Below are 57,671 nucleotides of genomic sequence, written 5' to 3'. Positions count from 1 at the left end.
TCCGGTTTTGTCTTTTCTATTTTGGAGTGTTCTCGTTTTCTTTGTCCTTGGATTTTTAACCGCCGCCTACTGGTGGTATTTAGAGAAAAAAAAGAATCCAGAAGAAATCGCCAAAGCACTAAACAACCTGCCTCGGGATAAAAAAGCTCTCGACCTTCTTGTTGATAAACCCTACCTTCCGGATGATTCCGTCAATCCCAAGCTCGCCGCCTGCCTCAATGCCTACCACAACCGGTATGTAAACCGAGTGGGAACGGTTTGCGAAGAATTCCTCAATTCACCTGGTTCCGATGAAGACAAATCCATCGCCTTAACTGTGCTTGGTGTGATGTATGATGAAGCCGGTCGTTACGTGAACTCCATCGAACGATTGGAAAAAGCCATCCAATACGATTCCAAAAACTATTTTGCTTATTACAATTTATCACTCGCCTTTAAACATGCCGGTAAGTTTGAGGAAGCCAGGCGGGCCGCCCAGAGAGCCAAAGAAATTGCCCCGAATGACTACCGAGTTTCTCTTTTGCAAGGGAATTTGTTCCAAGAAATTGGAGATCCGGCAAGTGCCATCGAAGCTTATAAAGAAGGGCAGTCGCTTGCCCCAACCGATGTTACCCTGACTTACAACTTAGCCATCAGTTATTTAAAACAAGGAAATCTGGCTGAGGCCATCTCCGAGTTCCAAAAGGTAGTGCAGACCGCTCCCCATTCCCAAACGGCTGTTTTGTCCTACGGACATCTCGGAACCATCTTCTACCAAAGAGAAGACTATGACCGAGCCGAGTATTACTTCCGGGAAGTGATTCGCCTAAAAACAAACGATGCCAAGTCCTACTATAACTTAGGTTTGGTGTATTTAAAGAAAAAAGTGCCTGAGGAAGCGGCCAAATACTTCCAAAAGGCCCTCGACTCCAATGCCAATGAACCAGAAGTGTACCGGTACATTGCCGATGCCTTCCTTTCGATGGGCCAAACCAATATGGCCATCACGGCATTACAAAAAGCTTTGTTACTGAAACCCTCGGACGTGGACTCGCTCTTTGCGCTGTCCGAACTCTATTATAAAAAAGGGGAACTGGTGGAGGCCGAAAGTTTGTTTCGTCGGATCATCCGCCTAACACCGGGAGATTCCTATTCAGAAACGGCTTATGTAAATCTCGGAATCATCTTAGATGAAATGGAAAGGTATTCCGAAAGTATTACGGCTTTTGAAGGGGCACTTTCCTTAAATCCCAAAAACCAATCTGCTTATTACAATTTAGGCCTAGCTTATTTGCATGCAGGGAAACCAACCATGGCGATTGAATCTTTACGTAAGTCGCAGGCCCTGGATCCGAACCATGCTGCGTCAAGACTTGCCATTGCAGATTACTATTTGGAAAATCGTTTTTATACAGAGGCCATTTCTGAATTCGAAGAGGCCATTGCTTGGAAACCAGAACTCTATGAAGCAAGATTAAAACTTGCTGATGTCTACATCCAAACGAAAAACTATCTGGCCGCAGAAAAGGTGTTAGTTTATGTTTTGGAAAATTCCAAAGATCCTAAAGAAATCAAATTGGCTCATAGAAAATTAGCTCTTAGTTACGCCAGTAGTGGAAACTCTGGGCTTTCGAAACGAGCGAAAGAAGAAGCATTTCGTGCCACCCATATGGATCCGGAAGATATGGAATCAAAACTTGTGCTTTCGAAAATTCTTATCGATTCGGGTTCGCTTGTGGACCGGGAAAAGGCCATCGAAGAGCTAACGGTGATTACTCGTTCGGATGTCACACCATCTGTTTCTTCCAAAGCGCATAATTATTTGGGAGTTTGTTATTTCAAAAATGGGGAATTTAAAAAAGCCCTTTCTAGTTTTCAAACTGCCATTGATTTGAACCCAAGTTTATCGGAAGCCTATGAAAACAAAAGGGCCGCTCGGGCGCAGTACGAAAAATCTCTCGAATCCAAAAAGAGAACCTATTTTTGAGTCTATTCCAATTTCGCCCGCATCAAAAATATCCCGAATTTTATGAAGAATGCCACCATACAGGTGTTCTTCGTTACCTTCCTGCCAAAGTAAGAGAGTATGGGGACAGTTACTTTATGGAAGAGTACAAGGCCCAATACAAAAAATCCTATTACGAAGACGAACTAAACCTTCGTTCCATGGCAAAACGTAGGCTTTCTGTTTTGGAGAGGGTGGGTGCGAACCCCAAAGGAGCTTCTCTTTTAGAAATAGGTTCTGCGGCTGGATTTTTTTTGGACGAGGCGCAGAGGGCCGGATACTTAACTCGTGGCCTCGAACTCTCTCCCAAAGAAGTGGAATATGCAAAATCCAAACTTTCCCTGGATGTAGACCAGAAGTCGGTTCTCGCCATTGGTACACAGGAATGGAAAGAAACTTTCGATGTATTGGCCGCTTTTTTTGTGGTCGAACATATCGAGGAGATTGATGGGGTTTGGGAGAGGCTCACCTCTTGGTTAAAACCGGGCGGGTTTCTCTATTTGGCCCTTCCTTCCAGTTTTGGGCCTAGTTTCCAAACCAATCCAAGTGTGTGGTTTGCCACCCATCCATCTGACCACTTTTTTGACTACTCCGTCCACTCTTTGAAAAAACTCTTGTCAATCCTCGGCTTCGAGGTGAACTATGTTAGACCAATGTCGTATCACTCCTACCGGGACTTAAGTCCTCGTGGCAAACTCCCCGAATGGCTGTATCGACTGTATGCAAACTCATTTGCCTATGGTGATACCATCGAACTGATAGCCAAAAAATTAAAACACTGAAATCCATTATGAAATTTAACGAATTACCCTTTCATGAGTCTCTCACTAAAGCCCTAGAAAAAATCGGCTACACAGAGCTCACACCCATCCAAGCCAAGTCCATTCCATTCGCTATAGAAGGTAGTGACCTAACAGGCCTTGCTCAAACTGGAACTGGAAAGACTATGGCTTTCTTACTTCCTACACTCCACAGACTTTTGTCCGCAACCGAAGAAGAAGCATTACCCTATGCCCTTGTCCTTGCACCGACTAGAGAACTGACCATACAAATTGCAGAAGAAGCTCGTAAACTTTTGGAATTCACAGACTTCGGTGTGGCAACCATCATTGGTGGAACCGACTACAAGTCCCAAGAACAGGCTCTCGGCAACAAAGCTTGCATCATTGTCGCAACACCGGGAAGGCTCATTGACTTTGTCAAAAATCACGGCCTCTCCTTAGAGAATGTCAAAGTTGTGATTTTGGATGAAGCGGACAGAATGTTCGATATGGGATTTGTCCAAGATCTCAAATACATCTTCCATAAATGCAAAAACAGAAAACAGTCTTTGTTATTTAGTGCAACTCTTAGTTACGAAGTAGTTAGACTTGCGAGTAAGTATTTGAATGATCCGATCGAAGTTCATATCAATCCAGAAAAAGTCATTACAGAAAGGATCGACCAGTCTTTACTCCATTTGGGAAGAGAAGAAAAACTTCCTTACCTCGTAAACTCTCTGTTAAACTATCCGATTGAAGGCCTTGGAATCATTTTTACTAACTACAAAATGAACATTCCAAAAATTGTTTCGGCCCTTCGCCGGTTTGGAATCACAGCCACCGGCCTTTCTTCCGAGCTTGACCAAAAAAAACGGATCCGGCTTCTCAGAGATTTCAAAGCAGGAAAGTATAAATACCTCATTGCCACAGACGTTGCTTCTCGCGGGATCGACATTGAAAACATTGATGTAGTTTATAATTATGACCTTCCCCAAGATGCAGAAAACTATGTGCACCGGATTGGAAGGACAGCCCGTGCCGGTAGAAAAGGCCAGTCCATAGGATTTTGTTCCGAAACCGATTATACGGAGCTGGAAAGAATCGAGAAATATTTGAATTCCAAAATTCCTACTTCTGAGATTCGCGAAGAGTATTTAGAATTTCCTAAAGGGGATTTCACTCCTGTATTTCCTGAGGAAGCGATTCCTGGAGAAAAGAAATACCAAGACAGAGAGTCCAGAGGAGAGCGCGGTGGTCGTGGGGGAAAACCAACACGGGGCGGCGAACACAGGGGAGACCGAGGGGAAAGGTCTGGCGGTAGTGACAGGGGTCGTGGCAAGGGGAAAGGGGACAAACACCACCCTCCAGCCAAGATGGCTCATCCAGAGCGACCTTCGAATCATTCGGGCAGTGGAGACGACCATAAACATCCGGCAAAAATGACCCACCATGAAATGAAACATGGCCACCATCCGAAAGATGGCAAAGGGAACAAGCCGCATAAGAAGAATCAGTCGGGAAATAGAAATCAAAAGAACAATGATCCAAGACGGAATCTTTTCGATATCAACGAAGTCAAAAAATCAAAACAAAAGAAACAATCGATTTGGCAGCGAATTATTTCTATCTTCAAAAAAGATTAGTTCTCTTTTGTTTTTGTTTTTTTCCTAGTCTCTTAATTGCGGAAGTCGCCAAACTTCCGCTCTACGGGAAAGGGAACTACGTGGCATTTTCGGATTTAAAATCAATTATGCCCGAACTTTCCACCAAACTAAAAAAATACACTAGAGTCGGTTCGGTATTTACCCCCCAAGGGAATCTCCAATTCCGACTCGGTGCGAGTTTTTATACCCTCGATGGTAAAATTTACAAAATCCCCAAAGCCATTTTAAAAAAAGATGAGGATGTTTATCTTCCTCTCGACCTTGTCGAAGCCATTTTACTCAATCTCATTTCTTATGATGTGCGTTATCAGTTTAAAGAGAGTGAACTTTGGGTGCAAATTCCAAAAGACCCTGTCCCCAAACGAAATATCAATGTGAAGGCCATTGTGATCGATGCCGGGCATGGAGGAAAGGATCCGGGCACCTCTGACCCTACCGGTACCTTGGAAAAGGATGTGAGTCTCGGTGTGGCTCGTTATACCTATTTGTATCTACGTAAATACTATCCCGAGATCCGTGTCCAAATGATCCGTAAAAATGATCAGTTTGTGGAATTGGAAGACCGTTCCAAACTGGCCAACCAAGTTTTGAACGATACAAGGGATGTCGTTTTCCTCAGTTTCCATTGTAATGCATCGCTATCCGACAAAGCTGCCGGGTTCGAAGTCTATTACCTTTCCCAGAGTCCGAGTACAGAGGCCGCTCGGGAAACGGCCCTATTGGAGAATCGGTATATCGGAAAACACAAGAACCCAGTTGTCTCTCAAATCCAGTCTCAGATGTTGTCCAGTGTCACCCAAAGGCGGTCTAGGAAATTAGCGAGCGCTGTGGCCGAAGCCTATGAAAAGGGTTTAAGTCCCGAGATTCCCTCTCGAGGTGTGAAAAAGGCAGATTTTTCCGTCTTGCGAGGAAGCCTTATGCCTGCGGTACTTGTGGAAATGGGGTATCTGACAAACCCTGAGGAAAGTAGGAAACTACGGGATAAAACCTACCAAAAGAAAATTGCACGCAGTGTCATCAAAGGAATTCATGAATACGCATCTTCAAAAGATTAAAGAATCTCTTCGTTCCCTTAAAGAAACCGTAAAAATTCTCATCATTCGATTCTATAAAATCGGAACGGGAGAAACCAAACTCACTCGCGACTTTATCTTTTTGTTTGCTTCTTGGTTCTCGCTCTTAATCTTCTTTAGTTTTTTTATTTTAGCCGAACAAAATCCTTTTCGATTGCTTGTTCCCTTCCAACTCTATTCCTATCCATCCCTTGACCATAGAGAACCTGTAGTGATTTATATTTCGAATGGAGAAGGGGAACAAATCCCCATCCACAGAAAGGTTTTGAAACAGGAAGAAACAAGTGCCTTTATTTACCAACTGGTGGGTGAAGTTGGTTCCCCACCTTACTTTGATTCGGTGGAAGCCTTGGCCAAAGATGGAAAGTTGTTTTCCCCAAAAAAACTTTTGGACATTCGTTTTGCTCTCAAACAAACCTGGTTTGTGGAAAAAGGGAATAAACTCGTCATTGATTGGAATGTGGCCATTTTACAAGACGTGATGGAAAAATACAGACTTCCAAGAACCAAATCCGATGAAGCGGATGCAGATACCGAAGAAGAAAACCCAAATACTCCGGTGGACACCATCACTTATTATACAGGCGGAACAGAAACAGGACCTAAAGAACCAGAAGAAGTTTTAAACAAACGTAGGATCCAGGCTATGGAATCCACAATACGCGCGTTAAATGCAAGTTTATTTGAAAACTTCAAAGATCTAAAAAGTATCGAACATCAATTTTCTGGGGAAGCCAATACTGCCTATCACTGGGAAACCCTCTCCGTCCTCGCCAATCGCCCAAACTAGGGTTCACCCGAACAATTTCTCCCATTTTCCAAAATTCGCTTATGGAAAATGGGAATTTGCCGATCTTCGTAACGGGAAAAGTAGAACTTTTTTTAAAAAAAAATAAAGTGCTAAAGTCGCTAAAATCTCTCCAAAAATCGCAATAACTTGCGAAAAACTCCAAAAACACTCCTATTTCTTCGAATTAATTTCTTTTATCCAATCACCGACATACTAAGGGAATAAATAGAGATTTTAGGCACCAATGGGGCCTGAAAGCCAGACACAAAAAAAGCGAGAGAAGGGATTCTCTCGTTTGCCAGATCAAGTTTCAAGGAGGAAACCCATGATCATAAACCACAATTTAGCCGCGATCAACTCACATCGCGTCCTCAAGTTCCAAAACGAGGAAGTCTCCAAAAATATGGAGAAACTATCCTCTGGTATGCGCATCAACCGAGCAGGTGATGATGCATCAGGCCTTGCCGTTTCGGAAAAAATGAGAACGCAGGTGAATGGTCTTAGACAAGCAGAGAGAAATACCGAAGACGGTATGAGCCTGATCCAAACAACGGAAGGGTTTTTGCAAGAATCGAATGATATCATTCAAAGAATTCGAACTCTTGCAATTCAGTCGTCTAACGGTATTTATACTGAAGAAGACAGACAAATGATCCAAGTCGAAGTTTCACAACTTATCGACGAAGTGGATAGAATTGCTTCCCAAGCTGAATTCAATAAAATGAATTTGCTTCAAGGTGATTTTGCACGTGGATCAAGAGCTACCTCCATGTGGTTCCATATTGGACCCAACCAACACCAAAGAGAAAGAGTGTTCATTGCAACAATGACTGCACGTGCACTAAATCTTAAAGGTCAAAGTGGAGAACTCCTGTCTTTGTCAACTGCTGACAAGTCAAACGATGCGATCGGAACTTTGGATGCTGCGTTAACTCGCATTAGCAAACAAAGGGCAAACTTAGGTGCTTACTTTAATCGTCTTGAGCATGCTGCAAAAGGGCTCATGAACGCTTATGAGAATACCCAAGCCTCCGAGTCTAGGATCCGTGATGCGGATATGGCAGAAGAAACTGTGGCTTTCACAAAGAATCAGATTTTAGTTCAATCTGGTACTGCTATGTTAGCTCAGGCGAATGTTCGTCCACAAGGAGTTCTTTCTCTCCTTCGTTAACAACCGTTAACTAAGTGAGTGGTTAGTGTAACTGAAGAGTTGTAATAGATAATCAGCCGGCTTTCCCCTGCCAGGTGGCAATATGAAAGCTCATCCTTGACACCGGACAGGGATTGTCCGGCTAAGAACGAAACATATACCGTTCTTGGTTATACACAAAGGAGTGTAGGCCAATGATTATCAATCACAACATGAGTGCGATTCAATCACATCGTGCTCTCAAGTTTACACAATGGGATGTAGATAAGACCATGAGGAACCTCTCCACTGGGCAAAGGATCAACCTTGCCGGTGATGATGCTTCTGGTCTTGCTGTTTCGGAAAAACTACGAACTCAAATTCGTGGTTTACGTCAGGCCGAAAGGAATACGGAAGATGGACTCAGTTTCATCCAGACTGCAGAGGGTTTCCTCGACCAGTCGGCGGAAATCATCCAACGAATCCGGACCCTAGCGATCCAGACATCGAACGGAATCTACACACCTGAGGACAGGCAGCTCGTGCAGGTAGAAGTATCTGCGCTGGTGGATGAGATCGATCGAATCGCTTCTCAAGCAGAGTTCAATAAAATGAAACTGTTTGAAGGAGACTTCGCTCGAAAGTCAACTAAGGCATCGATGTGGTTTCACATGGGAGCAAACGCCAGGCAAAGAGAGCGTTTCTACATTGGAACTATGACTTCGAAAGCTTTAAAGATGTCAGAAGGGGCAGTGAAAATTGCTCTCTCTACACCTGGAAAAGCAGATGAAGCGATTGCTAAAGCGGACTTCGCCTTGAACAAGATCATGAAGCAGAGAGCAGATATGGGAGCTTATCAAAATAGGCTCGAAAGTACTGCTAAAGGCCTCATGGGTGCATACGAAAATATGCAAGCATCCGAATCAAGGATTAGGGACGCAGATATGGCAGAAGAGATGGTAGCGCTCACGACGAAACAAATTCTCGTGCAAAGCGGTACGGCAATGTTAGCGCAAGCCAGTCTTCGGCCAAATTCTGTATTACGACTTTTGAATAACACTTAAGTTGTAGTAAGGCAAGAGTTGCCTTCAAGACGGTTGCCTCTTCTCGAAGGATACTTCGGGGAGGGGCTTTTTTATTTTAGCCAGTTGAAATTCAAAGAATCCAATAAATTTTAGTTAGCCTGTAGCAGCTACCGGGAATTCGGAAATAATTTATGTATTTTACCTTTGAATTAACACCTAACCTAAAATGTTTGACTGATAAAAACTGAAATGTGATTCTGCCTTATGTTCCAACTGAGTTATTTGGTAATCATTACTTTTTTTTTCGTTGTTAGCTGCGCAAATATTTATTCTCCCTCTGGAATTAAAGGAGATAAGGCCAAAAAAGAAATCAAATACCTGATGGATAGTTTAGGGTTGCTACCATCCTTTGCTTTATTTTCGGGAGCTAGTTACAAATGCCAGGTAAGTTCCTCTGCAATTTCTGGAACCAATGATGCAAATACACCTTCCAATTTTCTATTACCAAACGGGATTACAGAAGATCTTAATGCAAGTGCAGGCGGAACACTTTTTTTCCGTTCAACTAACGCGACTCAAATAAAAAATTATAATCTTAAACTTCTCCGGACAACAAATACAGATCCAACGGCTAGTTGTTCCTTAACTATAAGTACCAATGCTTGTGTAGATACCATTGCAACGGGAACTCCTTTAAACAATGAGGCACAGGTCATAGTTCCATTTGGAGAATGTTTAGCAATTATGTGTACGGGTCGAGCGTACATTCGGATGAAAAATTTGGATATGCTTACGAATGGAGTAACTTCGAGTCCTGAAGCGGTCGCAGTCAATGTTTGGGTCACTGCTCCTGAGATTTTTAGGAAAATTGCAAAAATTGATGAGAATATATACTATACTAATAAATCCTTTAATCAATGCAAAAAAGGAATTGTAGAAGTGGCAGCCTTAGATGCGAATGCTGCCTATGCGAGAGCGAACAACTATTTTGAAGTAACTTATTGTAATCAAGCGCTGACTTTTTTCCCTTCAACAGATGCAAATACGACGGCCATTTTACAAGGCAATGTCTGTCATTTAGAACCTGTAAATGCTCTGGGGTTTTGATCTGCTATTTTTTTTAAGCTGATTTTTGTGAATGAGAACCAGTCAATATTTTTGGATTTTAGTCGAAGATTTTGGTTTTGTTCTAAATCGTCATCAGAATGGGAGTTTCATTCCCAACATCTGGCAGAAAAAGTCTTGAATCTACCTCACCAAGAGGAAGAAACTTACCAATTACAATGAAATGGATATACCTCTTTCTCGGAGATCCGAAAAAACACTCGCTTGAACATAGACTGTTTAATACTGTCTCTCTTGTAAATGGACTCCTCAATTTACTTGGGGTGTTTGGAGTTCTTTATTTAGAAAACTATCTGATTCTTACAGCACTCAATGTGGGCTCAGGCCTTCTTATGCTTGCGATGTATTATTTAAGCCGAGTGAAGAGTATCTATTTTTCCTTGTATTGGCCTTTCAATTTAACCATTCTATTTTACCTTTCCGCTATGTGGTTTTTTAACGGGGGGTCTCTTGGTGGAAATCATTATTACTTGATTCCGGCCCTTGTCATTGCCTTGATCCTCATTCGAAATCATAATGTGTTTATTGTTTATTCTCTTTATATTCTTTTATCTGCTTCCTTATATGTTTTAGAATTTTATCATCGGGATTGGGTAACTACTTATGAAACAGATTTGGATCGGTATTTGGATGCGGGGGGAAATTATCTTTTTGTCCAAATCCTCACAGGAATTCTGATATTTATTTTGAGTAGAAACTTAAACGTAGAGAGAAAAAAATCAGATACATTACTCTTAAACATTTTGCCAGAATCTATAGCTGATGAGTTAAAAAGGGAAGCTCGCGTGATTCCCAAAAGATATGAATCAGCTTCCGTTCTTTTTTGTGATATGGCAGGATTTACGAAAATTGCAGAGAAGATGAATGCAGAAGAACTTGTTGGTGAATTAGATACAATTTTTCGTGAGTTCGATCGTTTGTGTAAAACTTACCGGTTGGAAAAAATCAAAACCATCGGAGATGCTTATATGGCTGTGGGCGGAATCCCTGATGAAAATCATACCAATCCTGTTGATTCTGTGTTATGTGGTCTTGCGTTCCAATCTTATATGGCAGAACAAAAAGAAATTCATTCCCTACGGGGAAGGGAATTTTGGGAGATTCGTCTTGGCATTCATGTGGGGCCACTGGTTGCGGGTGTGGTGGGAACGGATAAATTTGCTTATGATGTTTGGGGAGATACGGTAAACACTGCCAGTCGTCTGGAAAGTTCAGGGGTAACGGGCGAGGTGAATATTTCTTCCCAAGTCTACGCTGAAGTAAAGTCCTACTTCGAGTGTGAGCCGAGGGGCTTTGTTTCTATCAAAAACAAAGCCGATATTGAAATGTACTTAGTCAAAGGTTTTTTACCTGAATATGCTGATATTCTAAATCCCAAACAACCCAATCTTCTTTTTAAACGTCTTTATGAATCAGGTGCTCTTTTTGCAAGTAGTGATGAGATTGAATGAGTCAGAAACTGAGACAATATATTTCTATTTGTCTTTTGACTCTTTTCTTTTTTCCTTTTCTATTTTGTATGAACCAGTCTTTAGAAGGTGGGGAAGAGGTAAAAAGCCATTTCTTGCGAATAAAACAAACCGAAATTCATTTTTTATCTAATGATTGTAAAAACAAAAAGCAACTTTTGGTTTTCATTCATGGATCCCCCGGCTCTTCTTCTGATTTTCTATCCTATCTGAATGACAAAGACTTACAAAATCAGTTTTGTATTTTAGTTCCAGACAGATTGGGTTACGGACGTTCTATGAATCAAGTATCTGTTCCCGATATCTTTACCCAAGGACGCACTCTCCACTCCGCTCTTCTTACTTATTTAAAAAAGGAATCCTATACTTTTATTAACGGATATGTCGTAGGTCATTCCTATGGTGGGCCAGTTTCCCTTGTTTTTGCAATGGAAACAGATCCGTTTTATCCTATTATTTGGAAATGTATTTTACTTTCTAGTCCCATCGATCCTAGTTTGGAGGAGTTGTATTGGTACAACAGGTTGGCAAGTATTGGATTTGTTCAATGGTTCCTTCCGAGTTCCTGGATACATAGTAATGAAGAGATGTTTACCTTAAAATCGGATTTGGAACAACTAACAACGATATTGGGAAATCCTAATTTTGCGGTAATTTCTATCCATGGCGAAAATGACCAACTGGTTTCTCCAAAGAATGTTTATTACTTTACGAAAGGGAAACCAGCTTTAAAACATAGGATACAAATCCTAGAGGGCGAAAACCATTTCATTCCCTGGACTAGCTTTTTAGAAATTAAAAATATCATTCTTTCGGAAGGTTCTAAATGAAATTACCAAATATCGGATCCTTTTTTTTTCATGCGGCTAGGTTTGTTGCGGCCATTATCATAGGGCAAACATTGTTTTTCAAATTTTCAGGATCCGATGAATCTAAATTTATATTTTCAGTTTTGGGTATGGAACCTTGGGGAAGGTATGGACTTGCTGTATTGGAAACCTTCTGTGTTCTGTTTTTGTTAGTTCCACGTTTTGTTTGGTTTGGGGCTCTTCTTGGTTTCAATCTTATGTTAGGTGCAGTTTTATCTCATTTTGTTTTTTTGGGGATTGTTGTTCAAAATGATAGCGGGCTTCTTTTTATTTTGGCTTTGGTTGTATTCTCTCTATCCACCTATCTTTTGTATGTTGAAAGAAAGAAGATCCCTTATCTAAAAGAGTATTTGGATTGAGTTGTGAATAGTTTGGAATGACTAAAAGGTTTTGATTGGCTTTTTCTTAATGATTCAAACCTAATTTTAGTCTTCTTCAGAGAAGTTGGCTTTGTATTCCCTATGGTTTTTTACTAATTGGTAGAGTTTTTTGTAAGGATATAAGGGAATACCGGCCTTATAGTTTAGAGATCCGATCTGAAATAGAATTTTCCATTGGCGAAATAAAATAGAATAACTTTCAAAAATGGAAAACTTTGGATCATATAGGTTTGTGGATTCACTTGTGGCCCCGTTCAGTTCAATGATTTGAAAACCAAGCCCTAATTTAAAATCACTTGGATCAGAAAATCGGATGTCAAACCTCCCAAAGTAAAAACCGGAAATTGAATCGCCAATGGAAATAAGTTTAGTTTCCATCTCTTTTGTTTTCCAATGGTTTCCGTCTTGGAATTTGCAACCTTGGATATGATTTCCTATGGAACCGATAGAAATGGTTTCCCCTTTTTGTAAAATTTTATCTAACTGGTGTTTGTTGTGTTTGTAATGAGCTTCCTTTTGGAAACGAAACCTGGGATGGTTTTTGATCAGTGTTTTTAGGTCACAGACACCATCTCCAGTGACCTCTGGAAAAATTTTATCGGTAATGGAAAATATTTTACCCTTCGTTTCCCTTGGATCACGGTAATAAAACACACCCACTTCATAAGGACCTTCTAAATACTCTTGGAAGAGCCAATCAATGGGATAGGTCTGGAGGAGGGTGGAAGTTTCTTCAAGCGAGTACAGTTTTTTGATCAAAAATCCACGTTCGCCTTTGTCTGGTTTGGCGATGATGGGAAACTTTAAATTTTCTTGGATCATCCAATTCTGAATCCGAGACTGTGGGTCTTTTTCTTCTTTAGAAAGGAATAGGTAACTTGCTTGTGAACCTTTCGGAATGAGATTTAAAATCTCTGATTTGGATTCCCCTGCAATCCCGGATGCTAATATCCCCGGATTTACCGCCGTGAGGAAACGAAAGCCTCGGTAGCGCAGAGCCAAATAGAATAGATAAGGAACCAAGGGAAGGTAAAAGAGGGAAGTCGGCCAAAATTCCAATTGGTTGAGTTTTTTGATTCTGATCCAAAAGTTTTCTCTCTCGGATGGATCTGCGGCAATGCGTATGATTTTGTAGAGGAGATAAAAACTAAAACCAACACAGAAACTGAAAAGAACCGAATGGTCTGGCCTTCCATATAGACTCACTAAATTTCCATAGAGATAAACTATAGAAACAAAGGTGATTGTCCAAACGGTAACGGCAAAGAAACTGATATAGAAAAAAGGAAAGAAGGGAAGGCCAAAAAATCCACTGCTGAAATAAAGGGGAAGCCTGGTTCCAGGGAAAAATCGAGAAAGAAAAATCGACTTTTTATAGTGAAGTTTCCAATTCGTGAGGACTTTCGTGGATTCCCATTTTTTTTGAAGGTTTAGCAGAAAATTCCATTTTACGATTCCTCGCCTAACAAGGCATCCAGATAGATATAAAAGGCAATCCCCCACAAAAATGCCAAGTCCTGTACTGAGAATGGCTAAGGCTAAGGATAGTTTTCCTTCTTTGGCTAGGAGTCCTGCGGCAATACAAGTTAGGTCTTCGGATAGAAAGGTGGAAAAAAAAATAGAAAGTACTGTCACAGAAGAAATCTGAAAGAAATTTATAACCTAGGTCAATGGAAAACTAATTTTTTTTAACGTTTTACCAATCTATGGATTTTGTGAATTTGTCCCGTATGCCCAAAATTTTGATTCTGCTTGTCCACCCTGCACTTGAGAAGTCGAAAGCCAATCAAATGCTTTTGGATTCTATCCCAAATTCGGAAAATATCACCTTACATGATTTATATGAGGAATATCCCAACTTTTCTATTAATGTAAAGGCAGAACAAAAATTATTGACAGATCACCAAATCATTTTATTCCAACACCCTTTGTATTGGTATAGTTGCCCTCCACTTATGAAATTATGGATTGATATGGTGCTTGAGGATGGTTGGGCTTATGGACCTGGGGGCAACCAATTGTTAGGAAAAAAATGGATCCAAGTCATTACGACGGGTGGGTCAAAGGATGCTTATTCAAAAACTGGGTTTCATGGATACGAGACCGAGGACTTTCTTCTTCCTTTTCGTAGAACAGCAGAACTCTGCGGTATGGATTTTCTAAAACCTTTTTTGGTTCAAGGGACTTTTCAGTTGAATGAACTGGACTTACAAAAAGAATCCAATCGTTACTCTAAATTTATCAATCAATTGTTAGGTGGCATTTATGAATGAACTTAGTTTTTTTATCCAAGCTCTGATTTATCTCACAAGTGCCATCATTATTGTTCCCATCGCAAACAGGCTCGGGCTTGGGTCGGTCCTTGGGTATTTGATTGCCGGAATTGTGATTGGTCCTTTTGTTTTTGGGTTTGTGGGAACAGAAGGGAAAGATATGTTACACTTTGCCGAATTTGGTGTGGTGATGATGCTTTTTGCCATTGGTTTAGAATTGGAATTGGACCTTCTCTGGCGGCTCAAATTTTGGTTACTTGGCCTTGGTGGATTACAAATCGTCCTCACCACAGCGATTACTGCTGCCTTTTCTTTTGGTTTCTGTTTCCAATGGAAGCCGGCTCTTGCACTTGGTTTGATTCTTTCTTTATCTTCTACAGCCATTGTTTTACAAACTTTAAAAGAAAAGGGCCTCATGAAATCTGTTTCAGGCCAAGCTGCTTTTTCTGTACTTTTATTTCAAGATATGGCTGTGATTCCTATCCTTGCCATCTTTCCTATGTTAAGCGATTCGGATGTGTCAACTTCTTCTCATGGGCATTCTCTTATTGAACATTTACCTGGTTATGTGAAAACCTTGGTTGTTCTTTCTGTTGTGATTGGAATCATTCTTGTGGGTAAGTATTTACTCAGTCCTTTTTTTCGGTTGCTTGCCAAATCAGGGAATCGGGAAATTTTTACCGGTGCCAGTTTGTTACTTGTCATTGCCATCTCAGTTCTTATGGGAGCTGTGGGAGTGTCCGCTGCCCTTGGGACTTTTCTTGGCGGTGTGGTACTTGCTAGTAGTGAGTTTCGTCATGAGTTAGAAAGTAATATTGAACCCTTCAAAGGTTTACTTTTAGGATTATTTTTTTTAAGTGTCGGTGCCTCAATGGATCTTCCCGTTGTGATGCAAAGCCCTTCCCAAATTTTAGGAATTGTGTTTGGGATTATTTTTACGAAAGCCCTAGTTCTTTTTTTACTAGGCCTTGTGTTTCGGCTTCCTTTAGATCAAAATCTTTATTTTTCCTTAGCACTTTCTCAAGTAGGTGAATTTTCTTTTGTTTTGTTTGGATACTCGGAAGGTTTGGGACTTTTCCAAGAAGAGACTGTCGTTATTCTCGTGGCCTGTGTGGCTGTCAGTATGGCACTCACTCCCATTTTACTTTTGTTATATGAAAAAACCATTTTTGGATTTTTGGAATCCAAAATCCCCAAAAAACAAACGGAACAAAACATCCATAAGCAAGAAAACCCTGTCATCATTTGTGGGTTCGGTCGGTTCGGAAACATGCTTGGTCGATTCCTTAGATCGAACGCCATTGGAATTACCATTTTAGATTTTGATGCAGACAGGGTGGAGATGCTTGGTCGGTTCGGGTTTAAAGTTTATTTTGGCGATGCCACTCGTTTGGAGTTATTAGAAGCTGCGGGCCTCGAACATGCCAAGGTCCTTGTGGCTGCTTTGGACAATCCAGAAAAACAGGCAGAACTCATTCGGAACGTGAGCCAACACTATCCCAATATTAAGATCGTGGCAAGGGCTGGGGACAGAGAAGGGGCCTATGATCTAAAGGAAATGGGGGTTCAGTACATCTATCGGGAAACGAGAGAAACGGCTGTCCTTATGGGAAGGGATGTATTGAGACTCCTGGGAACAAGGTCCTACACGGCAGAAAAGGCAAAGAACCTATTTCTCAAACACGATGATGAGACCTTCCATGAACTTTTTGAACTTAGGCAAGACCGGGTGCAGTACATGAGTTTAGCCAAACAAAGAAATGCGGAATTGGAACGATTGATGTTAGTGGACTTAGGTCAAGAAGAAGAATTAGGAAGAGATCCCTGGAGTGAGATGGAAAGGTAAGTTGGGAATTAAGAGAAAAGAGAAAGTAGAAACTCTATTCCCGAATGGTCTTCTTTTTTCTTTCGAGAATAGAGTTTTTTAGAGGGTTTTACTTTTGTTGGTTTCATAGAAAAAATCATTCTAGAAGCCAGTTTGATTTGGGAGACTTGTTTTTCTTTTCCTTTTGTCTTCATAATCTTTAGACTTTCGAAAACAAAAGGAGAGAATCAATCTTTATTTTTTAGAATCAAGGATTTGGTTCCACTCATCCAAAAATGGTTTTGCCACTGCGAGCACTGAACTTGTATCTCCTTCGATGGTAATCGATTCCAAAACATCCCCTTGTCGGATCGCATTGACCACTTCTTGGTCGGAATCATCCACAACAGAACCAAATACAGAATGTTTTCCATCAAGCCAAGGAGTCGGGACATGGGTGATAAAAAATTGACTTCCATTAGTTCCTGGACCTGCATTGGCCATAGAAAGAATTCCTGGTTTGTTGTGTTTTAAACTAGAATCAAACTCATCTCGGAATTTATAACCTGGTCCACCAGTTCCTGTTCCTAGGGGGCATCCACCTTGGACCATAAAGTCTGCGATGACTCGGTGGAATTTAAGTCCATTGTAAAAATTCCTTTGTGCTAGGTTTACGAAGTTTGCTACAGTGTTTGGTGTTTTGTCTGGAAACAAATCGATGCGAATTTCGCCTTTGTTTGTTGTGATAATTGCTCTAAGTACGCTCATTCCTGTATCACAATTCCTTTAATTCCCCTGGCAAGCCTAAAAAAGGTTTGAGTTCCAGGCCCTTCCTTATACACTCTAAGTCTGATTTCGAAGGAGATTTTATCATGAAACAGTTTCTAATGGTTTTATTCGTAATTGTTACTATCCCCGTAGTTTCGGAATCTTCCAAAAAGAAAAGGGTTAAATCAAAACCTGTTCCGATTGAGAACAAACTGATTGATTACGGTGAATTCAAACGGATTGTCAACCGGTCCGAAGGCGAAAGAGAAACGCACCGACTAACAGAAGATCAATTTTTAAAACTGATGTCCGAAGATGGAGTTGTTTTACTTGATGCTCGGAGCGAAAATCGGTTCCACCTGATGCATATAATGGGAGCAAAGAATCTCCCTTTTACTGAATTCACCAAAGAATCGTTAGCTGAAATTATTCCAGAAAAAAAATCCAAAATTCTAATTTATTGTAATAATAATTTTGAAGGAAACCAGGAAGCCTTTGCGGCAAAAAGTCCTGCGGCTTCCCTGAATCTTTCCACCTATAACTCTCTCAAAGCTTATGGGTATGAATCCATTTATGAACTCGGACCACTCCTCGATGTGAAAAAAACGGTTTTGCCCCTTGTCACAGATTCCCCGGCACCTTGAATTCGATTGACCATGGATCTTTTGCGAGTCTTTTGGAAATAAATTCACATGATCCAAGGCCAACTTCTTTCGGACATTATTGAAGCCGTTTCCAATACGTTTGGAAACGAGTTTTTAGACAGGCTTACACTTAAATTAGCATCTACTATCCAAGCAGATTATACCTTCATCGCTATCTTTGATAAGGAAAAATATGAATCAAAGACGATCTCGCTTGTGGCCAACGGAGTGATCGCTGAAAACATGGCTTATTCCTTAAAGGATACACCTTGTGCGCAGGTGTTTGATAATTCTGTTTGTTATTATCCCACTGAAGTTCAGAAATCTTTCCCACTCGACCAACTTCTGATTGAAATGAATATTGAAGGATACATTGGTTCTCCTTTACTCAATTCCAAAAAAGAAGTCATAGGTTTGATTGTGGGTCTTTTTGAAACCGAAATTCATAACAAAGACCAAATCCTCACCTTATTCCAAATTTTTTCAGGAAGGATTGCTGCCGAATTGGAAAGGTCAGAATATGAAAGTCGTTTGGAACAAAACAATCATGAATTGGAATCTCTTGTAGAAGAAAGAACGAGGGAACTCAAACAAACATTAGATGAGCTAAAGGAAAGACAAAATCAACTCATTGAATCAGAAAAAATGGCAAGCCTTGGTTTACTTTCTGCGGGCATTGCTCACGAAATCAACAATCCTTTGAATTTTATTCTCGGTGGGTATTTCGGCGTCCGAGGGGTTTTAGAAGGTTCCCCTCTAGAATCGGAAAAAACTAAAATGTATTTAGAGGCAATCAAGGAAGGAGTGGAGCGCACTTCTAAAATTGTGAAGGGATTAAATCAATTTACTCGTATGGGTGATTCTGTAGAGGAACGATTTGACTTACATGATATTTTAGAAAACTGTCTTGTGATGCTTGGTCATTCGCTAAGGGAAAGGATTTCGGTAGAGAAAGATCTCCACTTGCATCCTTTGGTGGTAAAAGGAAATTCAGGAAAGATCCACCAGGTATTTTTAAATATACTCACCAATGCAATCCAGGCCATGGAAGGAACCTCCGGAATTTTGGGACTCAAGTCCTCTCGCGATTCTCAGTTTGCCATTGTTGCCATCGCAGACACAGGAGTGGGAATCCGTAAGGAACACCAAAACCAAATTCGAAATCCATTTTTTACAACCAAAGAACCTGGAAAAGGCGTGGGACTTGGTTTACCCATCGCTTATAAAATCATCCAGGATCATGAAGGTACAATTGAAATGGAATCGGAATGGGGAAAGGGAACTACCTTTCGGATCAAACTCCCCTTACAAGTATGAATCAAACCACAACCAAACAAAAGTTACTCTACGTGGATGACGAAATCCTGAATTTGTATTTGTTTCGGGAATACTTTCGTAATGAGTATGAAGTGATTGTGGCCCAATCGGGACAAGAGGCCATGGAAGAACTATCGGAAAATCAAGATGTACAATTTGTCATCAGTGATATGCGGATGCCTAAGATGAATGGATTGGAATTTATTACCAAAGCCCAGGAGATTCGTCCCAATATTACTTATTGTATACTGACAGGTTATGATTTAACTCCCGATATAGAGAAGGCGATTGGGGAAAAAAAAGTGGCTCGTTATTTTGCCAAACCCTTTGATCCCACAGAGATTCGTTTATTTCTCTCTGCAGGAAATGGGAATTAAGTTTTACTTTAGTTTTATTTACTTCTAAACTCGACTTCGACAACTCCTCTTTTGGAGCTATTGATGCTAAGTGTTTTGCTACTTAAAAAACGAAAACTCGAATCTTTTTTATACATCAACTCTTCGGCAAACATAGATTCTTTTCCGGGATAGGTAAGTTCCCATTCCGATCCATTCATTTCTGTTTTGCGATCATTGATTTGTTTTACAGAAGTGTATTCCATCAAATCGTTTTTGAAGTTAATGGCATCTTCCAGTCCGAGTCCTTTAAACTTTAAGATGACGGTATTTTGCTCCGTGAGTTTGAACCACTCGTCTTTGATTTGTTTTCCCACTTTGTTTGAAACCAGGTTTGACCAATCTTTGACAGCTTGTTCTCTCGAAACTTCTTGGGTGATGTCTGCCCCTCGTCCTTCCAAACTTCCTGATCCAAAAATTTTACCATCTCCCCAAAGTTGGATGATGCGGTAAGGCCCTGTAGCGGCCGAACTTAAAAAATCGGTTTTTTTACCGCCAGGCAATACCACTGGCTTTTGGTCTGTGGTGGTTACCTTGGCGATAATCAAAACTTCCGCTCCAGAATCTTGCGCCAGAGTGAGAAGAGGGCTTCCTTCTTCCACGGAAGTGAGATCAAGTTTTGCAAGACTAGGATTCTTTTTTAAGAGGGCTGTGAGTTGGGAACTATCCACAACTTTATTTCCTTTGGTGCGGAGTTTTTCAATGAGTTCTGCTTCTGCAATGTTCGTTGCCGATCCAATAGGATAAGACTTTCCATTCACTACGGTTTGGACAAGTACAGCAATCCTAGGGTTCCCTACGTCATCCAGAAGGGCATCCACGGCAGTGGAAAGTTTGGTTGCTTCCACTTCGCAGCGAACATTCAAACGGATCATATCTTGGGTATCCAATTTCCATTGTTCTTCACTGATGATGTCGTATTTTTTTACGAAACTGTCGGTTTTGCCGTAGAGTTTAGAGCCGAGCGATTGGCCATCTGAGACTCCCGATTTTTCCGTAATTTGTTCTCCTACCAGTTTGCGGATGGCATTGAGTTTTGCGTCCTTCAAAGCCTTGTTCCTTGCAAGAGCCAAGTCTCCTTGGTAGATAGGTGCCTCTCCCATCGCTGTCACCACGTTGTCTGGCAGCGTAGGTTGTTTCTGGGCTGAATTGGATCCGGCACATGCCAAAATAGTAAGGATGAGAACTCCGGTTAAGGGAGCCAATCGAAGTCGGTTGAACATGAAGGACATTTCTCCTTGAAGATTTGCTATATTATAGAAACATATACTTACATGACCAATTACTTTTTTAGGTTTTCTCTCTGCTTTCTAGTCCTTGCTTGCCATGGAAACACAGTTCCGCAATTTCGTGTCCACCCGAATGATTCCAAGTTGCGGGTATCTTCGGACATTTTTTATGAAAAAGTCCTCCCGACCATGGCGGGAAAAAAATTGATGCTTGCGACCAATCCTTCGGGAATTGGAACCAATCCCAAAAAAATCATCACTTCCTTAGAAAAACATAAGATCACCCTCGAACATTTGATTGGTCTCGAACACGGGTTTTTAGGATTGGAAGAAGAATTCAGCCAAACGCCAGTTACTATGGACGCTACTTTCCATAGGCCATTGTATCATATCTACCGAATCAAAGATTCTGAATTAAGGGAACTTGTGAAGGAAGTCGATTATGTGGTCTTTGATGTCCAAGATGTGGGGATGCGTTGTTATACTTACCTGAGTGTTCTAAAGCGCCTGATGGATGCCATGAAACATACCAAAACAAAACTCATTGTTCTCGATCATATCCATGTAGCCATGCACCTTCCTCCTATGGGCGAAAAAATGAATCCTCGTAATTTGAATTTTGCGGGAGAGTTTCCTTCTTTACTCATCACGGGGATGACGATTGGTGAGGCCACAAAGTTTTATAATCAAGAATATTTAAAAAATAGTGTGGATGTCATGGTGATTCCGGTAGAAGGATACCGCCGGGGAATGTATTTTGAAGACACTGGAATTCCTTGGACCACTCCCTCACCAAACTTACCAATGGTGGACTCTGCAAGAAATTACCTTTCCTTAGTTTTACTTGAGGGGGTGAATGTCTCTGTGGGGCGGGGAACCCAAGCTCCCTTTGTCTACTTTGGGGCTCCTTGGATGACAAACCCAGAGGACCTTGCGGTTAAACTTGCAAGTATTGGATCGAAATCCTATTATTTTTCTCCTGTTTATTTTAAACCCACCTTTGGTCCTCATAAAGGTAAAATCTGTTCGGGCCTACGAATGAATTTGGTTCGGCCGGACTATGATCCCATCCAACTGGCTTATGATTTGATACGGCTTATGAAAGAAACCTATCCCAATGATTTTAAGTGGAGTAAGGGTGCCTCAAACCATTGGGTAGACCAACTTTGGGGGAATGACCATTTCCGAACTTCTATCAATGAGGGAATCAGTTTTTCGGACTTCCATAAAACATATTTATCAGAAGAAGAAAACGAAGGCAAAAAAATTGAGCCTTATTTGTTGTATTGAGGTTAGGATGAAACGGATTCTATTTATATTTTCTATTTTTCTTTGTACACTTACGGTGTTTGCTTCGGAGAAGGAATTAAAAACCGTTCCCAAAAGCAAAACGGCCAAGGCTTTGAAATCGGTCGCTTTTGCTACCATTCGTTCCACACTTCTCGTTTCTTATCAAGGGGCAGAAGAAAAGGAATCGGTTTACACTCCTTGTTCTGAAAATTTTCCGAATATGCCGGGAGACTTTCCTTGCAACTACTTGGACTATGAAGGAACCACTCTGGAAGTGGCTCCGAATTCTGCTGTAAACGAAGGGGAAGCAACGGAGGGTTCTGATCCAGAAGATGTTTATCCCGGTGGAAAGGTCACAATCAAACTCATCAAACAGAAATCCCCCAACTTAAACGGAAAGGTAGTTTTTCTTGGAGAAGGGGAAGACCAATTGAAACTTTTTTATGGACCGAAAGGACAGATTTCTCATTACCTATTTCGCCAAACTCTTGTTATTTTTAAGTGGGATTCGTCCCGTGTTATTCCAAGCCTTGTTGGTTTAGTATTTGTGAACATCAATAAAGACTATTTTCCTGAAGAAGTAAAAGAGTATTCCTTCTAAATTTATGCCTACCATTCAAGGTTATGTTAGAAAAATGTCGCACAAAGGTTTAAAACCTGTTTCCTATTTTTGGGAGACCGCGACCTATTCTGAAGTAGACAAAAAAGATCTAACGGCCAAAGACTCCACTTCCGAAAGTCCAGTGGAGTCTTGGATTGGAAAAAAAATTACCCTCAGTACCAATGATGAAATTCGTTGTCTGCATTGCGGGAAAAAAACAAAGAAGTCATTTAGCCAAGGTTATTGTTTTACTTGTTTTACAAACTTAGCTGAAAACGATCTGTGTATCCTTCGCCCCGAAACCTGCCACCACCACAAAGGAACTTGCCGGGAACCAGACTGGGGCCTAAAGAATTGTTTTAAAAAACATACTGTTTACTTCGCCAACTCCAGTGGACTCAAAGTGGGAATTACAAAAGAAAATCCTGTATCCAATCGTTGGGTAGACCAAGGGGCAAGATTTGGAATTCCGATTTTAGAAGTGGAATCGCGTAGAGATGCAGGAATTTTAGAGCATTATTTAAGTCAGTTTTTACCGGATAAAACTTCTTGGCAAAAGATGGTGGCAGGTGAGCCGCCTGACATGGATTTGGTGCGAGAAGCTGGTAAGTTTTTAAATCATTTGGAAAAAAATGAATTTCTTTCTCCCCCGGATAGCAAATCAAAACTTGTTTGGAAGAGGTTGGATCTAGGTGAGGTAATGGAAATCCAATACCCCATCGACTCCTATCCTGGGAAAATCAAATCTCTCAAACTGACTAAAGAAACTCCCATCACCGATACCCTTGTGGGAATCAAAGGACAATATCTTTTGTTTCAGTCGGGAGTGATCAATATTCGTAGTCTCAGTGGTCTTTGGATTGAAGTCTCCGCGTAGAGAAATTCGTCTGAAAGGTGGGTTTACCACAAACATTCTGTATGAATGTGATGATTTTTTAATTGCAGAAAAACCAGCCGGTCTTCCTGTCCATGAAACCAAAGACCCAAACAGAAAAGATTTCACAAGACTTCTTGCAGGTTATCTCAATCTCCCTGATTTACGGACCGCCAACCGGTTGGATTTGGGAACGAGCGGAATTGTTCTACTTGGAAAAACTCCTGATAAAAATAAAGAAATCGATTTCTTACTAAAGGATGCGGACAAAGAATATATTTTTTTATGTTCCGGTGTTCCCGATTGGAAAGAGAAACGTTTCGAATGTTTTTTAAAAGATGGTAACAAAGAAGTAGAAATGGTTAGGAGTGGAGGAAAAAAAGCCATCACAGAATTTTCCATCCTCTCTCATCACCCGAGTGAAAATTGTTCTTTTGGACTAGCAAAAATATTGACCGGCAGAAGGCACCAAATTCGCGTTATGCTTCGAGAACTCGGGCATTCTGTTCTTGGAGATCCCGTGTATTCGCATTCTGAAACCGAAACCAAAGAAAATAGAATGTATCTTCATTCCTTTCGATTGTGCTTTACCGACTTTCAAGGGCAAAAACAGTGGGTGGAGACGGAAATCCCGAAGGAATTTTTTGACCGTGTGGGGAAACCACTCTCCGTCCCAAACCAATCAGCATGAAAAACGAAGTTTTCCAGAGTTTTATCAAAGAACAAAAATTATACAAAATCATGTCTCGTATTGCCAAATACGTTTCGATAATTTTTCTTATCGTTTATTTGTATTTGTTGTTTAGCTCGAGTTATACGGCAAGCCCTCTGATCGTTGTGATCAACTATTTGGCCATCCTTACCAGTTTTTCAGGAATCATCACCTTCAAATACTTCGAAATTCCCTCTCTCCTTTTGGCTGTTTTTACTGAAGGAAAGTCGGCGAAGTTTTTTCAATTGGGTTTGGGGGAAAGGCAACTCATTTGGAGAAAGGCGGGCCGTGAGGATGTGCTACCTCCAGATCCAACACCTGAGTTTATTGGTATGAGTCTTCATTTAGATGATCGTTATCCTTGGAAACGAATTGGGAAAATTTACTCTGTTGGATATTTGGTTGTGATTCTTACATCCATTTTCTATTTAACCTCCGTATATCTCGAGACCGGATTTCAAAACTAAGAAAGCAATTTTCCTTGTCTTACGGTCTCTGGATAAAAATCTATCCGTATGGCTTTGAATTGTGGTATTGTAGGTCTCCCGAACGTCGGTAAGTCGACTATTTTTAATGCACTCACTAAGGCAGGAGCACAAGCTGCCAATTATCCGTTTTGTACAATAGAACCCAACACTGGTGTGGTGGAAGTTCCAGATGAAAGGCTAAACCGTTTAGCTGAAGTTTACAAACCAAAACGAACCGTTCCCACAATGATTGAGTTTGTAGACATTGCAGGCCTTGTGAAAGGGGCAAGCCAGGGCGAAGGTCTTGGAAACCAGTTTTTATCTCATATTCGAGAAGTGGATGCCATTTGTCATGTGGTCCGTGCCTTCCAAGATGAAAACATAACACATGTTCACGGTAAGGTAGATCCTATTGAAGACATCACTGTCATCAATTATGAACTCATCCTTGCTGATTTAGACAGTTTAGAAAAACAACAACAACGCGTAGCAAAAACTGCCAAAACCGGAAACAAAGAAGCTACCGAAATTTTAGCTGTTATGGACAAAATCCTAGACGCCCTAAAAAAAGGAAATCGCGCATCTACTGTGGAACTTGGCGAAGAAGAACAAAAAATTGCCAAAAAATTCAATCTGATTACTATTAAACCAGTGTTATATGTTGCTAATATTTTAGACACCGATGTAAAAACGGCAGAAAACCCACTCGTAAAAACCATCATCGACTTTGCTTCCAAAGAGGGAGCACCTGTAGTTGTGTTATGTGGTAGGTTTGAAGAGGAAATCTCGGGACTCGAAAAAGAAGACCAAATCGCTTTTTTAGAAGAAATCGGTGAAAAAGAATCTGGGCTTTCTCGAATGATCCGTGCTTCTTATAAACTCCTGGGACTTCTTACTTTCTTTACAGCGGGTGTGGAAGAGGTGAGAGCTTGGACCACCCACCAAGGAAGCACAGGGCCAGTAGCAGCAAGTGTCATCCATTCCGATTTTGAAAAGGGATACATTCGAGCTGAGGTCATGCGTTATGAAGACATCGACCGGACAGGGGATGCGACCAAAGTCAAAGACGAAGGAAAACTCCGAGTGGAAGGGAAAGAATACATTGTCCAAGATGGGGATGTTATTTACTTCCGAGTGAACGCATAAAAAAAATCCCGACTTTCGCCGGGATTTTGAAGTGTGAACTAGTTTGGAAAAGAAAGTAGGTTCCTTAAAATAGGAACGTTTCTTAGTTAATTAATGGCTTCACACTCTCCGTTTATTGCATCGCGTTTGAAAAAAATTACGATTGTAACATAAAATGATACCGGCCAATCTCCTTGCCGGATTCAAAAATAGCAAGTTCAGGACTCGAATCCAGGGTAATGGGGGAGTCGAACATAGACCTAGAACCTAGTTTGGGTAGGGTTTCTACCGGTGCTCCGTCTAAAAAAAGTTTGGCCGAGAGGAGGTCCGAATGGGAAGCCTCAACAGAAAGGAAAACTTGATTTTTTTCGGCATTGGGTTGGAAAACAAAATCCAAATCTCTACCTCCAATCTGTCTGTGGACACGAAAGGCCCCTCCTGTATTTCCTGCCCCACGAAAGGCAAGTTCTGGTGATACCAGGCTTATATTCGCTAGATCGCTTGTGAGAAGCTTTAACTGGTCTTTTACAAACTGCAAGTAAATCTGAATGGTGGGGCTTACTCCTGGGAGGACGGTTTGTAAGATCCGGTCGACCGTGGGTGAGTCCGCATCTTCCCCTTGGGACATCAGGTATAGAGCTTCTTTTAATTTGAGTCGGTTCATAAATTCATTCGGATCTTTTGGTTCCATAGTATTTATTTCCCCCCGCTAAGGCTTTATTTCCTTTGTAAGGATTTTTTTTATCTTTTCTTTCGCTCGGTTGGCCCTTGCGAGTACTGTTCCTAGGGGAACATCGAGAATTTCCGCGATTTCTTTGAATTTGTATCCTTTGAGCCTTAGAATGAGGATTTCTTTATGTGCTTCATCCAATCCTTCGATGAGGTCATAAAACTCTCGTTTTTCTTCCCATGCAAAAAAGACATCTTCTTGGTTCTGTCTATCATCTAAAATATCGATACTCAAATCCAAAGAAATTCCCTCGCGATACTCATACCGACGAATGGATCTTGTCTGAGACATACTTATATTTTTAGAAATTTCGCTTAAATAGACAATAAACGCAGGAAGGCTATCTCCTTTAAATTTCCGCAGCAGGTGGTAGTCGTTTTCTGTTAGTTTTAGATATACTTGTTGGGAGGTGTCAGTGACTTCTTCCCTTGGAACATAGTGAGCACAAGTTCCGATGATGAGTCTATGGAATTTCCGAATCAACTCTTGCCAGGCGGCACTTTTTCCCAAAAGGCAATTGTCGATTAACTTGCGAATCTCATCACTCATAGTTCTTTTATGGATTGGACGGAATTTTTGCACGATGTCAGTACATTTTCTAATCTTTTTTCAAAATGATGAGAACGAAAAAGAGTTTGTCTGATATACCGAATTCTCGATTGGTTTGATTGCGAAAAAGAAATTTGGTCTTTTGTAGTGAATCGACCATAGTCACTAAAAAAACCAAAAAAACCTAATATTCGAATTCCTTTATTTGTATTTGGAATTTCTTCCAAACAACTTTGAATTTCTTTTAAAGTTGTTAGTTTGTCTGAATCAAATTCGGGATCTAAGATCCAATCATTGATTAAGGTGAGATAGAATTTTTTTGATTCAGAATTCTCTTCGCTTAAATTAGATGCCGACCATGGATTTTGTTTGGAATAATAAAATAACTGATACGTACTTTTGTTATGTTGTTTCATATCCTGCAAAAGTCGTAACACTAAAGTTTTCCTTCTGGTTTCAGGCATTTCCGAATATAAAATACGATTGATTGCGAGTGTATATTCTCTTTCTTTTCCTAAAAATAAAACCTCATGAGATTTGTATAAATTGGAAAATACATAAATAGTTTTTTCCCATTCCTTCCGCAGTTCAGCAACAAGGGGAATGAGTTCTTCGCTTAGAATTTCAGATTCTAAAATTTCAAATTTTGGTAACACAATTAAATCAAAGATCTTTTTCTTTGTTTGTTTTTCTAATTGGATTAAGGCATCCTTCGATGTATCGGAACATTGCCTGACCGTAAGCATAGAATCATAAAAAGAAATATATCGCAAAATTTGGGAAAGATCCTTTATCTCTGAATGGGCACAGGTTTTCCAATAGTATAAAAAATCCTCTTCTTCTGCTTCCGTTTCTGCCCGAATCATATCTCGAGTTTGGATTCCGTAGGCTTGGCTAATTAGATTTTGTTTGGAATAATAAGAAATCCATACTTCATCAAAAGATTTTGATTTGGGAAACCATTGGGCAATGAGAGGAAGGGAAAGAAAAAAGAGGAGGAGTCGAATGGTTTTGTGTTTTTTCAAAATCCACTCCTGGTCTTGAATTCATAAAACATCTTTTCTTCGGAACTTTCCTTAGAAAGGATGGAATTTAACAATTCTCGTTTTTGGGAATCGTCTAATAACTCATGTTTGGTTTTTAAAAAACTGACTGCCATTTTGCGAAATTCTGAATTTTTTAAGCGAGAAATTTGATCCAAAAGAGGGTCCTGCACCAAATTGGATTTTCCTCTTTTTTCCGTAACTATCTTCTGTTCCGAGCTAGGGAAAATCTCTTCCTTGTTAGGTTCTTTTTTTTCGCCTGAAAAAACAATACAAAAAAGTAAAAATAACAAAACAAAGGTTATGCCAAGTATTTGCTTGAATTTTGGAGCGGGCTTTTGTGTTGAAAAATGGACTAAATTAATTGCGGTTATAATTTCAATGGAAGATCCCTTGTATAAGGATTTTCTAATTTTGGCTAATGTGTTGTGTGAATTTTTTGTTTTTAAAAATAACTCCCAAAATTTGATTCCAATACTTTTGGCCATTTTTGTCTCTACCGGAAACAAAAAACCAATGACTTCTTTGGCACCTGCTTTTAAAAAACTTGTAGTAAGTCCCGAATGTTCAATGGAATCGAAGGAGGAATGGCAACTATTGAAAAAAACAAGGTGTAAGTTGGAAAGAGAATGTTCTGAAATTTCCTTTGAATATAAGAAGTCGTTTGCTCCCAGAGGGATTCCATTTTTTTCTGTATGTCCCGCATAGTGTAGGTACTTAACTGAACTCATTTCCTCGGTTAATCTGACTCTTGTTAGGAGATTTTCTTTGAGTATGCGGAGGTGCATTTTTTTTTCAAAGATGGGAAATAAAATGGAACATTCTTCTTTTACTGTAGCAACTAAGTTTGGTTTTACTGGGTTACATACAAGTAAGATGGAATCTACTTTCTTTGTAGTTTCTTTTTGGATCGTATCGATTCGAATTCCCCTTCGGTATTCCTTATCTTGGAATAAAAAACCTCGATGAGTTCTTAAAATTTCCCAAGGAATGGGAGAAAATTCTGGGTCGATAAGGAGTTGGATGGAACCTTGAAATCCAGACTTCCTCCAAAAGGGTAGAGTTTTTCCGAATACAATTTGTTCTAAATTATCCGATTTTTTCCCCAGTTTTTCTAGGAATTCTTCTTTGCCTGGGTTTTGAGAGAGAACTCTTTCTACAAAAAGCGCCCAATCCTTTTGGAATTCACTGAGCAATCTACCCGAGAATTTGGTGGTCCTCTCCACAGTTCCCAACTGGTCCTGTTTTTCTTCCCAAATACACTCCCCATCTGTGAGTTCGTCTCGGGAGTATTTGGCGATAATTCTCAGTTTCATTCTATTCTATTTTTATTCGAACTTTCGAAGTAAATCTTCTATAGTAGAAAGTAAGGCATTTACGTCTTCTTCTGTTGTGAAATAACCTGTTGAAATACGGATACATCGCAGAGCTTCTTCTTCTGTATAACCCATATGCAGTAAAGATTTGGATGCTTCTCTAGCTCGGGACTTACAAGAACTCCCCGTTGATACTAGAATTCCTTTTTCTTCCATCCCGAGTAGGAAAAAATCTACGGACTGAATGGGAAGGACAAGGAAGGTTGTGTTGGGAAGCCTTGGCGAAGATTTAGCAATGATCGTACAACCCAAAGCCTCTAATTTATTTTCAATGAGAGATTGGAATCGACCGAGTCGTTTGTTTTTTTCTTCCAAGTCGTTTAGTTGGATTTCTGTCACTTGTCGGAAACATTCAATGGCAAAGGTATTTTCTGTACCGGCCCTATGTTCATTTTCTTGGTTTCCACCACCAAACACCTGAAAGTGGGGATCTGCTTTGGGAAGGTAGGTCACAGAAGCACCCATTCCCGCACCAATTTTATGGCCGGAAAAAGTAAATCCATCGAATAAAGAGTAGGGAACATTCACTTTGCAAAAACCTTGCATCAGATCACTAAAGAAAACTTGCCCATATTCTTTCGTAAGTTTAGAAATTTCCTCTGCGGGTTGAATGACCCCTGTTTCGTTTCCTGCATAGAGGCAAACCACAGGCCTTGGATTTTCTTTTAGTTTAGTTTCTAGAACTTGTAGATCGATGATTCCCGTTTTGTTTGTCTGAAGTAAATCAGGGGAAAATCCATAGGATTCCAAAGCCGCATACATGCTGGAATGTTCCAATGGGGATACAATAACAGAATCTAACTCGGGATAAAGAATACGCAAACTTTGAATGAGAAGATAATTTGCTTCAGTACCGGTGGCAGAAAAAACAAATTGTTTTTCGTTACCCTTGGTTATGGAAGCAAAGTATTTTCTTGTTTGTTCTATTTTCCCTTGGTTTTTTAAGGAAAACCGAGTGATTCCAGAAGGATTGTAAAATCCTTCCAGATAGTCTGCCAAACAAGTTTCCAGAATTTCGGGAAAAGGGGGGTGTGTGGCATTGTAATCAAAATACTTTAGATCATTCGTTAAATGGGATTTCATCGGCTTCTTCGTATCGACCCAGTTTGCGAAGCACGGATCTTGTTAAATTATGATATGGCTTTAGAATGTCTTCCTTTTTTCCACCTATACTTCGTTCGTCGACGTTACGTAGTTTGGGTTTGAGAGCATCTAAAATGGTAAGACTTTTTGCATTATCTTTGAGTTTATGGTAAGACTCAGCTTCTTTCATTTTGGATTCAAATTCGTGAACAAGAAGGGCTGGCACATTGATGTCTTCGATTTCTGCCGCAAGTTGAATGTTAGCTGCTTCTTTAAATTCAGTGGCAGCGCGTTTGTAATAGTTTTCTTCTTCTTTTCCCAATTGGAAAAAAAGTTCTGCCCGACGGAATTTGAATTTTAAATACTCTCTTTCATCCGCCCCTACAAAATAGAGGATCCTTTCATAGATATCGTCCATTTCTCTTGGGGAAAAGTTTTTCATTCCCGTAAGTAGGATTTGGCGAAGCAAAGATTCTAAGTAATCGTTTGCCGAGACTTCTGAAAAATCGCTCCGTTTGATAGAAGATAAAACCACACTTCTTTTTTGAACCGCACTGAGCCCACTCGGAATCTTTTCTAAATCAGTAAGTTTTTTTAGAACATAACCTTCTGTCTCCAACATATGGGTTTTGTATCCAAGTAAGATTTCGCTTGGCCTACAACTCGCCCAGGCTACCGATTCAATTTTTTTAGGAGCAATGAGTTCGGGGCCAGAAAAACGTAACGCACGTTTGTAGTAATCGAGAGCAGATAGTACAGCGTCGATATGAGAATTCCAGTAGTCTTTGGGATTGGGTCCAAGGGTGAGTTCTCCTTGGGGGGCCATCCGAAGAAAAAGAGGAGAGCCCCATTCCTTAGCTTTTTCCCGCCAGGTGAGTTCTAAAAAATGATCCTCAACATGTTCTTTACTACGAAAGTACAAACAGGCTTTTTCCATAAGAGCCAAATCCAAGGGAAGGATACTTCCTTTGGTATTTTCTTCAGCACTAAAGAACTGATTTACGGTTTGGAGGATGTTCGTTCCCCCTTCTTTACGCCCTTCGAGTACAGCGTCGCCCTTCGCGATGAGTTGGTGCGCAATCCGGGGATTGGGATAACCAAAAAACGAATTGTAGGCGAGGGTGAATTTGGCAAGGATCGTGTCCTTGTTTCTCAGAATCCACGGGAAAGTGATTGCCCACACGATGAGAACGGCCAGGATGTATTTTAAATTTTCTCGGAAGATTTGGTTCAAGGATTGTCCCTGTTCCCGATCTTTGCCGGAATCTACTGATGTTTCAAGCAATTAAAACTCCAAACCATCCCATCCTCTTTGTTTTCTTTTGTTTTCTTTCACTTTCTCTGTTTGCTACCGAGCCGGGGACAAGAACCAAAGAATGTTCCCTGTTAGAACCTGGGGTTCCCGCAGAGTTTTTCCTTTCTCGCGCCCTTCGGGAACAAGTGGACGGATTTCAAGCAGCCCAACGTCGTAAACCCGAAGATTCCAAACTTTCTTTTGAACGCTCTGTTTCCTTTTTGGATTCCTACCACCTTTGTCTGAAAGAAGTGGGAAAAGAGCCGAGTGCTCTCAGTGCAGAAACACAAAGTTTGAATTATCTCGAACTGGGAAGTTTGGAAAAAGCTTGGGAATGGTCTGAGACCGCGCTGACGAAAAGCAGTGATGTTTCCAAGGATCTAATCCTTTTACAAACGAGGATTCGCATCCGCCAAGGGGAACTCAACAAAGCTTCCGATGTTTTGGAGGCCTCTTTACATAAATTTCCGAATGATCCTGATTTTTTATACCTATTAGGGAATATTCATTTTGAGAGGAAGTTGTGGAACCGATCCATTTTGTATTATACTGCCCTTTCTTTTGTAATCGAAAGAAGAGACACGCATTCCAAATACAAATACCTAACAGCAAAAGCACTCGGTGAACTTAATTATAAACTGGATTATCCAAAGATCTCCCTCAAACGATACAACGAATACACATCTGCATATAAAAATGATATGGAAGTTTTGTTTCGGTTGGCTCAAATTTACTTTGTATTAGGTGATTTTAAACATTGCCGTCAATACCTAGAACAGATTCGAGAAAAAAATCCGAGAGATTTGGACGCCTCTCATATGCTTGCTGAAATATATTTTATGGATGCAAGAGACCTTGCTCCTACATACTTTGCCACTCTGAAAAAAGAGAAAAAAATTCCCAAAGAGGGAATTGTATTTTTGTTGGATAAACTGATTTCAGGATCCAAAACGGGACTTGAAGCCAAACTAAAAACCTATATTCAAGAAAATCCAGGAAGGCTTTCTCCTCGGGTTGCCCTTTTGGAACTTGCCGAAAAGGAAAAACTTCCTGACTACGAAAACCTCAATGCGGATACAGCTCAGTATGCCTATGAGTACAGACAATACCTCACTGCAGAAAAAATCCTAAGCCGTGGTCTTTTTTTAATCACAAATAAAGAAAATGCGGATGAGGAAAGGTCTTTGTTTTTTGAAAAAATTTCCTCCTGCCAAGAGATGCTTGGTCAGTGGAACCATTCGATCCTATCCACAAAAGAAGCACTCAGACTCACGAAACAAACAGAAAAATCGTTTCGATTGCGGTTTCGTTTGGCTTACCTTTACCTCCAAGGTAACTTAAAAAAAGAATTACTCTCTGTTTCTGTTTTGTCCGAAACCATAAAAGAAAATCCAAATCCCACGCACTATTACCTTAGAGGTCTTGCTTATTTCCAATTGGCAAAATACAAAGAAAGTGTGAGTGACTTTAATGAAGCAATCAAACTAGATCCAAAGAACTCTAATTATTATTTTTATCGTGCTACTGCTTTTGAAAAGCTGAAACAGTTTGCCGACACTGAAGCAGATTTAAAAACCACAATATCTCTGAATCCCAATGCTTCCAATGCCATGAATTATTTGGGTTATCTATATGCAGAAAGAGATACCAAACCTGAGGAAGCAAACCAACTTCTAAACCAAGCAGTTTCCTTAGAACCAGACAATCCTGCCTACCAAGATAGTTTGGGTTGGGTGATGTTTCGAAAAAAAGATTATAATCGCGCCTTGCTCCATTTGAATTTTGCAGCATCATTAGCATTGGAGAGAGGATTTGAAGATCCAGTCATTTATGAACATCTAGGAGATGTTTATTTGGCGAAAAAAGATCCTGTAAATGCATTACAGTTTTTTAAACTTTCCGAATCCAAGTTAAAATCAGAATCAAACAAAGACTTAGTCGCAAAAATCAAAAAAGTACAAAAGGAAATTTCCGAATGAAAAGGACCTTACTCCTTCTTAATATTTTATTTTTCGTAATCTCTTGTCAGTCGGCAGAAGTGGAAGATCCCAATTTTATTGGCCTTGACAAAGTAAAATACCAATCAGCCAAAGAGGGAGAATCAAAAATCCTCCTAAAGGAAATTTTAGAAAAACAAACGGATTTTCCTAGTTTTAAATCCGATTTTTCCATGCAGATCCAAACCTTTGTTCCCAAAAAAGACAATGTTTATTTGGATGGAAAACTTTACTTTTCCAAAGAAACCAAGCAGATCAAAATTCAGCTGATGGATAGTTTTTTTGGAATGGTCTTTACCGAACTCATCGCCGATCCAACCCAAATCCAAATCAAACCAACGAGCACAAAAGAAGTACAAACCTTTCCGATGGGAGACATCCTCATCCAAGACCCGAATACGGGCAAAAAGTTTGCGATCCCTTTCCCTGTGATTTATGAATACCTAACAGGAGCCTATATTGGTGAGATCCAAAATCCAAAAGCAAAATTCAATACCAAGGATTCGCGGATTGCTCTAACAAAACCGGACGGCGAATATGAATATTTTTTTAAAGAGGGAAACCTGGACCGGCTGGAACTTGCTAGCACCAAACGTGGGCTAAAGGCCGTAGCGATTGTGAAAACCAAACCAGAACAAATCCATCCTCCCAAAGAAATCACCACCAAGGTGATCAGTTTGGATACAGAAAAGGAAAATGTCCTCATTCTGATCAAACTGAAAAAATCACAAATTACGGAAGTGCCTTCAAACGTATTTCGTTTCTAAATGTGCATGATTCGTTTGTATTTTTTTCTGATTCTTGTTTTTCCGTTCTTTGTTTTTTCTGCGGATATTCCAGAATCGGTGGAAGCCAAATTAGAATTACCAATCCAGGATCTTTATCATTTTCGAACCGAATCGGGTGAAACCATCCGATTCCCCAAATCCACAAAACTTTGGTTTGGTGGAGATGTGATGTTTAATTGGGGAGTTCGGGATTCCATGCGTAACGAAGATCCATACTTTCCTTTTCGCAGTTTTACAAGTTTCCTGAAAACTTTTGATTATCGTTTCCTCAATTTAGAAACACCGATCCTGCGTAACACACCGGCAGTCGACCAACGAAAATCCTATGTATTCTTTGGAGAAAGAAGAGACTTGAATGTATTGCGACTTCTGGGAATTGACGGGGTGTTTCTTGGAAATAATCATACCATGGACTTTGGGGAAAATGGGCTCTTCGACACCTTGGGACTTTTGGATGAGTTCGCAATCCGCCATACGGGTGCCGGAAAGGATACGGACGAAGCTTTGGTTCCTATCTCCGTCACCAAACAAAATACAGACTACCGCATCTTTTCTTTTTCGGATACAGGGGAAACTAGATTGTTTTCGGGATCCAAGTCTCCTGGCGCGGCATACTTTCGAGTGGCTACCGCAGAACGTCTGGTGAAAAAAACAAAACCAAACCAAGTAAACATTTTATCAGTTCATTGGGGGGTGGAGTACAATCCTTTTCCCATGGATACGGAAAGAAATGCCGCCAAATACTTGGTAGGTGCAGGATATAAAGTGATTATCGGTCATCATCCCCATGTTCCTCAAGGGATCGAAGTATTTCCCAAGGGTGTTGTGATTTATTCTCTGGGAAATTTTTTCTTTGGATCCAAAAATCAATACTTAAAACATAATATATCTATTGTTTTACATTTTGATGGAGAAAAACTTTTGTTTGTTGAGGTGATTCCTATATTTGGAAAACACCAATCTCTTCCGGGAGATCATTACTTTTTTCCTCTGGGTCCCAAAGAGGCAGAAAGTTTTTTAAAAGAATATTCGATTCTTTGTAAACAACTAGGAACAGAACTTGTGATTTCTGGAGGCAGGGGTTATGTTTTTTTGGATAAGGAACTAAAGGCCAAACTAAAACCGTAGTGGAACCAACTGCAAACTAGTCCCACCGCAAAAAAAGGAAAACTAAGTTCGAGTAAATTGGTTTTATAAATCGAAAACAACTGCAAGAAAAATCCAGTAAAAAATAAAACAGAAGCTGTTTTTAAAATCCAACCTTTTTCATATAACCAAAAGTATACGGAGACAATCGCGGCGTACCCAAACAAACAAAACCATTTGAGCTGCGATGTAGGTTTTAGGTATTCGAGAGAAGGGGCCATCTCTTCTGCAGTTTTAGCATCCAGGACATTTAGGATTAAAATATTTTCGATTAAGTCGGCAAATCCTGCGATCACAAGAAGTAAAACCATCCCCATAAATATCTTTAAAAATATGGGCCGCACTTTCCTACCTGCATAATGGCCTGTATAGGTCAGAAATGCCAAATAACAAAAGATAAATCCAAAATCGAAATAGTGAACCCTTCGGTATTCGGAAGATAAATTGAAAAAGTCGATGGTATCGGGAATTCCAATCAAGTCCTGGACTTGTTTGGGTGTTTCTGCCATCTCAAGACCGAGTAGGGTGGATTCAAATCCGGAGTGGTTGTCGAGAGCTGGTTCTTTCGGGGTGATGTGGTTTAAAAAACCAGCATAGAGTGCTAAAAATAAGCCAAGGCCGAGGCCCCAAACTTCAGGAAAATTTGATTTTTCACCCATAAAAATGTTAGAAATTACATGGAAATGGAAGGGTTTGGGAACTCCAAGAAGAAATTCCATTGACCCTGACCCCTATTGGCAAAACCCTAGTGGAAACTAACAAATTCTTCTACCTACAAGTGTTTCTATGTAGGTATACCCATAGGAGAAATATGAGAAACTACGAAATCACGAATATTCTTCGTGAAGGTAATGTAGAAGAGACGAAGTCTGCAGTAAAAGACTTACTCTCCAAATACAACTTCACGATCCAAGGCGAAGAGGATTGGGGTTCTAAAAGACTCTGGCATCCCGTTGGACAAGACGAACAAGGTCACTTCACACTCATCAAGTGTTCCGGATCCCCGACAGAAGTCTCTAAGATCGAACATGAGTTTAAACTCAATGTAAACATCTTAAAAACCCTAGTAATCAGGGCAAATGGCTAACGATCTCAACAAAATACTTATAATCGGTCGAATGACCCGTGATCCGGAATTTAAATCGGTGAACGGAAGTTCTGTTGTCAATTTTTCAATTGCGAATAACAGAGTTTATGTGACTAACGGCGAAAAGAAAGAGGAAACTCATTATTTTGACTGTGTTGCATGGGGCCGACTCGCTGACATATTAAAACAATATGCTGGCAAGGGAAAACAAGTAGCGATCGAAGGTAGACTTCAACAACAGTCCTGGGAAACTCCTGAAGGCAAAAAAGCCTCTAAAATCCGTGTTTATGTCGAATCCGCACAATTACTGGGCGGTCAAGGGCAAGGCGGCGGTGGATCAGGTAGTGACCGTTCTGACAGTTCCAATTCTTATGATTCCGGCGTAAGTAGTGGTTATGATGATTATCCAGCCGGTGATGACGACATTCCTTTTTGATAGGTTATGACAATGAGCGAAACGACAAATATTGATGATACAAGAACAGATTCCCGCGAGAGTATGGACGGGTTAGAAGACGACGAAAAAGGCGGTTTCCGTGGTAAAGACGGAGAAGGCAAATTCGGTCGTAAAAACGCAAAATATAAAAAGAAAGTATGTAAGTTCTGCGCTGACAAAGCCTTACTTGCAGGACTTGATTACAAACGAGTAGACATCTTAGAAAGATTTGTTACCAACCGTGGTAAAATCATTCCAAGAAGAATCACTGGAACTTGTGGTAAACACCAAAGAGCCCTCGCTCGTGAAATCAGAAAATCCAGATCGATCGGCTTATTGCCGTTTAAAGTTCTGTAGGAGTAACGGATGAAAGTTGTATTGCAAAAAGATGTATTGAATCTTGGTGATGCTGGTGATGTGAAAGAAGTTGCGGACGGTTATGCGCGTAACTTCCTCATTCCTAGAAGATTTGCAGTCCGTGCAAATGATGGAAACACAAAAGCCGCAGTCCACCAAAAGAAACTTGCTGAACTGAAACGCGACAAACGTGTGAAGGTGATGAAAGAACTTTCTTCTTCTATCGAAGGTAAAACTTACGAGATAAAAGTGAAAGTGGGTGAGAACGACAAACTTTTCGGTTCTGTGACAGCGAATGACATTGCACTAGCAATCAAAAACACTGGAGTAGAACTCGACAAACGCAAACTAGATTTAGGTGAGCCACTAAAGTCAGTGGGCGAATATAAAATTAAAGTTCGTTTGGCTGAAGGTGTTGTTCCCCAAATCATAGTTAAAGTCGTCGGCCAAGCATAGTTTAACGCTTCCACTTTTTCGATGAATTCTAACCCTCTTCAGGAGATAGAGTCTGAGAAGAACTTAATCGGTTACCTACTCATGAGAGGGGTAGCCGGGCAGGAAGACTTAGGTCTAAGCCCGGATGACTTCTATATGGACAGTCATAGAAGGATCTTCGAGGCTGTCACCGATCTCATCAGTGAAGGGGTTTCCATCGACCTAGTTACGGTCACAAACCAAATGCGGGAAAAACGTCTTTTTAAAGATGAATCCCGCGACTTGGAATACATCACTTCCCTCTACAAAGATACTGTTCCCTTCCAACCACTGGACTACTATGTTCGGCGAGTGAAACGTATTTCGGATCGTCGTAAGTACGTCGAAGCCTTAAACCAAGCCATAGATAAAGTAAAAGTTGAACCTGGGGAAAACGATTCTGTATTTAGTCTCGTAGAACAGTCGCTAATGGACATCTCTCGCCAAGAGAGATCCAAGGGTTTAAGAAAAGTAAAAGATGATGCCAATGCACTTATTGATTATATCAAAAATGTTGTAGCGGCAAGCCAAAATGGAACCGGTGGAATTAACGGATTAAAAACGCATTTTACCGGACTTGATATGGCGACCACAGGACTTAAGTCACACGAACTCATGATCCTTGCGGCTCGTCCCGGAAACGGGAAAACAACCTTTGCCCTGAATATTGCTGCCAACGCTGCTTTGAAAGAGCGCAAGACGGTTGTTATTTTTTCTCTCGAGATGAGTCGGATCGAATTACTTCTCAAACTCATCAGTGCGGATGCAAGGATTGATTCCTATGCTTTAAAGGCGGGAACTCTGACTTCGGCTCAGATGACCCAACTCAAAGATAGTATTGGAAATATCACATCGGCTAGTTTGTACATTGATGATTCTGGGTATTTGACCATTCAAGAATTTTCGGCAAGGCTTCGCCAACTCAGGACCACAGAAGAAGTGGGGCTTGTGATTGTTGACTATTTACAGCTAATGAGTGATCCAAAAGCAGCCATGGGGGGAAGGCAACAAGAGGTTGCCAATATTTCCAGGGGACTGAAACAAATGGCACGGGAAGTGGGTTGCCCCATCATCGCTTTATCGCAGATGAACCGTTCCATTGAAAATCGATCCAAAGACCAAAGGCCACAACTTTCCGACTTACGGGAGTCAGGTGCCATTGAGCAGGATGCGGATATTGTATGTTTTATATATCGGGAAGAAATGGTGAAACCTCCCGAAGAGCTTGACCCGAACAAAAGGGGAATGGCTGAGATCATCATCGCCAAAAACAGAGCGGGTGCTACGGCCGATTTTCCATTGATGTTCAATCCGAAGATCAGCCGTTTCGACAACGTTCCATTATAAAGAGGTTTTCAATTGAATCAGTGGGTCAGTTCCGAATATAAAAATAGAATGAGTGCAACGAGTGTATCGGATGCGTCTGTCGGTAAAACTTTATTCCTTTCCGGTTGGGCATTTCGTTACCGCGACCAAGGCGGAGTAATCTTTATCGACCTTCGTGATCGTTCCGGAATTTTACAAATTGTAGCACGTAAAGAAATCCTCGGAGACGACTTCGTAAAAGTAGAAAAAATTCGTTCTGAGTTTGTAATTGCAGTGAAAGGAAAACTTTCGCTTCGTGATGCAGAATCCATCAATCCGAAAATGGAAACCGGCAAATACGAGTTAATTGCTGAATCTGTAGAAATTTTAAATACATCCAAAACTCCTCCCTTTACTTTAGATGAATTTGATCCGTCTGGGGAAGAAATTCGTTTGAAGTATCGATATCTTGATATGCGTCGTGAAGAACTGCGTGATCGTTTGGTTTTACGTCACAAACTAACCTTTGCTTTGCGGGAATATCTAGACAGCAAATCCTTTTTAGAAATCGAAACTCCTATTTTAAATAAATCCACTCCAGAAGGGGCACGTGATTTCCTCGTTCCTTCCCGTTTGAATGCAGGAGAGTTCTATGCTCTTCCGCAGTCTCCCCAACTTTTTAAACAAATTCTGATGATTGGGGGAATGGAACGATACTTCCAAATCGTAAAATGTTTTCGAGATGAAGACTTACGAGCGGACCGCCAGCCTGAGTTCACACAACTCGATATGGAGTTTTCTTTTGTCACAGAAGAAGACATCCGTTCTGAGATTGAATCTATGTGGGCGCATGCCTTAAAGAAAGTATTCCACTTAGAAGTAAACGCTCCCTTTATGACCATGCCGTATCATGTGGCTATGGAAGAATACGGCTCAGACAAACCAGACATTCGTTTTGGAATGAAACTGGTGAATGTATCTGAGATTGTAAAAGATGCGGACTTCCAAGTATTCAGTGCTGCTGTTTCCAGTGGTGGAGTGGTGAAGGCCATTTGTGTTCCTGGTGGTTCTGTGATTTCCAGAAAAGAAATCGAAGACCTAACTGCTTGGTTGTCCAGAGACTTCCGCGCGAAAGGCCTTGCCTATATGAAACACGGAGCAAACGGACTCGAGTCGACCATTACCAAACGATTCACACCGGAAGCCCTCGAAGCAATAGCGAAAGCCGTTGGTTCCAAAGAAGGGGACATGGTTTTCTTTGGAGCCGATACCTCTAAGATAGTCAATGCCTCTCTTGGTGCCCTTCGATTGAAATTATCAGAAAAATATGATCCACCTAAGGTTCCTTATAGTTTCCATTGGGTCGTGGATTTTCCTATGTTTGAATTGGATGAAGCCACTAAAACTTGGACCTTCCTCCACCATCCTTTTACATCTCCCAAAGAAGAAGACTTTGACAAACTAAGAGATTGGAAAGCTGGGAAATCAGTTGACCTTTCTACGATTGGTGCTAAAGCTTATGATCTAGTTTTGAATGGAACAGAAATTGGCGGAGGATCGATTCGGATTCACAATCCAGAAATCCAAAGTCTAGTTTTGGAAGCGATTGGAATTGGGGAAGAAGATGCAAAATCCAAATTTGGATTTTTACTGGACGCCCTTTCCTTCGGTGCGCCACCTCATGGGGGGATTGCTTTTGGTGTGGATCGGATTATGATGTTGCTAACGGGTGGAACTTCCATTCGGGATGTCATTGCCTTTCCAAAAACTCAAAAAGGAACTTGTATGATGAGTGAAGCGCCGGGGCCTGTCGATGCAAAACAATTGGAAGAACTAAAACTCAGGGTAGTCACTATCTAATATGGATGAAAGTTTTACATTTCAAGAAGAATCCCTCTACCAAACGGTTTGTGGGATTGGAGACAGCAAACTCCCGTTATGGGAAAGTCGACTCAATGTAAAACTCATTCCGAGAGGAAAATCTCTTATCATCCAAGGGAGCGAGGACCAAGTCCAAGTGGCCTTGGGTACCTTCCAGAAAGTGGAAGAAAATTTCAAACGTAGACCAGACAAAGCGGAGTATTCCTTTTTTGATATTGATTACCTTGTGAATAAGGTAAAAGACTCGAGTGGTGGTTGGCCGACTCCTGGTTCCTCTGACTTCCAAAAGGAAGGAGAGACCTGGACTCCGAGAGACAAAATTTTTGTCACCTTCAAAGGAAAACCCATCTTCCCTCGCACCAAAAACCAGGAAAGTTTTGTGGATAGCCTCCATAAAAACTACATTACCATAGCGATGGGACCTGCCGGAACTGGTAAAACTTTTTTATCCATAGCGACAGCCTGCCGGATGATGCAAACGGGGGAGGTGGACCGGTTGATTCTCACTCGTCCTGCTGTAGAAGCCGGGGAGAACTTAGGATTTTTGCCTGGGGATTTAACACAAAAAGTAAATCCTTATTTACGCCCCATCTACGATGCGTTACACGAATGTATTGGTTTTGAAAAAACCACTGAGTATTTACAAGTGGGTAAAATTGAAATTGCACCCATTGCTTTTATGAGAGGGCGTACTCTCTCTCATTCCTTTATCATTTTAGATGAAGCCCAAAACTGTACTTTACCTCAATTAAAAATGTTTCTCACTAGGTTTGGAAAAAATTCAAAAATGGCAATTTCCGGGGATGCCACGCAAATTGACTTGGCTCACGGGCGTTCCGGACTAGAAAAAACAGTGTATACGCTTCGTAATTTAAGCGGAATTGAAACGATTTTCTTTGGAAGAGAGGATATTACACGTCACCCCATCGTCGAATCGATTGTCAGACGATTTGAAGAAAACGAAAGTCTCTTCTCTAAAAAACCATGAAAAAGATTTTAGATTCCTCCATGACCCAAGTGACAGACTTCCTAACAAAAGTTAGGCCAGTTTCTGTAGTTCGAAACATCCAAATCATTTTGGTTTCGCTTACCCTTCTTTTTGTGACTTACGTACTTTCGATTCCTTTTTTTGGACAAACCAGTGTCAATACCGATCCGGATGGCTTATTTTCTGAAGGAAAAATTGCTCCTGAAACCATCCAATCGGTAAAAGAATTTTCTTACGAAGATACAGAGAAAACAAACGCGGAAAAACAAAAAGCTGCTGCCAGCGTTCCTTTTGCTTTTGATAAAGATTTTGGAATTTTAGTTGCTGGGATTGATACCAATCTTTCGGAAGATATCGAACTTCTCCGCACCATCCTAACAGAAGGAAAGGGAACACCTGCCATTGTAAAGGATCGGATCCCTAGATGGCGTAACCGCACCAATGAAGAAATCCAGGCCATCTTGGATTATCCAAAGAAAGACAAGTTAAAGAACTTCATCCAACAATATACCAACCTAATTTTTTCCAAGTACTGTATTGTAAAAGAAGACCTAAGTTTTGCCAAAGATTTGGACAAAGCGGGTGCTAAAATTCGTAACATTGGAACCCAAGACCAAACCTCCATCATTGACGGAAATTTAGTCATCCCCAGATCTCAAATTTATAAAGAGGGACCTGTTGCTTCCGTATTGTCAAAGTTAGCTTCGGAAAAATTACCCAATGTCTCTGAATCACTTCTGAAAGCTGTCTCTAGGATTGGATTGTACTATGTGTACTCCTATCCTGCATGTAATTACAACCCAGAGGAAACAGAAAATGCTCGTATGCGAGCGACAAACTCTGTCCCCGTTCAAAAAAGTCGGATCCAAGCCAATGAAGTGATAGTTCGTGCAGGAGACGTGATCACTCCCGAAGTGAAATTAAAGTTAGAGATGATGAATCGTTATGCAACAAGGGCTAACTTGGCATCGATTGTATCTATATTTCTCACACAATGCGTTCTGATTGTGATCGTGGGGTTTTATCTCATTCGTTACAGGCCCAACAGGTTGAATGATCTTTCCAGTAACTTAATTATCTTTTTTACACTTTGGATTGTGATCGCCTCCATTTACCTACTTTCAAAAGTTTTTTATGCGACTGACAATGATTTATCTGCAGTGTATTATTTTGGAATGTTTGTTCCTGTAGGGATGCTCTGTTTACTTCTTGGTTTTGTTTATGATGAACAACTTTCCATTGCGATTGGATTTTTTCTTTCCTTTGCTGTATTCTTTGCTTCTCGTTACAATCCGACCTCCTTTATGTTGGCTTTCACTGTTGCAGTAATGAGTTCCATTTATGGAAGGCGACTTCTCAAACGAATCGATTTTTTAAAGGCTGGTTTTTTACTTACATTTGTCCAAATCCTCATAACCACTGCCGGTTATTTATTTGATGGAAGAGAATTTTATGTATCAACTGGTGCTGGTTTTTATAGGGACTTAAGTAATTCCAATTTATTTCGAATCACGGTAATGTGTTTTATCAATGGATTTGCGAGTGCTACAGCGGTTCAGTTTTTACTTCCATTGTATGAATATGTTTTCAATATTCCTACTCGTTTCAAACTAATTGAACTTGCTGACACAGGTCATCCGCTTTTACAACAACTTCTCACTAAAGCCCCATCGACTTATACTCATACCTTTATGGTGGCAGCATTGTCTGAACGTGCAGCCCAAAATTTAAACTTAGATAGACTTCTTGTTCGAGTGGGTGTGTATTTCCATGACATTGGAAAAATTCCCAATGCTGGTTTTTTTGTCGAAAACCAACATTTGATTCCTAAACCTGAACATATTGATAAAAATAATCCTGCCCTTGCCGCGAAAACTGTCATCGATCACGTGTTAGATGGGATTGAAATGGCAAAAAAAGCAAGGCTTCCTCGTGAGATCATCAGTTTTATTCCCGAACACCACGGAACTTCCACCATGGCGTTTTTTTATCACAAGGCGTTGCAGGATATCTCTGCCTCTGCCAGAAAAAACATTAACAAAAAAGATTTTCAATACCCAGGCCCCAAACCACAAAGTAAAGAAACAGGGATTGTGATGATTGCCGATTCTTTGGAAGCCGCTTCACGTTCACTTGATGAGGTATCCCCCGAGAGTTTAGATGAACTCATTCGTAAAATTATCAATTCGAAGTTAGCGGAAAACCAATTGGATGAAAGTGGTCTGACCATTGGGGATTTAGAAATCATCAAAGCCAGTTTTAAGGAAGTTTTACTTTCTAGTTTACACCAAAGGCCGAAATACCCGAAACCAGAAGATACCAAAGCATTGGAAGCTGCTGGTTCAAAAAAAAATAAAAAATGAATTCTTCACTGATGGTTGTAACCCATTGGAATGATCAGTGGGGGAAATCTGAAATTCGATCCGAATTAGTATTGGAGAATTGTGAACGAATTCTTAAATTTTTAAGCCCCATGTTTTTACAATCTTTAGAACTTTCCATTTTGGTTGTGGATGATCATCTGATGCAAGAGATCAATTTGGAAAGAAGGGGACAAAACAAAACTACCGATGTTTTATCTTTCCCTCTTTATTCAGAATCACCTCCCATCCCCTTTCAGATCTTAGGTGAAGTTATCATCTCTATGGATACCTGCATTCTCCAAGCAAAAGAAATTGGACATAGTCTCGTGGATGAATTTTATCGCCTGCTTGTTCATGGAATTTTACATTTGTTTGGATATGACCATGAAACAAATGAAGAAGACGCCATCCTTATGCGTAAAAAAGAAGATGAGTGTTTGGATTTGGTGTTTGCAAGATAAATGGCCATTCGAAAAGAAAGAGGGATTGTCATCCAAAGTCGAGATATAGGTGATAGCGACAGAGTCATTAGTCTTGCTGGTGAAACGCAAGGTAGGATGCATTTTTTAAGTAAAGGAATTCGTAAGTCCAAACGTCGCGCCATCATCACCACTGAGATCGGTTCCCTTGTGGAACTAGATTATTATGACCAAGCAGAGAAAGATTGGAAGTCCATTAAAGAGATTCATATAGTGAACCGGTATGATGAATTAAAATCGGATTACTTGGGAACGTTGTTTGTACTATATTTGACAGAACTGACTTCGATGATTTACCCCGAAGGGGAAAGCCATCCCTTCCTTTTCCAACTTCTTTCGGGGAGTTTGGATACATCGAACGAAAAGGGTTTTCAGAAACAAATCCTCCCCTTTTTTAAATTGCGGGCTCTCTCGCATATGGGTCATTTCCCAACGGAATTCTATTGCCATACATGTGGGGAAGAGGTCCTTTCGAAACCGGCAGCTTATTTTTCTGTGGATGAGCGTGAATTTTTATGTTCCGATTGCCATCCTATCCCCAAAGATCATTTGCCTGTTTTGAAACTATTTCATACTATGTTATCAAAGAAATTTTCAAACGTAGTGAGTATCTTCCCTCGGGAAACGGAGTATAGGGATGGGGATCTGATTTTGAATCAGTTTTTGCGTTCTTTATTTGGAAAAGAGTTAAAATCATACTTCGAGTTTTACAAAACAATAGGTTATTTATGAATTCTATCACTAAAACAATTTTACTTTGTATGACTCTCTCTGTTTTTTTTGCTTTGGTCCAACTTCTCTTAAAGGGAGAGGATTTACGAAAGAACAGAAAAAATATAACGGGAAAGGAAAAATCCGAAACTTTCCAAACCACACTCAGAGAAGAAAAAGAAAGTATCCCACATTTTGTAACTAGGTTCAAACAAAGAAGTTTTGAACTTTGGCAAAACTCAGACAAACTTAAGATGGAAATCAAATATTAGAAATGAACGCAAATCAATTATTAAAACAACAAGTGCTTTCTGAATTAGAGAAAGCAATCGATGTCTACCTAGAAAAAAATAACCTCAATTCTGCTAAAGATAACTTGAAGATCCGAATCGAATACTCCAGGGATGAAAAGTTTGGGGACTATTCATCTCCCTTTGCTTTAGAAAATAAAAATATACTAAGTAAAAATCCGAAAGAAATTGCGGAAGCGGTTCTTTTGGAAATTCAAAATAATTCTATGTTTGAGTTTGTTACTTTTTCACCACCCGGTTTTATTAATTTTCGAATCCATCCGGAATATTTAAACCAGTATGTAGCATCTACAATGTCAGGCGGTGTTCAATTTGCAGAGACTTCTAAGAAAGAAAAAATCCTACTTGAGTTTGTTTCTGCCAATCCAACAGGACCTATGAATATTGTTTCCGCTAGGTCTGCGGCTTATGGGGATGCACTGGCAAACTTACTCACAAGTCTTGGTCATAATGTCAAACGAGAGTTTTATGTGAATGATTATGGAAACCAAGTGTATTTGCTTGGTGTTGCAGTTTTACTTCGCATTTTTGAAACAAAGGGAGATCAAATCAGTTTCCAGGAAGAAGAATCTGAAGAACCGGTGATTGAACTCATCAAAAAAAGAATTTTGCCTAAGGAAAGTTACCGAGGCGAATACATCAAAGACATTGCCCTTCTATGTTTGGAAGATCAAACAAGAACCAAACATATATTTGATTCTGTAGCAGCTGAAAAATGGGACGAGGTGATCGATTTTCTTTCTCGTTATGCGGTGGAATATAATTTAGGTCGCCAAAAAGAAGACTTAGCTCTTTTTGGGGTGAATTTTGATTTGTTCTTTAGTGAACGTAGCCTCCATGAAGCGGGTGATGTGGAGAAGGTACCTTCTCTTTTAAAAAAAGAAGATGTGACTACCATTGATGGAAAACTCCACTTCCTATCTACTCTGTATGGCGATGATAAAGATCGTGTGATTCGTAGAGAAGATGGTCGTCCCACTTACCTGATGGCTGACATTGCTTACCATTACAATAAGTTCGCACGAGGATTTGATACTCTGATTGATATTTGGGGACCCGATCATTACGGATATATCGCCAGATTAAAAGGAGCAGTGCTATCATTTGGAAAAACGGATGATAGTTTTCGAATTCTTATCGCCCAACAAGTCAATCTAATTGAGAACAAAGAAAAAGTTAAAATGAGTAAACGTTTGGGTATTTTTCAAACTATGAGAGACTTACTTTCTTATTTGGGTAAACAAGGTAGGGATGTGGGTAGGTATTTTTTCCTGATGAGAAGCTCTGATGCTCCTCTTGATTTCGATTTGGATTTAGCCAAAGATGAATCCGATAAAAATCCTGTTTTTTATATTCAATATGCACATGCCAGAATCTGTTCTATCTTTCGGGAATTACAAGTTCCGATGGATTTAAAACCTCTCCAACCAGAAGTGAATGTGGAATTTCTAAAACAAGAAGAGAGGACTCGTCTTCTCTTTTGGGTGGCAAGATTACAAGAAGAAGTATTTGATACAGCGACGAGTTTCGAACCGCATAGGCTTACAAACTATCTGCAATCACTCAGTAAGTCGTTCACAAGGTTCTATTCTCAAAAAGACAACCGAATCAAAGACAAAATGGGGAAAGAAAGAGATACACTCCTTGCCCTGGTATTGTATACCAAGTTGGCATTAGAAAGTGGACTCAAACTACTTGGAATTTCTGCTCCCGAAAAGATGTCCAAAGAAGAGATTTAACAGAAGTTCAATGGAAGCACCCTACATTGTCATTATCGCAACGGGTTCAGAGATAACCGCTGGTCGTAGTTTGGACACAAACTCTGGTTGGATGGCAAACCAACTTTTTGAACTTGGTTGGAGGGTAAAAAAGTTCATCGCTTTACCTGATGATCCAGGTCTCATTCTTTCTGAATTACAAAACTTGAAACAACTAGCAGAGTCAAGGCCTGTACTTGCCATAATGACTGGTGGCCTTGGCCCCACAGAAGACGATTATACATTGGAAACGGTTTTGAAACTGAATGGAAAGAAATCTTATGCAGTAGAAAAGGCGAAGATTCGTTTGCAACGAATTTATGAATCAAGAGGAAAACAATATAGCGATATTCTACCGTCTGTGATTCGACAAACTCATGTACCTGAAGATTGCAAAACTTTAGACAATACAGTGGGGATTGCTGTTGGGTTTGTGGAACCGATTGGGACAGATTCCTATTTGGTTTGTATGCCAGGGGTTCCTTCCGAAATGAAGGAGATGTTTACGAGAAAGTTAGTCCCCGAACTCAAACGCATTTACCCCCGTGAAAACTTAGTCCAAAAAACCAAATGGCTTTGGAATATTGGGGAATCGTTGTACCAAAAAGATTTTGTGGAAACCCATCGGAATGAACTTTTCGAAAATGTGGAGTGGGGAGTTACGGCAAACCGAGGTTATATCAAATGTATCTTTCAATCTACTGATTCTAAAAACTTGGATACAATCATCCAGAGGTTAGAAGGGCAGTATCCTAAGATTATTTCTGATGATGTTTTCGAATTCGTTCATGAAAATTTACGATCTCAAAAATTAACCATCGCTGTGGGAGAAAGTTGCACTGGTGGTTTACTTGGAAAAAAACTAACCGACTTCCCGGGATCTAGTTCCTACTTTATAGGCGGATTTTTAACTTATTCGAATGAGATGAAAAAATCACTCATCGGTGTTCCTAACGAACTGTTATTGCAGTTCGGTGCGGTGAGTAAAGAAACTGCAGAGGCCATGGCGAAAGGAATTTTTGAAAGAACAAAGGCGGATTACTGTATTTCTATCACAGGGATTGCAGGGCCTGATGGTGGGACCAATGAAAAACCATTAGGAACCGTTTGGATTGGATTAAAAATTCCGGATGGATCTATTCAAACACACTCCTATCTTTTTCCTGGAAACAGGGAAGGAATTCGAGAAAATGCGAGCAATACTGCCTTATTTTTATTATACCAGTCTTTAAAACAAAGGAACGTTTAACATGTGGCAGACGATTTTCTATTCATTTGGTTTTTTTCTATTATTCTTTTATAGTTGGGATGTGGACTTAAATTTTGTTCCCAACATTCGTGAAACTTGGGTATGGAACAGTGAAGGAAGGTTTGGAACCGCTTCTCCTAAAATTGGGGAAGATCCTCTGAAAACTATCAACGGATATAAAGTCGGGAGCAGATACTATTCTTTTCGAACCTCGAAATTTTTGGATGCGGATCCCAAATTTTTAGTCGACTTCCCTTTACTTTCTAATGGGTATTTATTGTATGAAAAGATAGGGGATGAAGTAAACTTTTTCTCTGATGGAGGAGAACTATTCTGGAAAAAACCAATCAACTCTTATCCAAGGAGTGGATACTTTGCCTCTCCTGTATTGTATTTATCGGGTGATAATAACACCGTATTTCTCATGGATGAAAGCGGGAATCGAGTCGGTAAATCAGAGTTAAATGGACGATTTTTAACCGATTACCAATTTGATTCTCAAAATAAAGGTGTAATTGTTCTATTTTCTGGTGGTGAATTGTACCGGTTAGATGAAAAAGGAAATGTTCTCTTTGAAAAGGAATTATCCAAAGATAAAAAGGATTGCTTTTTTAAATCCGTTTCCCTATCTCCCGATGGAAAATTTTCATCGATTCATTATTCCTTGTTAGATAAGGATTTTATTGAGGTACTAGATGAAACAGGTGAAACGGTAGAAGAGTTTCCTTTGCCCAAGTTCTATCCACACAAACTTTATTTTGTCACTGGAAATGATGGATCTGTGATTTTTAATCTCCCTGACTCCTTGGCATTTTACAAGGATGGAAAATTGGTTTGGGAGAAAAGCAAATCCAAGGTCGGTGGGGTATACCAATCCATTTTTAATACGGATTCGATTTATGTGGCTATTACAGAATCAGAAATTCAATTTTTTAATACAAAAGGAAGTTTGATTCGTTCGAAAAAACTTCCCCCTTCGGAATTACCGGTTCGATTTTTTCCAGGAAAAACTAATTCAGCATTTTATATGCAGTCTAAATCCGATTTGATGCAATTTCAAGTTTTTTGATTTTATTCTGGTGTAAGCAAATAAAGTTTTCAATCCGAATCGGATTTAATTCAATTAGGTCTAGGTTTTGTATCCACTTCGTAAATGGAAAGTGATTTGAAACCAGTCCGTCCCTCTCTGTTGATCATCGCTATGGTTTCTGTACAAACTCCCGGTTCAATATTGAAGATGAGTTGGTCTGAAATTTCCCGACAAATATATAATCCACGACCATGGCTATCTTCGAGTCCTTTGGGAAAACCTGTAGAATCATCAATACTAATATGTCTGTCTAATCTGTGTAAAATTTCCTCTTTTCGAAGAGAGCCAAATTGATCCCTCACTACAATAAAAATAGTACTTTCTGTAACCCCATATCCAATTAAAAAATAATCGTCTGGCATTAGTTGGATATTGTCCAAGGGAACTACCATATCATGGCTTGGAATTTCGAATTGGTATTTGTATTCTCCTTCATGAGTGCGAGGAGCTCGAATCATTGCATTCGAAGTGAGTTCTTCTAATACTTGTTGGATGGCTTTCGGTGCTCCCAACTGGATTAGATTTTTTGAAATCTTCCCACATAGGATGGAGCGGTCTTGGTCTGATTTGATCTGTTTGTAAATGATGCCGTTTGTTGGGGCTTCTTCAAATTCACTATTGATGTTTTCGCTATGAACTTTGAAATCATTGGTGAAGTATTTTTCAATCCCGAAGATATCTTTGGAGAGGAGTTTTTCTACCATTACTTCGATTAGGTGGATATCCAAAAAACTATATTTGGGAATGATATTCCAAATATGAAGGTCTTTCGCATATTTAATGTATTCGTTGATATTGTAAGCAGTCATCAGAGCATACAATACATTAGGAAATTCTTTTTGGATAAGTTTGACTAAATCAATTCCCGATTTGCCAGGAAGACGAATGTCTGTAATGGTTAAGTCAATTTTTTCGTTGGTGAGATACCAAACGGCCTCTTCAAAATGTTCAGCACCAAATACATTAAATTTTGTGCTGAGTAAATCCATAATCGCTTCGCGAATGGAGTGGATATCTTCAACAATAAGGATTGATTTTTTCATGGATTTTGCTCCGTGATATCGTTCGTAAGAGGAAAGGAAATGGTGAAACGAGTTTTTTGTTCTACCGATTTCACTGAGATATTACCATCATGTTCTTTGACAATGGAGTGACAGATCGAGAGTCCAAGCCCTGTTCCTGTTCCCGATTTATTACTCGTAAAAAAGGGATCAAATATCTTTTGTATGATTGCATCAGGAATCCCACCCGCATTGTCTTCCACAATGATATGGAGCCAGTTTTTTGTTTTTCGAAGTTCAATCGAAATCTCTCCCGGCCTATAGTCAAAGGCTTGAAGTGAGTTACGAAATAAATTCATAAACAAACGTTCCATCTTCCCTGGGTGAAAAGGAAATTGGTATTCATAATCGCAGGAGATTCGCCAAACAATGTTTTTACTCAAATGGGGATAAAGACGGATTACTGTATCTTTGGCACGGTTGATCGTTTCAACAATATCTCCGAGAGTTACTTTTACTTTATCTGTTTTTGCAAAAGAGATGATATCGGAGACGATGATCGCAGCTCTCGAAATATCATTTTTAATCATATCCAATCGTTTTTCAATTTGTTCCGGTGGTTGGTTTTGCCAATTGGCCTTTAGATTTTGTAATGTTAGACTAATTCCTGTTAATGGATTATTTAGCTCATGGGCAATTCCGGAAATTAAAATTCCAAGAGAGGCAAGGTTACGCATCCGAAATGACTCTTCTTCTTTGTCCCTTTGTTTGGTAACATCGGAGATTTTTTCCACCATCCAAAATAGGTCTTCTTGTTTGGGGTAGGGGTAAAATTCAAGGAGTAGAGTTTGTTTTTTATCTTCCGATCGAAAGAAAATCTCCCGAGTGATGGGAGTGGAATAGGTTTGGTTTTTATCTTTTGGTTTGACGTTGATTTTCGGGCAATAGGGGCAGATGTCACTTCGTTGGTACAAAACTTCATAACATTTACGATCAAGAAGTTCGTCGTATTTATTGTTTTTGGCAAATAGGATGGTAGCCAAATTGGCCCTTTGGATATTAAAATCCGAATCAATGAGAACTAGTGGGTCCTGCACCACATCATAAATGGCTTCTAGTTCGCGTGCTTTTTCCGCAACTTTCTCAACGGATGCAGAGTCGCTATTTTGAGAGTTCTCAGGCAAAATCAATACCCTAAAGACTGGTTCAATTGTTTGAACATGGATTTTTGGCTTTTATTACCACCAGTTTTTTGTAAGGCGGAGATAGAGGCAAGTTGGCTATGAAAGTCTAAAAGAAATTTAATATAAAAATCTTTTTTGAAATCATTACGTTCTCCTTTGATTTCATCATTACGGAGGGAGGAGAGGGGAAAACTATCTGATCCATCAATGCCAGAAAAACTAATCACCATATCATTGAGTGATGTGTCCAAGGGGGATGTATCTGAAATTTTGGTTTTTGTTTTTTGTTCGATCTCTGTATCTTCTGTAATCACCGATACTTCCACTTTAGAAAGAACGGATCCATTAAATTCTAGAAGGATGGATTTTTCTTCCGAATGTTTGATTCGATTTTTGTTTTGTGGGTCTGGATCTACTTTATACTTACGAATCCGAATCCCGGTTCTGTTGGGATAGGTTCCAATAAAACTTATGGTTGTGTTGGCAGGTAAAGAAGTGAGGTGTTCGTAGGTAAGAAGCTCCCTAGCTTTAGCGATTTCTCGGTAAAGGCTAAGGATTTCCTTATCTAATCTATTTTCTTTTTCGGAAATGCCAGTCTCTGAGAGGAGACCGACACTAAAGAAGAATAAATTAAGGAGTAGTAGGAGCCGGTACTTCGGAAGGTGTTCCATCAGTTTCTACCGGGGCTTCTAAACTTGGTTCTAGATCGGGAACTAAAACTTCGTCTTTTTTAGCGAATACAAAAGAAAGTGCCAAAGAGAGAACGATAAAAAGAATCGCTGCCACTCTTGTGGTTTTTGTCATCACATCAGCAGTGGATGCTCCAAATACTGATTGACTCGCGGTTGATCCACCTAACATTCCTGCGCTTCCGCCTTTTCCAGTTTGGATCATGACAAGAAGGATGAGAAAGAGTGAAAGTAGAATAAAAAGTGTGAGGATGGTTCCTGCAAAAAATCCCATAATGTTTCCTTATTTCAAAAGTCCTAAAAATGAATCTAATTTTTGACTGGCTCCTCCCACGAGGCCACCGTCTATGTTTGGTTTGGTGAGTAGATCTTTGATATTGTCCGGTTTTACCGAACCACCATAGAGAATTTGAATTTTCTCAGCGATCGCACTGGCACCTACAAATAAATTACCAATTTCCTTTCGGATAAAGGCATGTGCTTCTTCTGCTTCTACAGGTGTTGCCACCTTTCCTGTTCCTATGGCCCAAACAGGCTCATAAGCAATCACAAGATTAACGAAGAGGTCACTTGTAATGTCTTTGAGTCCTTTTTTGATTTGGTCTTCTAAGACAGTAAATGTATTTCCTTTTTCTCGTTCTGCCCAGGTTTCTCCCACGCAGTACACCACGCGAAGTCCCGCTTTTAAAAAGTGAGAAATCTTTTGGTTATCAAACTCGGAAGTTTCCCCGAGGAATTGGCGTCTTTCGGAGTGACCCACAAGAACGGTAACGATTCCAAGTTCCGCAAGTTGCACGGGAGAAATTTCCCCGGTCATTGCCGTGAGTCCCGATTGGTAGGCATTTTGTGCTCCAACAATCAGTTTGGATCCTTTGGCAATCGAAGCCACAGATTCCAAGTGGAGAGCACTTGGAAAAATCATCACTTCATGAGCTGAGGTTTCGCTTGTAGCTACCAATCCTTTGGTGATGGTAATGGCTTCCGCCAAAGTCAGGTTCATCTTCCAGTTTCCAGCAATGATCTTCTTTCTCATCTTAATTTTCTTCCTTAGGGAGTAAACATTGAACGCCAGGAAGGGCCCGTCCTTCTAAAAATTCTAAGGAAGCACCACCACCCGTGGAAATATGAGTGATTTTGTCGGCCACACCTGCTTTGTTCACAGCAGCAATCGAGTCCCCGCCACCCACAACCGTTTTGGCTTTGGATTTACTGATGGCTCTGGCAATTTCGATGGTTCCTTTGGAGAATTTATCCATCTCAAAAACACCCATAGGTCCGTTCCAAAGAATGGTCTTTGCTTCTTTGATCGCCTTTACGTAATTGTCGATGGTTTTAGGCCCAATGTCCATTCCCATCCAACCATCGATGATCCCCATTTTGTCTACGGATTTGGTTTTGGCATTAGGATCAAAAGCATCGGCAATGATATGGTCCACGGGGATTTGGAGGTCAACCCCTTGGATTCCTGCACGGTCAATCAGTTGGAAGGCTTGGGATTCAAATTCCGGTTCCACAAGCGACTTTCCCACGGGAACCGCTCTGGATTTGAGGAACGTATAAGCCATTCCCCCGCCAATGAGGAGGTGGTCTACCTTCTCGAGGAGATTTTTTAAAATAGCAAATTTAGAACTGACTTTGGAGCCACCAACGATGGCCACAAAGGGACGTTCCGGTTTGGCAAGTAGGCTACTCAAAACTTCGATTTCTTTTCGCATGAGGAGTCCCGCAAAAGCCGGAAGTAAGTGGGCCACACCTTCTGTGGAGGCATGGGCACGATGAGCAGTTCCGAAGGCGTCGTTCACATAGACATCTGCTAGTTTGGCAAGTTCTTTGCAGAAACCAGCAGCATTTTCCTCTTCTTCTTTATGGAAACGAAGATTTTCTAAAAGGAGGATTTCTCCTTCTCCGAGGGCATTCGTCATCTTTACCACTTCAGGGCCAATCACAGATTCCGAGAAACTGACTTTGGTTTTGACAAGTTCGGAGAGAACATCAAACACCGGTTTCATGGAATATTTGGCCTCAGGGCCGCCTTTGGGGCGACCTAAATGGCTTCCGAGAACAAGTTTTGCTCCTTTGGAAATCAGTAATTCCAAAGTGGGAAGGGTTTTTTCAATCCGAGTTCTGTCCGTAGCCTTGCCGTTTTCGACAGGGACATTGAAGTCCACACGAACAAAAACTCGTTTTCCTTTTAGATTTTGGTCTTCTAGAAGAGGTAATTTCATCTTAGCCTTTTTTTGCCATGTAACGTACGAGGTCTAAAACTCGGTTCGAGTATCCCATTTCATTGTCATACCAAGAAACCAGTTTGAAGAAAGTAGAACTAAGTTCAATACAAGCATCTGCATCAAAGATAGAAGAACGAATGTCTCCAAGGAAGTCGTTCGAAACCACCATATCTTCTGTGTAACCAAGGATTCCTTTCATGGAACCTTCGCTTGCTTCTTTCATTTTCTTTTTGATTTCAGCTAAGCTAGTTGGTTTTTCTGTGCGAACGGTTAAGTCCACAACGGATACGTCTGGAGTGGGAACTCGGAAACTCATACCAGTGAGTTTTCCGTTCACTTCAGGGATACAAAGTCCGACTGCTTTGGCAGCACCAGTCGATGCTGGGATGATGTTTTGAGCGGCACCACGTCCACCACGGAAGTCTTTTTTAGAAGGTCCGTCAACGGTCGGTTGGGTTGCTGTCATCGCATGGATGGTAGTCATCAGTCCTTCTACGATTCCAAAGTTGTCAAGAACCACTTTTGTGATCGGAGCCAGGCAGTTCGTTGTACAAGATGCATTGGAGACTACATTGTCTTTTGCTGAATCATATTTTTCATGGTTCACACCCATTACAAAAGTAGGGATGTCTTTGTCTTTTGCGGGAGCAGAGATGACCACTTTTTTCGCACCGGCTTTGATGTGTTTTTCGGCACCCACTCGGTCCGTAAAAAGACCAGTAGATTCGATTACAAAGTCCACTCCGAGTTCTTTCCACGGAAGTTTTTCTGGGTCTCTTTCGGAGAAGGTTTTTACTTTTTTGCCATCGATAATGATTTCGTTGTCTGTGTGAGATACTTCACCGTCAAAACGACCGTGAGTAGAATCATATTTAAATAAATAAGAAAGGTTGTCGGGTGTAACTAAATCGTTGATTGCAACGAATTCTAAATTGGGATCTTTGATTCCGGAACGAAGCACCAGCCGTCCGATGCGACCAAAACCATTGATTGCGATTTTTACCATGAGTTTCTCCTAAAAGGCTCGTATCTAGAGATGAAACGATTTTTTAATTACAGGATTTCGAGTTCAGGGTCTCTGTCACTCATTTTAAGCCCTAAACTTGCGTAGAAGCCTTAAGAATTTGGGAATTTCTGAGGGGCTGTCTCCGTGAAACCTGACTCTGGTTCCGTCCAATAAAAGGTCTCCAATGACTAGGAAAGACTTAAAAGGCGATTTAAACCGAGCGCGGACCGAACAAAAGATTTTGGCCCAGGTCTCCTCTCATCCAGCGATTCGTTCTGGAGATATTCTTTCGCTTTCGACACTCATCACAAAGTCTGTAGCTCATCTTTTGGAGATAGAACGGGTTGGTGTCTGGCTTTTTAACGAAGCAAAAGACGAACTCCATAATGTAGATATTTATTATTTATCGAAAGAAACCCATGGATTTGGTGCTATTTTGAAGGAGATTGAATTTAGAGAAGAATTTCAATATTTAGTCACTGAAAAATATGTGGATGCAAGTGACCCTTATGCGGATCCGAGGACCAAAGGATTTATTGAATCTTATCTAAAACCTAACAACATTACATCCATGTTAGATGGTGTGATTCGAATCGGAGAAGAATTGATTGGAGCTATCTGTTTCGAACATGTTGGAAAAAAACATATCTGGACAGAGGACGAAATCATCTTTTCTAGTCAACTAGGGGATCAAATCGCTCTTACAGTAAGTAACTTAAGAAAGAATGAAATCAATAAAGAATTAAAAGAGCGTGAAAGAGAGTTACGTGAACTGAACGAAAGTTTGGAAAATCAGGTGCAAGAAAGGACAAAAAAATTACAAAATTCTAATGCGGAATTGGAATTAACAATCGCGAGTTTAAAAAAAGCTCAGGATCAATTGATTTTGTCTGAAAAGATGGCAAGCCTTGGACAATTGGTCGCTGGAATAGCGCATGAAATCAACAATCCCATTGCGGCAATTCATGCCTCGACACAAACTCTAAAAGAAACACTTTTCGAATCCGATTTATCTTTGTTTCAAAAAGAACTTCGAGACCTCATTCCTTCATTTCAAAAACAGAAATTATTCCTCAGCTGTTTAGAAGTTCTGAAATCTAGAGTGGAAATGATATCTGGAAAAGAAAGGATGAGGCGAAGGAAGGAAATTGAAACCTGGCTTAGGTCAAAAAAGATTCCTGAAGCTTTTTCCTTTAATTTGATCGATTCTGGCTTCGACTTAAACATATTAGAAGAATTTGAGATTTTATTTCAAGATTCAGATGTATTTGCCATTATTGCTTTGTTAGCTGAAGAGATCA

Annotated in this window: 58 protein-coding genes (2 of these 58 cut by a window edge); 40 read left to right on the top strand and 18 right to left on the bottom strand. The window is 40.3% G+C overall.

The features are described from left to right. The 11 genes from JWG40_RS12055 to JWG40_RS12005 all read left to right on the top strand — a co-directional run. Window positions 1-1,966, top strand: the 3' portion of a protein-coding gene (locus JWG40_RS12055; protein ID WP_205286050.1) for a tetratricopeptide repeat protein. Its footprint begins 137 nt before the window's first position; 1,966 of the gene's 2,103 nt are visible here — the last part of the coding sequence; its start codon lies beyond the left edge, outside the window; the stop codon is at window positions 1,964-1,966. After that, the gene (locus tag JWG40_RS12050; RefSeq protein ID WP_205286049.1) at window positions 1,963-2,766 is read left to right on the top strand and encodes a class I SAM-dependent methyltransferase; all 804 of its coding nucleotides are present in this window, start codon (window positions 1,963-1,965) and stop codon (window positions 2,764-2,766) included. The genes JWG40_RS12055 and JWG40_RS12050 overlap by 4 nt, the downstream gene beginning before the upstream one ends. 8 nt (window positions 2,767-2,774) lie before the next feature. Then, window positions 2,775-4,388, top strand: coding sequence for a DEAD/DEAH box helicase (locus tag JWG40_RS12045; protein WP_205286048.1), 1,614 nt, complete (start codon window positions 2,775-2,777; stop codon window positions 4,386-4,388). A gap of 80 nt (window positions 4,389-4,468) precedes the next feature. Then, window positions 4,469-5,464, top strand: a complete 996-nt coding sequence (locus tag JWG40_RS12040) for an N-acetylmuramoyl-L-alanine amidase family protein (RefSeq protein WP_205286047.1) — start codon at window positions 4,469-4,471, stop codon at window positions 5,462-5,464. Further along, a complete protein-coding gene (locus JWG40_RS12035; protein WP_205286046.1) occupies window positions 5,439-6,272 on the top strand; it encodes an LIC_10740 family protein in 834 nt (277 codons plus the stop codon). The genes JWG40_RS12040 and JWG40_RS12035 overlap by 26 nt, the downstream gene beginning before the upstream one ends. Before the next feature lie 325 nt (window positions 6,273-6,597). Continuing rightward, complete coding sequence (locus tag JWG40_RS12030) at window positions 6,598-7,443, top strand: flagellin N-terminal helical domain-containing protein (protein WP_135777610.1); 846 nt, start codon at window positions 6,598-6,600, stop codon at window positions 7,441-7,443. A gap of 173 nt (window positions 7,444-7,616) precedes the next feature. Then, the gene (locus JWG40_RS12025; RefSeq protein WP_002974287.1) at window positions 7,617-8,465 is read left to right on the top strand and encodes a flagellin N-terminal helical domain-containing protein; all 849 of its coding nucleotides are present in this window, start codon (window positions 7,617-7,619) and stop codon (window positions 8,463-8,465) included. Window positions 8,466-8,690: 225 nt separating this feature from the next. Then, the gene (locus JWG40_RS12020) at window positions 8,691-9,533 is read left to right on the top strand and encodes a hypothetical protein (protein WP_205286045.1); all 843 of its coding nucleotides are present in this window, start codon (window positions 8,691-8,693) and stop codon (window positions 9,531-9,533) included. 176 nt (window positions 9,534-9,709) lie between these two features. Beyond that, entirely contained in the window at window positions 9,710-11,002 is a 1,293-nt protein-coding gene (locus JWG40_RS12015; protein WP_205286044.1) for an adenylate/guanylate cyclase domain-containing protein, read from the top strand. Beyond that, entirely contained in the window at window positions 10,999-11,850 is an 852-nt protein-coding gene (locus tag JWG40_RS12010) for an alpha/beta fold hydrolase (RefSeq protein ID WP_205286043.1), read from the top strand. The genes JWG40_RS12015 and JWG40_RS12010 overlap by 4 nt, the downstream gene beginning before the upstream one ends. Continuing rightward, the gene (locus JWG40_RS12005; RefSeq protein ID WP_205286042.1) at window positions 11,847-12,248 is read left to right on the top strand and encodes a DoxX family protein; all 402 of its coding nucleotides are present in this window, start codon (window positions 11,847-11,849) and stop codon (window positions 12,246-12,248) included. Before JWG40_RS12010 ends, JWG40_RS12005 begins: the two co-directional genes overlap by 4 nt. Window positions 12,249-12,314: 66 nt before the next feature. Here the strand turns inward: JWG40_RS12005 and JWG40_RS12000 are convergent, their stop codons facing one another. Then, window positions 12,315-13,904, bottom strand: a complete 1,590-nt coding sequence (locus JWG40_RS12000; RefSeq protein ID WP_205286041.1) for a DedA family protein — start codon at window positions 13,902-13,904, stop codon at window positions 12,315-12,317. Between the two features lie 95 nt (window positions 13,905-13,999). On the opposite strand from JWG40_RS12000, the gene JWG40_RS11995 reads away from it, so the two are divergent. Both JWG40_RS11995 and JWG40_RS11990 read left to right on the top strand, forming a co-directional pair. Beyond that, entirely contained in the window at window positions 14,000-14,542 is a 543-nt protein-coding gene (locus JWG40_RS11995) for an NAD(P)H-dependent oxidoreductase (RefSeq protein WP_205286040.1), read from the top strand. Next, window positions 14,535-16,388 (top strand): monovalent cation:proton antiporter-2 (CPA2) family protein, encoded by a 1,854-nt coding sequence (locus JWG40_RS11990; protein ID WP_205286039.1) that lies wholly within the window; start codon window positions 14,535-14,537, stop codon window positions 16,386-16,388. Before JWG40_RS11995 ends, JWG40_RS11990 begins: the two co-directional genes overlap by 8 nt. 8 nt (window positions 16,389-16,396) lie before the next feature. Here the strand turns inward: JWG40_RS11990 and JWG40_RS11985 are convergent, their stop codons facing one another. Next, window positions 16,397-16,561, bottom strand: coding sequence for a hypothetical protein (locus JWG40_RS11985; protein ID WP_205286038.1), 165 nt, complete (start codon window positions 16,559-16,561; stop codon window positions 16,397-16,399). Between the two features lie 40 nt (window positions 16,562-16,601). Beyond that, window positions 16,602-17,114 (bottom strand): peptidylprolyl isomerase, encoded by a 513-nt coding sequence (locus JWG40_RS11980; protein WP_205286037.1) that lies wholly within the window; start codon window positions 17,112-17,114, stop codon window positions 16,602-16,604. A 104-nt stretch (window positions 17,115-17,218) separates the two neighbouring features. Between JWG40_RS11980 and JWG40_RS11975 the strand changes: the two genes are divergently transcribed. Genes JWG40_RS11975 through JWG40_RS11965 form a run of 3 tightly spaced genes read left to right on the top strand, consistent with a single transcriptional unit; the run spans window position 17,219 to window position 19,452 of the window. Next, window positions 17,219-17,758: a rhodanese-like domain-containing protein gene (locus tag JWG40_RS11975; RefSeq protein WP_205286036.1), complete on the top strand. Its 540-nt coding sequence runs from the start codon at window positions 17,219-17,221 to the stop codon at window positions 17,756-17,758. Window positions 17,759-17,806: 48 nt separating this feature from the next. After that, window positions 17,807-19,075, top strand: a complete 1,269-nt coding sequence (locus JWG40_RS11970) for a sensor histidine kinase (RefSeq protein WP_205286035.1) — start codon at window positions 17,807-17,809, stop codon at window positions 19,073-19,075. After that, window positions 19,072-19,452: a response regulator gene (locus JWG40_RS11965; RefSeq protein ID WP_205286034.1), complete on the top strand. Its 381-nt coding sequence runs from the start codon at window positions 19,072-19,074 to the stop codon at window positions 19,450-19,452. The genes JWG40_RS11970 and JWG40_RS11965 overlap by 4 nt, the downstream gene beginning before the upstream one ends. 14 nt (window positions 19,453-19,466) lie before the next feature. On the opposite strand, the gene JWG40_RS11960 is transcribed toward JWG40_RS11965, so the two are convergent. Beyond that, window positions 19,467-20,693 (bottom strand): lipoprotein LipL46, encoded by a 1,227-nt coding sequence (locus JWG40_RS11960; protein WP_205286033.1) that lies wholly within the window; start codon window positions 20,691-20,693, stop codon window positions 19,467-19,469. A gap of 51 nt (window positions 20,694-20,744) precedes the next feature. Here JWG40_RS11960 and JWG40_RS11955 point away from each other — a divergent pair, with 51 nt between their 5' ends. Genes JWG40_RS11955 through ychF form a run of 6 tightly spaced genes read left to right on the top strand, consistent with a single transcriptional unit; the run spans window position 20,745 to window position 25,789 of the window. Beyond that, complete coding sequence (locus tag JWG40_RS11955) at window positions 20,745-21,989, top strand: exo-beta-N-acetylmuramidase NamZ family protein (RefSeq protein ID WP_205286032.1); 1,245 nt, start codon at window positions 20,745-20,747, stop codon at window positions 21,987-21,989. A gap of 7 nt (window positions 21,990-21,996) precedes the next feature. Next, on the top strand, window positions 21,997-22,590 hold the full coding sequence (locus JWG40_RS11950) for an LIC_11883 family protein (protein ID WP_205286031.1): 594 nt from the start codon (window positions 21,997-21,999) through the stop codon (window positions 22,588-22,590). A 4-nt stretch (window positions 22,591-22,594) separates the two neighbouring features. Then, window positions 22,595-23,467, top strand: a complete 873-nt coding sequence (locus JWG40_RS11945) for a DUF2797 domain-containing protein (RefSeq protein ID WP_205286030.1) — start codon at window positions 22,595-22,597, stop codon at window positions 23,465-23,467. Then, window positions 23,451-24,155, top strand: coding sequence for an RluA family pseudouridine synthase (locus tag JWG40_RS11940; protein ID WP_205286029.1), 705 nt, complete (start codon window positions 23,451-23,453; stop codon window positions 24,153-24,155). Before JWG40_RS11945 ends, JWG40_RS11940 begins: the two co-directional genes overlap by 17 nt. Continuing rightward, window positions 24,152-24,643 carry a hypothetical protein gene (locus tag JWG40_RS11935; RefSeq protein WP_205286028.1) on the top strand — a complete coding sequence of 164 codons (492 nt, stop codon included), beginning with the start codon at window positions 24,152-24,154 and terminating at the stop codon, window positions 24,641-24,643. Before JWG40_RS11940 ends, JWG40_RS11935 begins: the two co-directional genes overlap by 4 nt. A 48-nt stretch (window positions 24,644-24,691) precedes the next feature. Continuing rightward, on the top strand, window positions 24,692-25,789 hold the full coding sequence (gene ychF, locus JWG40_RS11930) for a redox-regulated ATPase YchF (protein ID WP_205286027.1): 1,098 nt from the start codon (window positions 24,692-24,694) through the stop codon (window positions 25,787-25,789). Between the two features lie 136 nt (window positions 25,790-25,925). Here the strand turns inward: ychF and JWG40_RS11925 are convergent, their stop codons facing one another. From JWG40_RS11925 to JWG40_RS11900, 6 genes are all read right to left on the bottom strand, one after another. After that, window positions 25,926-26,459, bottom strand: coding sequence for a hypothetical protein (locus JWG40_RS11925; protein WP_205286026.1), 534 nt, complete (start codon window positions 26,457-26,459; stop codon window positions 25,926-25,928). An 18-nt stretch (window positions 26,460-26,477) separates the two neighbouring features. After that, window positions 26,478-27,047, bottom strand: a complete 570-nt coding sequence (locus JWG40_RS11920; RefSeq protein ID WP_205286025.1) for an RNA polymerase sigma factor — start codon at window positions 27,045-27,047, stop codon at window positions 26,478-26,480. Continuing rightward, complete coding sequence (locus tag JWG40_RS11915) at window positions 27,044-27,913, bottom strand: hypothetical protein (RefSeq protein ID WP_205286072.1); 870 nt, start codon at window positions 27,911-27,913, stop codon at window positions 27,044-27,046. The genes JWG40_RS11920 and JWG40_RS11915 overlap by 4 nt, the downstream gene beginning before the upstream one ends. A 155-nt stretch (window positions 27,914-28,068) precedes the next feature. Beyond that, window positions 28,069-29,406 (bottom strand): CHAT domain-containing protein, encoded by a 1,338-nt coding sequence (locus JWG40_RS11910; RefSeq protein ID WP_205286024.1) that lies wholly within the window; start codon window positions 29,404-29,406, stop codon window positions 28,069-28,071. 12 nt (window positions 29,407-29,418) lie between these two features. Further along, entirely contained in the window at window positions 29,419-30,549 is a 1,131-nt protein-coding gene (locus tag JWG40_RS11905) for a cysteine desulfurase family protein (protein ID WP_205286023.1), read from the bottom strand. Further along, window positions 30,527-31,783 carry a hypothetical protein gene (locus JWG40_RS11900; protein WP_205286022.1) on the bottom strand — a complete coding sequence of 419 codons (1,257 nt, stop codon included), beginning with the start codon at window positions 31,781-31,783 and terminating at the stop codon, window positions 30,527-30,529. Before JWG40_RS11900 ends, JWG40_RS11905 begins: the two co-directional genes overlap by 23 nt. Before the next feature lie 38 nt (window positions 31,784-31,821). Here JWG40_RS11900 and JWG40_RS11895 point away from each other — a divergent pair, with 38 nt between their 5' ends. From JWG40_RS11895 to JWG40_RS11885, 3 genes are read left to right on the top strand one after another with little or no spacing between them, the layout of a single operon-like run. Then, on the top strand, window positions 31,822-33,822 hold the full coding sequence (locus JWG40_RS11895) for a tetratricopeptide repeat protein (protein ID WP_205286021.1): 2,001 nt from the start codon (window positions 31,822-31,824) through the stop codon (window positions 33,820-33,822). Beyond that, on the top strand, window positions 33,819-34,607 hold the full coding sequence (locus JWG40_RS11890; RefSeq protein ID WP_205286020.1) for a hypothetical protein: 789 nt from the start codon (window positions 33,819-33,821) through the stop codon (window positions 34,605-34,607). Before JWG40_RS11895 ends, JWG40_RS11890 begins: the two co-directional genes overlap by 4 nt. Before the next feature lie 6 nt (window positions 34,608-34,613). Continuing rightward, the gene (locus JWG40_RS11885; protein WP_205286019.1) at window positions 34,614-35,756 is read left to right on the top strand and encodes a CapA family protein; all 1,143 of its coding nucleotides are present in this window, start codon (window positions 34,614-34,616) and stop codon (window positions 35,754-35,756) included. On the opposite strand, the gene JWG40_RS11880 is transcribed toward JWG40_RS11885, so the two are convergent. Then, a complete protein-coding gene (locus tag JWG40_RS11880; RefSeq protein WP_205286018.1) occupies window positions 35,711-36,493 on the bottom strand; it encodes a hypothetical protein in 783 nt (260 codons plus the stop codon). The two genes, JWG40_RS11885 and JWG40_RS11880, sit on opposite strands and share 46 nt — an antisense overlap. A gap of 92 nt (window positions 36,494-36,585) precedes the next feature. On the opposite strand from JWG40_RS11880, the gene rpsF reads away from it, so the two are divergent. From rpsF to JWG40_RS11810, 14 genes are all read left to right on the top strand, one after another. Then, window positions 36,586-36,861 carry a 30S ribosomal protein S6 gene (gene rpsF, locus JWG40_RS11875; protein WP_002973803.1) on the top strand — a complete coding sequence of 92 codons (276 nt, stop codon included), beginning with the start codon at window positions 36,586-36,588 and terminating at the stop codon, window positions 36,859-36,861. Then, window positions 36,854-37,297 (top strand): single-stranded DNA-binding protein, encoded by a 444-nt coding sequence (locus tag JWG40_RS11870; RefSeq protein ID WP_205286017.1) that lies wholly within the window; start codon window positions 36,854-36,856, stop codon window positions 37,295-37,297. Before rpsF ends, JWG40_RS11870 begins: the two co-directional genes overlap by 8 nt. Before the next feature lie 63 nt (window positions 37,298-37,360). Beyond that, the gene (rpsR, locus tag JWG40_RS11865; protein ID WP_232225885.1) at window positions 37,361-37,654 is read left to right on the top strand and encodes a 30S ribosomal protein S18; all 294 of its coding nucleotides are present in this window, start codon (window positions 37,361-37,363) and stop codon (window positions 37,652-37,654) included. Between the two features lie 9 nt (window positions 37,655-37,663). Beyond that, window positions 37,664-38,110 carry a 50S ribosomal protein L9 gene (gene rplI / locus JWG40_RS11860; protein WP_205286015.1) on the top strand — a complete coding sequence of 149 codons (447 nt, stop codon included), beginning with the start codon at window positions 37,664-37,666 and terminating at the stop codon, window positions 38,108-38,110. 21 nt (window positions 38,111-38,131) lie between these two features. Further along, window positions 38,132-39,475 carry a replicative DNA helicase gene (dnaB, locus tag JWG40_RS11855; RefSeq protein WP_205286014.1) on the top strand — a complete coding sequence of 448 codons (1,344 nt, stop codon included), beginning with the start codon at window positions 38,132-38,134 and terminating at the stop codon, window positions 39,473-39,475. 12 nt (window positions 39,476-39,487) lie between these two features. After that, window positions 39,488-41,293 carry an aspartate--tRNA ligase gene (aspS, locus tag JWG40_RS11850; protein ID WP_205286013.1) on the top strand — a complete coding sequence of 602 codons (1,806 nt, stop codon included), beginning with the start codon at window positions 39,488-39,490 and terminating at the stop codon, window positions 41,291-41,293. 1 nt (window position 41,294) lies between these two features. Next, window positions 41,295-42,302, top strand: a complete 1,008-nt coding sequence (locus tag JWG40_RS11845; RefSeq protein ID WP_232369338.1) for a PhoH family protein — start codon at window positions 41,295-41,297, stop codon at window positions 42,300-42,302. Further along, window positions 42,299-44,665, top strand: a complete 2,367-nt coding sequence (locus tag JWG40_RS11840; protein WP_205286012.1) for an HD family phosphohydrolase — start codon at window positions 42,299-42,301, stop codon at window positions 44,663-44,665. Before JWG40_RS11845 ends, JWG40_RS11840 begins: the two co-directional genes overlap by 4 nt. Continuing rightward, window positions 44,662-45,126: an rRNA maturation RNase YbeY gene (gene ybeY / locus JWG40_RS11835; protein ID WP_205286011.1), complete on the top strand. Its 465-nt coding sequence runs from the start codon at window positions 44,662-44,664 to the stop codon at window positions 45,124-45,126. The genes JWG40_RS11840 and ybeY overlap by 4 nt, the downstream gene beginning before the upstream one ends. After that, window positions 45,127-45,876: a DNA repair protein RecO gene (recO, locus tag JWG40_RS11830; protein WP_205286010.1), complete on the top strand. Its 750-nt coding sequence runs from the start codon at window positions 45,127-45,129 to the stop codon at window positions 45,874-45,876. Further along, window positions 45,873-46,127: a hypothetical protein gene (locus tag JWG40_RS11825; RefSeq protein ID WP_205286009.1), complete on the top strand. Its 255-nt coding sequence runs from the start codon at window positions 45,873-45,875 to the stop codon at window positions 46,125-46,127. Before recO ends, JWG40_RS11825 begins: the two co-directional genes overlap by 4 nt. 2 nt (window positions 46,128-46,129) lie before the next feature. After that, window positions 46,130-47,905 carry an arginine--tRNA ligase gene (argS, locus tag JWG40_RS11820; protein ID WP_205286008.1) on the top strand — a complete coding sequence of 592 codons (1,776 nt, stop codon included), beginning with the start codon at window positions 46,130-46,132 and terminating at the stop codon, window positions 47,903-47,905. A 10-nt stretch (window positions 47,906-47,915) separates the two neighbouring features. Continuing rightward, entirely contained in the window at window positions 47,916-49,172 is a 1,257-nt protein-coding gene (locus tag JWG40_RS11815; protein ID WP_205286007.1) for a nicotinamide-nucleotide amidohydrolase family protein, read from the top strand. A 1-nt stretch (window position 49,173) separates the two neighbouring features. Further along, window positions 49,174-50,241, top strand: coding sequence for a hypothetical protein (locus tag JWG40_RS11810; RefSeq protein ID WP_205286006.1), 1,068 nt, complete (start codon window positions 49,174-49,176; stop codon window positions 50,239-50,241). Window positions 50,242-50,291: 50 nt separating this feature from the next. On the opposite strand, the gene JWG40_RS11805 is transcribed toward JWG40_RS11810, so the two are convergent. The 7 genes from JWG40_RS11805 to gap are packed head-to-tail and all read right to left on the bottom strand — an operon-like array spanning window position 50,292 to window position 56,370. After that, window positions 50,292-51,305, bottom strand: coding sequence for a response regulator transcription factor (locus JWG40_RS11805; protein ID WP_205286005.1), 1,014 nt, complete (start codon window positions 51,303-51,305; stop codon window positions 50,292-50,294). After that, window positions 51,302-52,447, bottom strand: coding sequence for an LIC_12097 family sensor histidine kinase (locus JWG40_RS11800; RefSeq protein WP_205286004.1), 1,146 nt, complete (start codon window positions 52,445-52,447; stop codon window positions 51,302-51,304). Before JWG40_RS11800 ends, JWG40_RS11805 begins: the two co-directional genes overlap by 4 nt. A gap of 2 nt (window positions 52,448-52,449) precedes the next feature. Beyond that, window positions 52,450-53,118 carry an LIC_12096 family protein gene (locus JWG40_RS11795; RefSeq protein ID WP_205286003.1) on the bottom strand — a complete coding sequence of 223 codons (669 nt, stop codon included), beginning with the start codon at window positions 53,116-53,118 and terminating at the stop codon, window positions 52,450-52,452. Further along, window positions 53,078-53,410, bottom strand: coding sequence for a preprotein translocase subunit SecG (gene secG, locus JWG40_RS11790; protein WP_015679931.1), 333 nt, complete (start codon window positions 53,408-53,410; stop codon window positions 53,078-53,080). Before secG ends, JWG40_RS11795 begins: the two co-directional genes overlap by 41 nt. Before the next feature lie 9 nt (window positions 53,411-53,419). Continuing rightward, window positions 53,420-54,169, bottom strand: coding sequence for a triose-phosphate isomerase (tpiA, locus tag JWG40_RS11785; RefSeq protein WP_205286002.1), 750 nt, complete (start codon window positions 54,167-54,169; stop codon window positions 53,420-53,422). Between the two features lies 1 nt (window position 54,170). Beyond that, entirely contained in the window at window positions 54,171-55,361 is a 1,191-nt protein-coding gene (locus JWG40_RS11780; protein ID WP_205286001.1) for a phosphoglycerate kinase, read from the bottom strand. 1 nt (window position 55,362) lies between these two features. Further along, entirely contained in the window at window positions 55,363-56,370 is a 1,008-nt protein-coding gene (gene gap, locus JWG40_RS11775) for a type I glyceraldehyde-3-phosphate dehydrogenase (protein WP_002973650.1), read from the bottom strand. 184 nt (window positions 56,371-56,554) lie between these two features. On the opposite strand from gap, the gene JWG40_RS11770 reads away from it, so the two are divergent. After that, a protein-coding gene (locus JWG40_RS11770) for a GAF domain-containing sensor histidine kinase (protein ID WP_205286000.1) crosses the window boundary here: on the top strand, window positions 56,555-57,671 show its 5' portion. 548 nt of this gene lie beyond the right edge of the window; only the first 1,117 of its 1,665 coding nucleotides appear in the window; its start codon is at window positions 56,555-56,557; the stop codon falls past the right edge of the window.

Origin of the sequence: Leptospira abararensis (genome assembly GCF_016918735.1) — a bacterium.
GTDB classification, from domain to species: domain Bacteria; phylum Spirochaetota; class Leptospiria; order Leptospirales; family Leptospiraceae; genus Leptospira_A; species Leptospira_A abararensis.
The sequence above is the reverse complement of the archived record's forward strand: the minus strand, read 5'-3'. Positions and strand labels throughout refer to the sequence as shown.

Bases quoted from the DNA above. Each gene is read 5' to 3' on its own strand.
- JWG40_RS12045 (WP_205286048.1), top strand. From the start codon at position 2,775: ATGAAATTTAACGAATTACCCTTTCATGAGTCTCTCACTAAAGCCCTA.
- JWG40_RS12035 (WP_205286046.1), top strand. From the start codon at position 5,439: ATGAATACGCATCTTCAAAAGATTAAAGAATCTCTTCGTTCCCTTAAA.
- JWG40_RS12030 (WP_135777610.1), top strand. From the start codon at position 6,598: ATGATCATAAACCACAATTTAGCCGCGATCAACTCACATCGCGTCCTC.
- JWG40_RS12025 (WP_002974287.1), top strand. From the start codon at position 7,617: ATGATTATCAATCACAACATGAGTGCGATTCAATCACATCGTGCTCTC.
- JWG40_RS12020 (WP_205286045.1), top strand. From the start codon at position 8,691: ATGTTCCAACTGAGTTATTTGGTAATCATTACTTTTTTTTTCGTTGTT.
- JWG40_RS12015 (WP_205286044.1), top strand. From the start codon at position 9,710: ATGAAATGGATATACCTCTTTCTCGGAGATCCGAAAAAACACTCGCTT.
- JWG40_RS12010 (WP_205286043.1), top strand. From the start codon at position 10,999: ATGAGTCAGAAACTGAGACAATATATTTCTATTTGTCTTTTGACTCTT.
- JWG40_RS12005 (WP_205286042.1), top strand. From the start codon at position 11,847: ATGAAATTACCAAATATCGGATCCTTTTTTTTTCATGCGGCTAGGTTT.
- JWG40_RS11995 (WP_205286040.1), top strand. From the start codon at position 14,000: ATGCCCAAAATTTTGATTCTGCTTGTCCACCCTGCACTTGAGAAGTCG.
- JWG40_RS11990 (WP_205286039.1), top strand. From the start codon at position 14,535: ATGAATGAACTTAGTTTTTTTATCCAAGCTCTGATTTATCTCACAAGT.
- JWG40_RS11985 (WP_205286038.1), bottom strand. From the start codon at position 16,561: ATGAAGACAAAAGGAAAAGAAAAACAAGTCTCCCAAATCAAACTGGCT.
- JWG40_RS11980 (WP_205286037.1), bottom strand. From the start codon at position 17,114: ATGAGCGTACTTAGAGCAATTATCACAACAAACAAAGGCGAAATTCGC.
- JWG40_RS11975 (WP_205286036.1), top strand. From the start codon at position 17,219: ATGAAACAGTTTCTAATGGTTTTATTCGTAATTGTTACTATCCCCGTA.
- JWG40_RS11970 (WP_205286035.1), top strand. From the start codon at position 17,807: ATGATCCAAGGCCAACTTCTTTCGGACATTATTGAAGCCGTTTCCAAT.
- JWG40_RS11965 (WP_205286034.1), top strand. From the start codon at position 19,072: ATGAATCAAACCACAACCAAACAAAAGTTACTCTACGTGGATGACGAA.
- JWG40_RS11960 (WP_205286033.1), bottom strand. From the start codon at position 20,693: ATGTTCAACCGACTTCGATTGGCTCCCTTAACCGGAGTTCTCATCCTT.
- JWG40_RS11955 (WP_205286032.1), top strand. From the start codon at position 20,745: ATGACCAATTACTTTTTTAGGTTTTCTCTCTGCTTTCTAGTCCTTGCT.
- JWG40_RS11950 (WP_205286031.1), top strand. From the start codon at position 21,997: ATGAAACGGATTCTATTTATATTTTCTATTTTTCTTTGTACACTTACG.
- JWG40_RS11945 (WP_205286030.1), top strand. From the start codon at position 22,595: ATGCCTACCATTCAAGGTTATGTTAGAAAAATGTCGCACAAAGGTTTA.
- JWG40_RS11935 (WP_205286028.1), top strand. From the start codon at position 24,152: ATGAAAAACGAAGTTTTCCAGAGTTTTATCAAAGAACAAAAATTATAC.
- ychF (WP_205286027.1), top strand. From the start codon at position 24,692: ATGGCTTTGAATTGTGGTATTGTAGGTCTCCCGAACGTCGGTAAGTCG.
- JWG40_RS11925 (WP_205286026.1), bottom strand. From the start codon at position 26,459: ATGGAACCAAAAGATCCGAATGAATTTATGAACCGACTCAAATTAAAA.
- JWG40_RS11920 (WP_205286025.1), bottom strand. From the start codon at position 27,047: ATGAGTGATGAGATTCGCAAGTTAATCGACAATTGCCTTTTGGGAAAA.
- JWG40_RS11915 (WP_205286072.1), bottom strand. From the start codon at position 27,913: ATGATTCGGGCAGAAACGGAAGCAGAAGAAGAGGATTTTTTATACTAT.
- JWG40_RS11910 (WP_205286024.1), bottom strand. From the start codon at position 29,406: ATGAAACTGAGAATTATCGCCAAATACTCCCGAGACGAACTCACAGAT.
- JWG40_RS11905 (WP_205286023.1), bottom strand. From the start codon at position 30,549: ATGAAATCCCATTTAACGAATGATCTAAAGTATTTTGATTACAATGCC.
- JWG40_RS11895 (WP_205286021.1), top strand. From the start codon at position 31,822: ATGTTTCAAGCAATTAAAACTCCAAACCATCCCATCCTCTTTGTTTTC.
- JWG40_RS11890 (WP_205286020.1), top strand. From the start codon at position 33,819: ATGAAAAGGACCTTACTCCTTCTTAATATTTTATTTTTCGTAATCTCT.
- JWG40_RS11885 (WP_205286019.1), top strand. From the start codon at position 34,614: ATGATTCGTTTGTATTTTTTTCTGATTCTTGTTTTTCCGTTCTTTGTT.
- JWG40_RS11880 (WP_205286018.1), bottom strand. From the start codon at position 36,493: ATGGAATTTCTTCTTGGAGTTCCCAAACCCTTCCATTTCCATGTAATT.
- rpsF (WP_002973803.1), top strand. From the start codon at position 36,586: ATGAGAAACTACGAAATCACGAATATTCTTCGTGAAGGTAATGTAGAA.
- JWG40_RS11870 (WP_205286017.1), top strand. From the start codon at position 36,854: ATGGCTAACGATCTCAACAAAATACTTATAATCGGTCGAATGACCCGT.
- rpsR (WP_232225885.1), top strand. From the start codon at position 37,361: ATGGACGGGTTAGAAGACGACGAAAAAGGCGGTTTCCGTGGTAAAGAC.
- rplI (WP_205286015.1), top strand. From the start codon at position 37,664: ATGAAAGTTGTATTGCAAAAAGATGTATTGAATCTTGGTGATGCTGGT.
- dnaB (WP_205286014.1), top strand. From the start codon at position 38,132: ATGAATTCTAACCCTCTTCAGGAGATAGAGTCTGAGAAGAACTTAATC.
- JWG40_RS11845 (WP_232369338.1), top strand. From the start codon at position 41,295: ATGGATGAAAGTTTTACATTTCAAGAAGAATCCCTCTACCAAACGGTT.
- JWG40_RS11840 (WP_205286012.1), top strand. From the start codon at position 42,299: ATGAAAAAGATTTTAGATTCCTCCATGACCCAAGTGACAGACTTCCTA.
- ybeY (WP_205286011.1), top strand. From the start codon at position 44,662: ATGAATTCTTCACTGATGGTTGTAACCCATTGGAATGATCAGTGGGGG.
- recO (WP_205286010.1), top strand. From the start codon at position 45,127: ATGGCCATTCGAAAAGAAAGAGGGATTGTCATCCAAAGTCGAGATATA.
- JWG40_RS11825 (WP_205286009.1), top strand. From the start codon at position 45,873: ATGAATTCTATCACTAAAACAATTTTACTTTGTATGACTCTCTCTGTT.
- argS (WP_205286008.1), top strand. From the start codon at position 46,130: ATGAACGCAAATCAATTATTAAAACAACAAGTGCTTTCTGAATTAGAG.
- JWG40_RS11815 (WP_205286007.1), top strand. From the start codon at position 47,916: ATGGAAGCACCCTACATTGTCATTATCGCAACGGGTTCAGAGATAACC.
- JWG40_RS11810 (WP_205286006.1), top strand. From the start codon at position 49,174: ATGTGGCAGACGATTTTCTATTCATTTGGTTTTTTTCTATTATTCTTT.
- JWG40_RS11805 (WP_205286005.1), bottom strand. From the start codon at position 51,305: ATGAAAAAATCAATCCTTATTGTTGAAGATATCCACTCCATTCGCGAA.
- JWG40_RS11795 (WP_205286003.1), bottom strand. From the start codon at position 53,118: ATGGAACACCTTCCGAAGTACCGGCTCCTACTACTCCTTAATTTATTC.
- secG (WP_015679931.1), bottom strand. From the start codon at position 53,410: ATGGGATTTTTTGCAGGAACCATCCTCACACTTTTTATTCTACTTTCA.
- tpiA (WP_205286002.1), bottom strand. From the start codon at position 54,169: ATGAGAAAGAAGATCATTGCTGGAAACTGGAAGATGAACCTGACTTTG.
- JWG40_RS11780 (WP_205286001.1), bottom strand. From the start codon at position 55,361: ATGAAATTACCTCTTCTAGAAGACCAAAATCTAAAAGGAAAACGAGTT.
- gap (WP_002973650.1), bottom strand. From the start codon at position 56,370: ATGGTAAAAATCGCAATCAATGGTTTTGGTCGCATCGGACGGCTGGTG.